We start from the raw sequence: 57671 nt of genomic DNA, 5'->3' as shown, positions 1-57671 counted from the left end.
AGGACGAATGATACGGTTGTTAGCGCGCTGTTCCATAACGTGAGCAGTCCAACCTGCCGCACGAGAACAAACGAAAATAGGCGTAAACAGCTTCGTTGGGATACCCATGAAGTTGTATGCAGAGGCATGGAAGAAGTCAGCATTACAGAACAGTTTCTTCTCACGCCACATCACTGCTTCAACACGCTCAGAAACCGCGTACAGGTGAGTATCACCAACCTGTGCAGACAGTTTCTTTGACCATTCTTTGATGATCGCATTACGTGGGTCAGACTCACGGTAGATCGCGTGACCAAAGCCCATGATCTTATCTTTACGCTCAAGCATACCCATGATCGCAGCTTCTGCTTCATCAGCAGATTTCCACTGTTCGATCATGTCCATAGCCGCTTCGTTCGCACCACCGTGCAAAGGACCACGCAGGGAACCAATCGCACCGGTTACACAGCTGTGAATATCAGACAGTGTAGAAGCACATACACGTGCAGTGAACGTCGATGCGTTGAACTCATGCTCTGCATAAAGAATCAGAGAAGCGTGCATTACTTCAACATGCAATGGCTCTGGCTTTTCGTTGTGCAGAGTCCACAGGAACTGCTCAGCAATAGAGTCTGCGTCAGTTTCAACATTAACGCGCACACCATTGTGGCTGAAGTTGTACCAGTAGTTGATCATGCCTGGGAAGATGGCCAGCATGCGATCAATGTGATCGTGCTGCTCAGAGAAATCTTTCTCTTCTTCCAGGTTACCCAGCATTGAACAACCCGTACGCATAACATCCATTGGGTGTGCTTCTGCAGGAATCTGTTCCAGAACAGTTTTCAGTGCTTCTGGCAGACCACGCAGGCTTTTCAGCTTAGCTTTGTAAGCATCTAGTTCAGCCTGGTTAGGTAGCTTTCCGTAAAGCAGCAGATATGCAACTTCTTCAAACTGTGCTTTATCAGCCAGTTCTTTAATATCGTAACCACGGTAGGTCAGACCTGCGCCTGTTTTACCTACGGTGCACAGTGCGGTTTCACCTGCGGACTGACCACGAAGACCTGCACCGCTCAGTTTTTTGTCGACCATAATGTGCTCCTGTTTCCTATCTGTGTGGGCTCTAACGGCCCACTTTTTAATCGATTAATGTTTTAACTGTTGTAACTATTACTTGTTTTTGCCTTCAGCAAAAAGCGCATCCAACTTCTGTTCGAAGTCGTGGTAGTTCAAGAAATCGTAAAGTTCCATACGTGTCTGCATCGTATCAACAACCGCTTTCTGGTCGCCGTCACGTAGCAGAGCTTCGTATACATTCAGAGCAGCTTTGTTTGCAGCACGGAACGCAGACAGTGGGTAAAGCACCATGGTTGCGCCGTTTTCAGCCAGCTCTTTAGTGTTGAATAGTGGAGTCGCACCAAACTCAGTGATGTTTGCCAGCAGGTGCGCACCATTGATCCCATCAGAAAATGCTTTGTAGTCATCCAGAGTGTGAACTGCTTCAGCGAAGATGCCATCCGCACCCGCTTCCAGACATGCCTGTGCACGTTCAACCGCAGCGTTCAGACCTTCCATCTGGAATGCATCAGTACGTGCCATTACGAAAAAGTCGTCGTCAGTTTTTGCATCTACAGCGGCTTTAACGCGATCAACCATCTCCTGCAGAGAAACGATCTCTTTATTAGGACGGTGACCACAACGCTTCTGAGCTACCTGGTCTTCAATATGAACCGCAGCAGCGCCTGCTTTGATCATCTCTTTAACTGTACGAGAGATGTTGAATGCACCGCCCCAACCTGTATCGATATCAACCATCAGCGGAGTTTCTACTGCGCTGGTGATACGGCTAACATCAGCCAGAACGTCGTTCATAGAAGTCATACCCAGATCCGGCAGACCGTAAGAGTGGTTTGCTACACCGCCGCCAGACAAGTAAATAGCCTGGTGACCAACACGCTCGGCCATCATTGCGTGATATGCGTTTGTGGTACCTACGATCTGAAGTGGGTTTGCTTCAGCAAGTGCTTTACGGAAACGAGCACCGGCAGACAGGTTATTGGACATGTTATTCACCTCTGGTTTCGGTCACTTTAGTCAGCTTCTCCTCGATGTTCTTACGAGCTGAGCCTATATGACGTCGCATGAGCATTTCGGCTAATTCCGGATCTCGCGCTTCGATGGCGTCGATGATCTGGCGATGCTCTTTTAACGCCCGCTTAGGTCGCGAACTGGAGACACTGAACTGATATCTGTACATTCGTACCAGGTGGTAAAGATCTCCTCCGAGGAACTCAAGCAACTTCGAATTCTTGCTGCCGTGAACGATTCGGTAATGGAAATCCAGATCACCTTCTTTTTGAAAATATGAGCGTCCATCAAGCTGTTCGATACTTTCTTCGTGCTCATTCAGAAGCGCTCGGAGGCTGTCTATCTCGTCTTGCGGCATATTTTCTGCTGCAAGGCGACAAGCCATCCCTTCCAGGGCTTCCCTGACACGATATATCTCGACCAGCTCTTTTGCCGACAGATTAACAACCCGGGCACCTACGTGCGGTTTACGCTCAACCAGTCTGAGAGCTTCCAAACGACGCATCGCTTCGCGCAATGGGCCACGGCTAATGCCGTAAGTTCGGGCCAGCTCTGGCTCGCTAATTTTCTGACCTGGTGGTATTTCACCGATGACGATCGCATTAACGATCTGTTCACAAACCCGGTCAGCCAATGTACGCGTTTCTGGTTCAAACGCTTTGTTATCTGTAATTTCTGTCATAACAACCAAAGATTGAAGATTGTCGACAATTTCGAACTGAGACCAAGATACTCCTGCAATTTTGGACAGTCAACTCGAAATTGGCGAAAAATTGTCAACACAATACAAAAGTAGAAGGAATCTACAAACAAGTCTGATACGACTCAGGCTTGTCGAGCAATTGAAGTGCGAGGCAATGGTTACAGGAATGCTGGTTGCCTTCTGAAAACCATTAACAAAGCAATTCTATTGCTCGAAAAGCCCCAAAGGGTAGGCTCTATAACGGCCATCTGCTTTGTCAGTCTACTTGAAAAGGTCTCGACATTTCGCAGCGCAGCCTTTCTTGCATCTGGCCGTTCTATAGCCTACTGAGAATGTATGAGACTCATTTGCAGATTCCTATAGGTTTTACCCTATCTCTTTATATTTCTTATTTGTTCAGAAAGCGTTGATGCTCATCATTCATTATGCGAGCTATCTGGCGCGGCTTCTGAAATGGCAAAGAATGATCGGTTCCAGCCATTAAAAAGTAATGCCAGTTTGGCAATCGCTCAGCCAGATCCCTCTGGTACTGATGCATTAATTCAACACTGTTGCCGCCGATGAAGCTGGTCACATCGCCCTGGGCGGCAACCAATTGTTCACGGTCAATCTCTTTTATTACCTGGGTCACACAATCCAAAGCATTGGCAAAGCCCTGCGGCCGATGCCCTAATCGGCTCACTGTGAGCTTCTCCACTTGTGGCGATACCCGACGATTAGGAGAGATCGCATCCAGGAAATTGGTAATCCCTCTGTCGACATCCGCACTCTGGCGCAGGTGAATAGCGGCTTCAGAAAACTGCTCACGTAGCTCTACAGTTGTATCCCAGCAAGGGCGATCCAGCACAGCTGATTCAAGCAGGAACTGTTTGCCGACCCGATCACCGTGCTGTTGCTTAAATAACAGTGAAACCAAGCCGCCTAGCGAATACCCCCCTAAATCAAAATCCCACCAACCCAAATGATCAACCAAAGCATTCAGATCAGCGACTAACTGCTGGGCACTAAATGCATGCTCAGAACGATCTGGGAAATGGGTCCCCCCCATCCCCCTTTGATCGGGTACTAAAACTTCAGACCACTCAGTAAGAAAAGCGATAATAGCGTCCCAGGTATCAACGCCAGCAACCCCTGCACCATGTAACAAAACCAACCTACGTTTGGTTGTCACTTCAGGGTTACGGTAAATACGGTAGACAATATGTTGATCTGGCAGGTGAAACTCGCGCTGTTCTACCGAAAAAGGATGTTTCATTAACTCTATCGACTCTTATATAGGTATAAATTTAACTTGAGTAGATTCATTCTAGCGAAAAGGAGCTTGCTGACCACCATTTTGTCGACAATCTTTGGTCGCAGCTTTTTTTAGGTCCATCATAGACAGCCCTTAAGGTGTTTCTTACAATTCGCACTCATTCAATAATTATTAGTAGTCATCTCTTTGATCACGCAACGCTCCCTTCCTTACCTGACCTCAAGCGAACCTTATTTTGAAAAGGTTCGAGAACTGGGGCAGGCCGTGTTTCTCGATAGTGGCCGCCCAAAATGTCCGTGGGGGCGATTTGATATCATTGCGGCTGCCCCAGTAGAAAGCCTCGAGTTGGACGCCAACAACCCAGACAATGCTTTCGACCAGTTAGAAGCGCTTTATCAGCGCTATGCGATTGATCTTGATGAAAACCCAGACCTGCCCTTTCAGGGCGGAATCATTGGCCACTTTGCCTATGACCTGGGCCGCTGTGCGGAAACGCTACCAACTTGCGCTGAGGATTTTGCCAAGCTACCTGATATGCGGGTGGGTATGTACCTGTGGGCCGTTGTGGTGGATCATCATAAGCAAACAGCTGTTCTTGTAGCTGATTCAAGAGTTTCTGTTGATCAGATCGATGCACTTGAAAGCCGTTTACTAAAAGAGAGCAACGCCAAAAAGCAGCCATTTAGTTTGCGGGCACCTTTTAAGGCCAATATGGACGAGGCGGGCTATCGGGTAAAACTAAATAAGGTTGATGAGTACATTCACGCGGGTGATTGCTATCAGGTGAATTTTGCCCAACGCTGGAACAGCGAATATCAGGGAGATAGCTGGCAAGCCTACAAACAACTTCGTAGTGCTGCCCCAACACCTTACTCTGCCTTTATTGATAGCGGGAAAGATCAGATTCTTTCACTCTCGCCTGAGCAGTTTCTTGAAACACTGAATGGCCAGGTCACCACAAAGCCGATCAAAGGCACCCGACCGCGCTCCCAGGACACCGATACCGATAACCAACTCAAACAGGAGCTCGCCGAGTCGCTCAAAGATCGTGCTGAGAACCTGATGATTGTTGACCTGCTCAGAAACGACTTGAGCAAAGTTTGCGAACACAACAGTGTTAAGGTTCCTAAACTGTTCAATATCGAGTCCTATGCCAACGTCCACCATAAGGTCAGCACGGTGACCGGCAAACTCTCTGATAAATACACGCCCATCGCGCTTCTAAAGCATTGCTTTCCCGGTGGCTCTATCACGGGTGCACCAAAAATCAGAGCAATGGAGATCATTGAAGAACTGGAACCCCATCGTCGTTCTATCTATTGTGGTTCAATAGGCTATATCAGCCTGTGCGGCCGTATGGACACCAGCATTACCATTAGAACCCTGCTCTGCGAGGATAATCATATCTATTGCTGGGCAGGCGGCGGGATCGTTGCAGACTCAGTGTCATCCATGGAATATAAAGAAACCTTCGATAAGGTGAATAACTTGCTCCATTGCCTGGAAGCAACTATTCCTAAATAAGTATCCGCTTAACCCGGTTGAATACACGTTATGGCAAAAAATAAAACGCTGACTAAAGCGAAAGCGAAAGCGATGGAGATTCTGGATAAGGTTTCTTTTTTTGACGACCTGAGCCAGGCAGATAAATCAGTCTTAGCAGAGTTTCATTGGTGCTTTATCGTGTATGAGCCCCATGATGTCCTGACCGATGAAGACTCCCTGGATAAGCGCTTTTTTATCCTCTTAAGCGGTGGTGTCAGCGTGTTAAAAGGCTCACCGGCACAACTACTGACTCAGTTAAAACCGGGTGAGATCATCGGTGAGATCTCTTTCCTCACCAATGAACCCCGCACCGCAAGCGTTATTGCTAACACCCAAAGTTCTGCACTGGTGATCGATCAGGAACTGCTGGATGAACTTCCGGTCGAGATCCGCGAAAGATTAAAAGATCAGATCATCCTGCGTATGGCCCAGCGACTCAACCGGATGAACAATCGATTTGCCCTTGGGCATCTATAACCTCCTGTTATCTGTAGCGAAATAAATAATACGCTACGAAGTTCTTATATCTGCCGTTGTTTGCCTATAATTGTTTAGTACTGATCATTTAGGGTTGAGTAGTTACATGGGCAAGCTTATAAGCCGGTTGCTAATCTGTCTGTCTCTATTGTCTATACCTGCGTTACATATGCAGGCACACGGTCATGACAGTCCGGAAAAACATCAGGATGTCACCTGGTCCCGCACGGATTTCGCACCTTTTTTTATTCTTGAAGGTGCTTTTATCAATCAGGGAGTCAGTGATGAGATTATCCGCCTACTGATAAGTAAGCTGCCGGATTACGAGCATCATGTATCAGACATGAGCTTAAAACGTATGCTGAAGAGCGCTGAATCAGGCATGCCGATCTGCCATGTGGCTTTGCTGATCACCCCCGAGCGGCAAAAGTTTATCGATTATAGCGATGCCATCATGCGCAACTACGGTAACGGTATTATCACCACTAAAGCAGGTCTTTCACGCTTCAAGTTATCCCCCGACACGATCCAGCCCATTGATCTGGAACAGCTGACCCACACACCTGTATCAATCAGCATTCATGACGGACGGGCTTACTCTCCTTATATCGATAAAGTTATCAAAGAGAATCTGGGAAAGCCTAATTCAATATTCCATAAGAAAACCGGCCTACAGGAACAAAACCGCCTTTTCGAGCGGCTGCTTAGTCAGCGCCTTGATGGACTGATTGCTCGACCTGAGGAAGCTGAATTTAGTAAGCGGATGCTCGGCTTTGAGGACGACCTCTATTACATTCCTATCCAGAACTCCCCTGCTACAAGCCTTGCCTATGTTGGTTGCGCTAAAGGAGACTGGAATAATCAGCTTATCGCCGACCTCAACCAGTTAATTAAAACCGACGTTGAGGTGCAGAAAACGGTTAGTCAGGCATACCGGCAATGGCTGCCGACCCACCTGCAAACCAAATTTGATTCCATTAAGGATGTTACAGTTCCGAAGCCTTAGCCTGCTCGTTAATCAGGTCAGCCATGGAATGCAATGTCAGGTCTGCCGTTGAAGGGAACACATCTTCAAGGCGAATGGATATACGCTCGAACATATCCTGAAGATCAATGAAGGCATCTACGATGTCAGGGTCAAAATGAGTACCTCTACCTGAAAGGATGACGTTCTTAACCTCTTCATGGTCCAACGCACTCTTATAGGGACGTCGTGAGATCATTGCGTCGTAGACATCTGCCACCGCCATTAAACGGGCAACCAGAGGAATATCTTCGCCCTTCAACCCCTGAGGGTAGCCTTTACCATCCCAACGTTCGTGATGACTGAGCGTTACCTGTTGGGCAAATTTAAGGAACTTCACCGCTTTAGAGCCGGACTCTTTTTCCAACATCTGATACGCAGAATTTACAGCTTGGTAACCCAACACCGTGTGGTTCTTCATGATGCTGTATTCATCTGCAGTCAGCGCACCCGGCTTACAAAGGATATGGTCAGGAATACCTACTTTTCCGATATCATGGAGCGCCGAGGTTTTATAGAAAAGCTCTATGGTCTCTTTATCGAGCTGTTTCTGATACTTAGGTAATTTGCGCAGATGTTCCGCCAGCGCTTTAACATAGTGCTGGGTTCTTAGGATATGGTTCCCGGTAGAGTGGTCACGAATTCGGGCGATAGTGGCCAGGCACAAAATAGCTGCATCCTGAACCGCTAGTAATTCCTTTGCTTCAATAAACTGGTCATGCTCAGATACAGAATCATCTTCATCATCCAGTTCTACGTGCCCAAACCCCTGTTTTAGTTTTGCCAGGCTGATATAGGTTTTACACTTTGAGTTAACGACGGAGGCATAAAGCGGCGGGCCAAGATAATCGGAACAACCCAATTCGATAGCCAGCTCCCGATAATCAGCATTCGAGTCATCCCATACCAGAATAACCGGTGTCCCCTGCTCTTCATGCGTTTTGATCATCTCACTCAACTCTGAGAGAGGGTATTTGCCCAACTGATCATGACCAAGCAGAAGCAAACGACTCTCTGCAAGGCTATTACCTATGTCATCACTATGCGATAGCAGATAGTCCTCACGTAAAATACCGGACAAGCAGTCGGTTAGTGAGGAATTATCACTGACAATAGTGGTTAACAACATAGATTAAAGCCCCGTACGTCCCTGGGAAACGAAAAGAATATAGATTAGAAAAACGTATTTTACCTTCTTCTTCAAATATATACACAATTTAAATGGTCATTTTTTCACTGTGACCTATTGTCACATGTGACACTGCGTCACAGGGCAAGGGAAATCTATTTCGCTAGAATCGCCCCAAACAGCCCTTCAGAAAGAATATCACTATGCTCAGGTTTAGCTTCTTTATACTGCTGATTCTGCAATTTCAGATCACGCATGCCGACCTTTATTGGCAACCGATAAAAAAACAGAGCGGCCATTCTCATCATGGACGAGGTGCCAAAAGCTTTTCATTGGCTGACCTGGATAAGCAAACGCCTCTGAGCACCCTGCTGATTCATTCAGACTTAGAACGATCCGAACTAGACGCAAGCTCCGGGACCTTACAACTTAAGCCTACGGGTAAGAGTAATTACCACGCTTTATTCGCTATCCAAAACAGTGATGAGATTGAAAGAAGTGCCATTCGGTATATTTATTTTAACGGTAAGCCGGTTAAAACCAGCCCGCAGGATATTCTTAACCTTAACAAAGCCAGTTTGCAGATTGTTCCTGCCCCTTTGCCTCGCGAACACTGGAAATATGAAAGCCGCAAATCCTACCGTTTCATTATCTCGATGGATGGTACCCCTGTCGCAGACCAGCCAATTTTAGCATCAACGGCCTTTGGCTCAGATCAGATACTCCATAGCGATGAATTCGGTGTTGTAGAACTGACAATACCGGAAGATTTTCCGGAAATTATCCCCGAATCGCGGGCGACTCCACCGGGGGAATTGCGTCTTTTCACCTCTATAGAGGTTGATGGAAAACGTTACGAAACCAGCTTATCGGCACCTTACCGCGTGAGCCCAAGAAACTGGAAGAATGCCTCTCTAGGCTTTCTATTCATAGGGTTTGGCGGTCTGGCTGGTTTTCTCTTAATAGGCAAAATTCCGGCCCACCAGCGGAGAAAGAAAGCATGAACTCAATCATGAACTTAACGGTATTACGTCGAGCAGTTCAGCTCTTTATGTTCATACTCCTTGTCTATGGTTCTGTCGTCGTCGGTTTTTATGCCGCGGATAAAATATCTGGGGCCCTTCCTTCATTAAGTTGCGCCTACGATCAGATGAATGCGGATTACTGCGCATTAATTCCGCTTCAGCATCAGTTTCATCATCGTTTAGGGGCTGCGGTAGATAGTGGAAACTGGTTCACCCTGTTAATGCCAGTGCTCACTACGATGGCTACCTTCTTTATTATGTTTATCATCCTGAATAAAGCGTTTTGCGGCTGGGTCTGCCCACTCGGTTTCTTTCAGGAAGTGATGCAACTGATCGGTCAAAAGCTGGGACTCAGGAAAGTTGATAGTCTATCCCATGATGCCGTGGACAAAGTAAGGCCCGTAAAATGGCTAATGCTCGGTGGGCTGGTATTTGGTTTACCCGCTTTAACAAGTTTAGGCTTTCTATCGGATGAATGGGGCGACCCGTTTTGCCAAATCTGCCCAAGCCGAATCCTTACAACGCTCCTGAGTGCCGATACCGATCAGATATTCGTCGACACCTCGACACCCAGTTATATGTTTTTATCGATACTTGGCGATTTCCTCTTTGGGCTTACCCTGGCTTTAGCCATGACATTGCGACAACCGTTTTGTCGTATCTGCCCTATGCTGGCGCTCCACGCAGTATTTCGAAAACTGGGCCTCGCCAGATTAGTTAAGAAAGGCACATCCCGTTGTGACAAATGCGGCCTGTGTGCTGAAGCCTGCCCGATGGATATTCGGGAGCTGCAAAGCGAATTTAATGATGTTGAAAAAACCAGGGACATTACCCTGCCCGATTGTACGTTGTGCGGTCGTTGCGTGGAATTTTGCCCCGACAAAGATGTTTTACAGCTTCGTTACCTTAACATCCCTGTGTTTAGCGCAGATCCAAAGTACTTCAAAAAACGCAAGAAGGCTCAGAAGCACTGGGATGAGATCAAATTAATCAACCTTGATGCGGGCAAAAAGGTTAGAACATGAGCCCTGAACTACTGCAACTAACCCTCGCAGCCGCCGCCGTATCAGCTTTCCTGATTGGACTAAGTTTTGGCACAGGCCCTTGTAACCTGAGTTGCCTTCCCTACCTAGGCCCGGTACTGCTTGGTCCCGCATCGCAACGTGCTTTCATGTCAGTAGTTTTGCCTTTCATGGGTGGCCGGCTCAGTGGCTATCTGATTCTTGGCATTTTTGCAGCTAGCATAGGCCAGGTTTTACAAACGTTCTTGCAACACCCCGGAATCCCTATTTTTGTTTCACTGATTACCTTGTGGCTCGCAGTAAAGATGTGGAGGCAAACACCTCGCACACTGTGCAGTGCCCCACAAACCTCGTCAGTAGAAAACCCCAATATCATTGCCACTGATGCTTCACCTTCACAGTCTAAAGGTGCAGCTCAGCTTTATGTCTTAGGTTTTTCTCTGGCCCTAACCCCCTGCGTCCCCCTACTTGGTTTACTCACTGTCGCGGCACAAAGCGCAGATGTTTTTTGGGGAGGCGCTGTCGCGCTTAGCTTTGGCCTTGGGGCCATCATAGTCCCTTCTTTATTGGTCAGATACGGTGTTGCGCTGCTTGGAAAAGAGCTGCGAAATCAACTAAGCCAATGGCAAACAGGATTAACAAGGGCTGGCGCATTAATGTTAGTTCTGGTTGCAGTAAACACCGCCTTAAGAGGAGTCCCGATATGATTTGGTTAGATAAAGGCGGCCCCGTCGTTTGGATCTTGTTAGCTTATTCGATTTTAGGTATCAGCATTATTGCTGGCCGCTATCTTCACCTTCTGTTTACGCATCGGGTTAATTTCAATCACCCCGTTGAACAGTGGCCCGAAGGTCCTGAAAAGCGCCTGGTGATTCAACTGCTAAACAAATCCAATACACAGGGCCTGCATACTGATCTGCACGAAGCCGCTATCCATCATATCCATAAAGAGCTCAAACCTTTCGAGTCAGGAATGAAAACGGTCTCAATCCTCGCCCAAACAGCCCCTCTGCTCGGTTTGTTAGGCACAATCACCGGCATGATTAAGGCTTTTCAGGTCATTGAGAATGCCGGTGGTGCCGTTGATGCCATGGCCTTGGCCGGGGGGATCTGGGAAGCGATGCTAACCACCGGGATAGGTTTATCTGTCGCCATCCCTTTGCTGATACTCCTTCACTTCTGGGAATCCGCCGTAACACGCTTTCACTGGCGCCTACAAAGAGCCGCAGCGCTGGTACTCCATGATACCGACCAACAGCAAGCAACGATGACGGCAGCCTAGCGATATGGATTACAAATCCCCGATTCAGCAGAATGCTATTCTGAATATGACGCCACTAATCGACATCGTCTTTCTGCTGTTGGTGTTCTTTATGCTGACCGCACATTTCGTTGAACCTAAGCAACTTGAGATCCAGCTCCCCACCTCCAGCACAGGAGATGATATATCCGAGCTGAAAACCGTTCAGATTTCCATCGATAAAAGCGGCATTTATTACATTAATGAGGAGGCGGTTCACGAGAATATAATCGAAGACCGCCTGAAAACACTTCATCTGCAATCACCTGACCTCATTGTACAATTCCAGGCCGACCAGCAGAGTCGCTACGATAAAGTAATTTATATGATCGACATTGTTCGGCGTGCAGGCATCACGCAGCTTGAGCTCATGACAGAAGAATGAAATCGCAGATTGAAAACGCGCCAACGAAATTAATCTGGGTCGCAGGTGGCGCTATATCTCTCATGCTACATGCAGGGGGAGTGTGGTATCTCAACCAGAACAACCCACCCAATCTAATTTCTGGTCATTTGCCTCAGGCCGGCAGTATCAAACTGGTCATGCATGCAGCGGAGCCCAAAGCTGTCTCCGCCCCACCCATTCTCCCTATACCAATCAAGCCTCCTGCTCCGGTTAAGCAACCTCCGGTAGAGGAAAAAGCAAAACCATCTAGTACTCCGAAGCCGAAGCCGAAGCCGAAGCCGAAGCCGAAGCCGAAGCCGAAGCCGAAGCCGAAGCCGAAGCCGAAGCCAGAACAGGCTAAACCGATCATTGATTCGCAGCCCGTTGAAAAGCACGCAGCCATAGCTGAGCACAAAGAAAGCAGGAATCCACTTGCCACGCACAGCCCAGCTACCTTACATGAGGCAAGCGCGCAACGCCCCGCTGAGAAATCTGCGGCGGTCCTGAAAGATGAACACTTTGCTGAGTTAGTTAAAAGGATTGATAAACACAAACAGTACCCACGCCGGGCGCAGAAACGCAATATTGAAGGCCAGGTTAGCTTTATTTTGCATTTAGATTCACAAGGTAACCTGCAAAGCTTTGAATGGATAAACGGTAACCGGTTATTTTATAAAAGCACGCTGGAAGCGGTGAGAAACTCCCTTCCTTTGCCCCTACCCAAAGGCCTTAACAAGATGAAGTATTCTTTAAGCCTTTCTTACCGATTACTTTAAACCAGCCACTAAAAAGCCCAGCTCCAACCGCAGTTATCTTAAATACACACTGTAGTGAGGCACGCCCCGTGCCGATAGAGAACCATTTCGGCACGAGGGCGTGCCTGGCTACGTAACTTTCTTTCGCCATGTTGAAGCTCAGACACAAAAAAATCCGATATTGGTAACAATATCGGATTCTTATTGTGGTCCGCTTAGAACTGATAACTGTAACTTAACATTGCAGAGCGAGGCGCACCTGGAGAATAGGATTTGTCCCCACCGGTATCCTTCTCTACTTCCACCGCATAGCGTTTATCAAACAGGTTCTGGATATTCAGGCTGATATCATGGGGCCCTTCGCTGTAGCTCAGGTTAAAGCTGGTGACAAAATCATAGCCACCGTATTTTTCTGTATTCGCATTATCCAGATAGTACTCACCCCAGGAATCCGATTGGATACGTGCTTTCAGCCCTGAAGGGTGTTCGTAAGTGGCATTGATGCTGAAATAGTGCTCAGGAATATAAGGTAGCTGATTACCGCTCCGGTCAAAGTTTGTCGGCGGCCCCATGCCATACACAATTTCCGAAAACTCAGAGTAGGAATAGTTGCTATAGGCGTAGCTACCACCCAGCATCAGTTTACCCGGTAGTGTGTTCTCAAGGACCTGGAAAGCACCACTCAGCTCTACGCCTTTTTTATCTGTACCGCCGGCATTCTGATAGATATTCTCACCGTTGGTACGTACCCGAATGATTTCGTCTTCAACTTCGCTTACATAAGCGTTCAGATCAAACTGCCAGTGCTGCGCACGACCTTTTAAACCAAACTCAACGCTGCGGCTGGTAGCGCTTTTCAGGTCATTATTACTTTCCAGTTCACTGGCAAACGGCACCTGTTCACCCTGAGCGATATTACCGAATAGCGACAAGTTTTTATTCAGCTTATAGGTCACGCCAATTCTCGGCGAAAACAGATCAAAGCTATGCTTCATTTCTGTATTGCCACCACTGCCCACCGATGTCACGTAGCCCCCCATACCGTAGTTATATGAGGTGTCACTGTTCCAGGTATTCTGCTCAATGGTGATATGGTCAAATCGAAAGCCGGCATCAACAATCCAGTCTTCCGATGGTCTCAGGCTCTCCTGCATAAAGAAACCATGCACCGTGTTGATCTCATCCTGTACTTCCAGCAGATCGCCTTTACGATCAGACAAGGTGGCAGTGATTGTCGGCCCTGCAGTTGTGATGTCCGCATAAGCATACTTCTTCGCACCGATATTTCGATCTTGCCGGTAGGTGATACCGGCAACCAGGCTATCTTCACCGACCAAACTATGGGCATACTCAAACTCAAGATCGGTGCCCCAGATATCAACCCCAGGCGTATCATTAATCACACCGGTCACCGGGTGGAAATGGCTCCAGTGGTTGTAGTAAACCCTCGGTTTCAAAGTCAGCTCACCCAACTCAACATTAAGTCGGCTGTTAAAGAAAAAAATCTCTGAGTTTCGCGCACTATGTTTAAAAGCGCTGTTGTTATCGGTCTGATTGCCGGTCCGTTTATATTCCTGAAACTGAGCTTCGCTCATATCACCGGGCAAGTTTAACTGCGCCTTTGTATAGCTAAACTCAGTCTCAAGTTCACTGTTCTCGCTCGGTAGAAAGCCGGTTTTGAAGCTGAACTGATTAGATTCGAAATCATTGTTTCGACGCCAGTCATTGTCTGATTGACGGTGCGAAGCTGTGAATGCGAACGCATTCCCCTCTTCGGTCATATAGGATTTACGGGCATGCAGATTACGGTTGCCATACTCGCCTAGCCCAAAGCGTAACTGGTCTCGGCGATCATCAAATACCGACTTTGATAAAATATGGATCGCACCACCGGTAGAACCGGTCGCGTAGATATTACCGGGGCCTTTACTGATTTCGATCTGCTCAATATCCTGCGTATCGATAAAGTCCATTCGGGTAAAGCTGTCTGGATCGGTAATCGGCACACCGTCGCGCAGCAACATCACTTCACGAATCCCGTACTGGGCTTTCAAACCTGCGCCACGAATGATCATACGCGAGCTATAAGCACCGCTGGTCGATTCAACCAGCACGCCTGGCGTACCTTTGAGCGCATCGTTGATGTTATACATCTTCTCCTGCTCGATCCGCTCATGATCGATAATCGCGATACTTTCAGGGACCTCTGCCGAAGTTCGCTCTGCACGGGTTGCCGTAACGGTAATAACGTCAGGGATTACTTCCTCTGCGATCGCTATACCGGGCTGCATAGCGGCAAGAATCAGCAGTGTTAGCTTCTTTTTTTGCGGGAGGGAGATAAAGAGTTTCTGAGCAGGAATCATAGCTTTCCATCCGTATAAATTTGCGATGGAAAATACGCCAGATAAAGTGCTTCAACAATGTGACACAGTGTCGCGCGACATCCTGTCGCAGGCTAGAGGATAAGAAAATGGGAATAAAAAAAGCGGCTAGGGAGCCGCTTTTTGGTAACAAGAACGAATTATAGAGAAAGGTTACGGTTGCTCGCCTTAATAAATTCTTTCTTCAAATCTTCGTATGTGTGAACAGCCGGGAACTGCGGGAATTCAGCTATCACATTGTCCGGCGCATGGAACAGAATCCCAGATTCTGCCTGCGTCAGCATAGTCGTATCGTTATAAGAATCGCCAGCAGCAATCACTCGGTAGTTTAGCAACTGGAATGCGCGCACTGACTGACGCTTTGGATCCTTCTGACGTAGGGTATAGTCGGTAATACGACCTTCTTCATTAACTTCCAGCTTGTGACACAGCAACGTTGGGAAACCCAACTGGCGCATCAGTGGCTGAGAGAACTCATAGAAAGTATCGGAAAGAATAACCACCTGGAAACGCTCGCGTAGCCAGTTAACAAACTCAACAGCACCTTCAAGCGGCTCTAGTTTGCTGATCGTTTCCTGAATCTGAGGCAGTTTCAAACCATGCTCATCAAGAATGCGTAGACGTTGCTGCATCAGCTCGTCATAACAAGGAATATCACGTGTGGTCGCTTTTAGTTCTTCAATACCAGTTTCTTCTGCAAAAGCGATCCAGATTTCAGGGATCAATACCCCTTCAAGGTCAAGACATGCGAGTTCCACGCGTAACTCCTAATATATTTGTTGGTGTGCTTTATTATTACCGTTTATACGGCTTTTAGTTGGCGCCAATGTAACGTCTATAGCGTCACCATGCAAGAAACTGAAGACAAAAAGAAACCCGCTCAGTGGCGGGTTCCCATAAAAGCAAAAGCCACCTGATAAGGTGGCTTTTTATATTCTCGGTCAGATATCTTTTGGCTGAACAGGGATAGCCTGCTTCATTCCGGTAAGTACATTGCGCTGATGAAGTTCTTCATCAGATGCACCTACACCGCCATCTGCCTTGGCGTTTTCGAAGTAGCATAGTGTTGGCTGATGCTCGTCAGCTTCTTTCTCGTCCAGTTGAACGTAAGAAGCAATGATCAGCAGATCACCTTTGCTTGCTTTGTGCGCTGCCGCACCGTTAACAGAGATAATGCCACTGTTTTCTTCGGCACGAATTGCATAAGTACTGAATCGTTCACCGTTGTTGATGTTGTAGATATGAATTAATTCATATTCACGAATGCCTGACTTATCAAGCAGTACACCATCAATTGCACATGAACCTTCATAGTGTAGCTCTGCGTGAGTTACGGTTACTCGGTGTAGCTTACACTTCAAGAATGTCTGCAGCATAGACTAAAATCCTGCGTTTGCTCATCTGTACCAGATTGCTCTGGTTTCCCCCTTTAGCCATCATTGGCCTTACGGCCCAATGCGGCATATCAACGCCACGTTTTCTACGGCTAGACCGCCCGACTGTCCGTCGGTAAAACATGCTTTCTTTCTATACTGGCATCTCAACCAGTTTGTTGCGGCGCACATATTACTAAAATTCGTCAGAAAAATTAACTGATCATTCAGAAATTTGTATATACACGATGCAAAGGGCGGCTATTCTACCACCATTCGACGAAAATTTAAGAGGGAATATACTTATTATTGATAACAATAAGCACCAAGATTTGTAGCATTTATGACCAATTTTCATAGATGAAATTGAGCTGTGTTCATAATCACTTTAACTTTACTCACTCCCTTTCTTAACTAATTGATTTACAATAGGCATCTTTCATATTTTCAGCTGTAGATCAGGTAGATTGCTGTGACCGATAAAACGCTAACCGATATTCTTTCCGAAAGCCTCAAACAACGTATCATGATCCTTGATGGCGGTATGGGCACAATGATCCAGGATTACAAACTGGAGGAAGCGGATTACCGTGGTGAGCGTTTCGCTGACTGGCATATCGAGGTTAAAGGTAACAACGACCTGTTGGTACTGACCAAACCTGAGATTATTAAGGCGATTCATAAAGAGTACCTGGAAGCAGGTGCTGATATTATCGAGACCAACACCTTCAACGCGACCCAGATCGCTATGGCTGATTACGAGATGGAATCGTTAAGCCGTGAGATCAACGTTGAAGCCGCTCGTCTGGCGCGTGAGGCCTGTGATGAAATTACGGCACAGACGCCTGACCGCCCACGTTATGTAGCCGGTGTACTGGGCCCAACCAACCGAACCTGTTCTATCTCACCTGATGTAAACGATCCGTCTTTCCGTAACGTATCGTTTAACGATCTGGTAGAAGCCTACACCGAATCGATTGATGGTCTGGTCGAAGGTGGCTCTGACATCATCCTGATCGAAACGATCTTCGACACGCTGAATGCAAAAGCCGCGATCTATGCGGTTGAAACTTATTTTGACGACAACGACATCCGTCTGCCGGTGATGATCTCCGGTACGATTACCGATGCTTCGGGTCGTACACTGTCCGGACAGACAACTGAAGCGTTCTGGAACTCAGTTCGCCATGCTAAACCGATCTCTGTGGGTCTGAACTGTGCTCTGGGCCCGAAAGAGCTGCGCCAGTATGTTGAAGAACTATCACGGATCTCTGAAACTTTTGTCTCTACCCACCCGAACGCGGGTCTGCCTAATGCCTTTGGTGGTTACGACGAAACACCAGAACAGATGGCTACCGAGATCTCTGAATGGGCACAGTCAGGCTTCCTGAATATTATCGGTGGTTGCTGTGGTACCACACCTGCGCATATTAAAGCGATGCGTGAAGCGGTTGAGAACGAAGCGCCACGCGCCTTGCCTCAGCTTCCGGTAGAAAGCCGTTTGTCCGGTCTTGAACCGATGAATATCGGCGAAGATACCCTGTTTGTTAACGTCGGTGAGCGTACCAACGTAACCGGCTCAGCGATGTTCAAGCGTCTGATCAAAGAGCAGGATTACGAAACGGCTCTGGATGTGGCCCGCCAGCAGGTTGAAAACGGTGCTCAGATCATCGATATCAACATGGATGAAGGCATGCTGGATGCCCATGCAGCCATGGTTAAGTTCCTTAACCTGATCGCTTCTGAGCCAGATATTGCCCGCGTACCGATCATGATCGACTCTTCCAAGTGGGATGTCATCGAAGCCGGCCTGCAATGCATTCAAGGTAAAGGCATCGTTAACTCGATCAGCCTTAAAGAGGGTGAAGATAACTTTATCGAGCAGGCGAAGAAACTTCGTCGCTACGGTGCAGCGGTCGTTGTAATGGCCTTTGATGAAACCGGTCAGGCGGATACCTATGAGCGTAAGATTGAGATCTGTGAACGCTCTTACCGTGTGCTGGTTGATCAGGTTGGCTACCCACCTGAAGATATTATCTTTGACCCGAATATCTTTGCGGTAGCAACCGGTATCGAAGAGCACAACAACTATGCGGTCGACTTTATTCAGGCAACCGGCTGGATCAAACAAAACCTGCCCTACGCGAAAGTATCCGGTGGTGTATCTAACGTGTCCTTCTCATTCCGTGGTAACAACCCGGTTCGTGAAGCGATCCACTGTGTATTCCTCTACCACGCCATCAAACAGGGCATGGATATGGGTATCGTTAACGCCGGTCAGTTGGCGATCTACGATGATCTACCTGAAGAACTGCGTCTGGCAGTTGAAGATGTCATCCAGAACAGCCGTGACGATGCGACTGAACGCCTGCTGGATATCGCCGAGAAGTACCGTGGCGATGGAAGCCAGGAAGATGATACCAAAACTCAGGAATGGCGTAGCTGGGACGTTAACAAGCGCCTTGAGCATGCGCTGGTTAAGGGTATTACTGAGTTTATCGAAGACGACACCGAAGAAGCGCGTCAGAACCACGAGCGTCCACTGCATGTGATCGAAGGCCCGCTAATGGATGGTATGAGCGTAGTCGGCGACCTGTTTGGCGCCGGTAAGATGTTCCTGCCACAGGTAGTTAAGTCGGCTCGTGTAATGAAAAAGGCCGTTGCTTACCTGATGCCGTTTATCGAAGAAGAGAAAGATGGTACCAGCCAGTCTAACGGTAAGATCGTACTGGCTACCGTAAAGGGTGACGTACACGATATCGGTAAGAACATCGTTGGTGTAGTGCTGCAGTGTAACAACTACGAGATCATCGATCTGGGCGTAATGGTCCCGGCGGAAACGATCTTGCGTACCGCTCGTGAAGAGAATGCTGACCTGATCGGCCTTTCTGGCCTGATCACCCCTTCTCTGGATGAGATGGTCCATATGGCCAAAGAGATGGAGCGTCAGGAATTCAACATTCCACTGCTGATCGGTGGTGCAACGACCTCTAAAGCACATACTGCGGTGAAGATTGATCCGGCATTCAACCGCGATCAGGTCGTACATGTGACTAACGCTTCCCGTGCCGTTAACGTCGCCTCTTCCCTACTCGGCGGTAAGAAGGCTGACTACGTAAAAGAGATTCAGGAAGAGTATCAGGCGGTTCGTGAACGTCATGCTGCACGTATGAACGATAAGCGCCGTGTCACTCTGGATGCAGCGCGTGAAAACAAATTCCAGATCGAGTGGGATGAGTACACGCCACCAGCACCATTGCAACCGGGCATCCATGTATTTGACGATATTTCACTGAATGATATTCAGGAATACTTCGACTGGACGCCGTTCTTCCACTCTTGGGAGCTGGCGGGTCGTTATCCACGCATCCTGACTGACGAAGTAATTGGTGAAGAAGCCACTAAGCTCTTCAATGACGCTCAGGCAATGCTGAAAGATCTGGTTGATCAGAAACTCCTGACTGCCAAAGCGGTCGTCGGTATCTTCCCTGCAAATACCATTGGTCACGATGATATTGAGCTATACACGGATGAAAACCGTTCTGACGTTCTGATGCAGTTGCATCACCTGCGTCAGCAGACGGAGAAAGTCGCAGGCAAAGCAAACATGTGTCTGGCTGACTTTGTTGCGCCGAAAGAGAGCGGCAAACAGGATTACCTGGGGGCATTCGCGGTAACTGCTGGTCACGGTTGTGACGAGCTGGTAGCGAAATATGAAGCGGATCATGACGACTACAACTCGATCATGGTTAAAGCTCTGGCTGACCGCTTTGCAGAAGCCCTTGCTGAGATGATGCACGATAAAGTGCGTAAAGAGATCTGGGGTTATGGCGCTGCAGAGCAGTTAAGCAATGATGATCTGATCGCTGAGAAGTACAAAGGGATCCGCCCTGCTCCAGGTTACCCAGCATGCCCAGAACATACTGAGAAAGGTCTGCTTTGGGAACTACTGGATGTAGAGGAGAACACGGGCATGACCCTGACCGATGCTTACGCGATGCTGCCAACAGCAGCGGTAAGCGGCTTCTACTTCAGTCATCCTGAATCACAATACTTCGGTGTAGCGAAGATCAGTGAAGACCAGGTAGAAAGCTACGCCAAGCGTAAAGGCATGGAAATGAAAGAAGCTGAACGTTGGCTGGCGCCTAATCTGGGTTACGAACCGGAGGAAGGGTAACGTCCTCGGTTGTAGCCAGGACGGCTGCACCTAGAGAGCACTTCGGTTATAGGACGCCTACGGCTAGAGAACGCCACTACGTGGCTGCTAGGAAAAACAAAAAACCGAACCTTTTGGGTTCGGTTTTTTTCTTAATGGCCTTCATATAATATCCCCTTACATTGAACAACAAAGAACACTCCGGCGTGCAGATCTCTTCAATACGATTGGAGCTGGCACCTTTTCCCACTTTATACGTGACGCAATAATGTCTGACTTAACAGTAGTAACACATAGCGGCAATTTTCATGCAGATGATGTATTCAGTATCGCTGCACTCAGAACTGTATTTCCCTCTTTGAAACTGATCCGCACCCGTGATCAAGAGCTTATTAGCAAGGCCGATATTGTCGTTGATGTGGGTGGTGAATACGATCCAGCTACAGGAAGATTTGATCATCACCAACGTGGCGGTGCTGGTGAGCGTGACAACGGCATTCCCTACTCTTCATTTGGCCTAATTTGGCAGAAGTATGGTGTTGAGATTTGCCAGGGAAATACAGACGTTGCTAAAGCAGTAGATGCCGATCTGGTATCAGCGATTGATGCGATCGACTGTGGCTATGGTGACGGTGTTGCGAAAGGCGTTAGCCTTAGCCAAACAATCTCTATGTTTAATCCCACATGGCAAGAGGAAACCCATTTCGATGAGGCTTTCAACGAAGCCATTGCGTTCGCATCTCATGTATTAAACCGTTTTATAGCTTCGGCGGACGGTGGTATTAGTGCCAGGGATATCGTCGCTCAGGCGATAAAAAAAGCAGAAGATCCTCGCGTGGTTGTTTTAGAACAATACACCCCATGGAAAAGAACCGTACATGCCCTGTCCAAAGAAGCTTTGTACATTGTTTATCCATCCGATACGGGTCAGTGGCGTATTCAGGCGGTACCTGTAAAACTAGGCTCGTTTGAAGACAAAAAGTCATTGCCCGCTGCCTGGGCAGGTTTATCAGGTAAAGCCCTTCAGGATGAAACCGGGATCAGTGATGCTATGTTTTGCCATAACGGCTTATTTATTGCCGGCTGCGACTCTTATGAAAGCACAATGAAAATGGCGAAATTAGCTCTGGCGGAATAGATGATAAAGGGGAACTGACCTATTGTAGTCAGTTCCTGCCCCCCATTGAGTTAAGACCCTCAATATCAAGCTAGTTAGACTGATTATTCAGAAGCTTTTTAAGCAACGTATTTTTTGAACTGTTTTTCCATAGGCTATCGTGTTTCTGTGACTAGCCGTTGCCATAATACACTTTATTCCTAGCATATAACCTAGGAAGCCACCGGTAACCCAATTTTCCTTCCTTTTGATGTACACTCAGCTCTCCGCCGATAGATGAGGCTTTATATATATCAAAATCTACTCTAATTTCTTGCCTCTGATTATTACCATCCCAACCTTCTGTATGAAGGTAATATTTTTGGCTATTATTAGTTCCACTTTCTCTTTTGCTCAAAATTTTAACATAGAAAACTTCAACTTTAGATTCATCATATACGCGGTTAATATGTTCAAGCTGGGTGTATGACATTAGAAATGAGCCAATCCCCCCTATTAAAATAACCTCTGACAACACTAAGTGAAATCCTGGTTTTTTTCCTAACGTCAATATCGTCAATATAGCTAATATTAGAACCCCTACACTTCCAAAAATAAATGTATGAAGATATAACCAAAATGGTTCAACTAGTATGTTTTCATGTGCCGAAGGCATTGAAAAATGCTGAACAGAACCAACAATTACCAATGCAAAACTAACACCTAATAACAAACCTGAAATATATTTTTTGAATTTCTTCCAAAAGGAGTTTAAACATATGGGCTGTTTATGAATTTCTTCGGCCAATTGTTCTAGTAAGGGAATTAGTTTTGGAGCCAACTCTTGGACATCATGCTGCTCAAACTGACCATGAGTTCCGAACTCCACCCAGAGGCAGCCTGCACCATGTCTAATTTTCTCAACGAATAACTTATTTCCGTCAGGGCAAGCAAAAATATCTAGAATTAAAGAGGTAAGCTTAGGGCAATCGGATAGTTTCTTAAGTAAGCTGATATTATCAGAGACTATAAAAACTAGATCATCAAACTTTGAATCACCAACTTTATATTTATAAGTAAGGCCTACCCACCTAAAAAGCCTATCCTCTAAGCTTTCTCTTTTAAAGGCATAGTCATAGCCTTCATTGGCTTTGATGCCAAACAAAGCACCTGTATATTTAGTTCCTTTACTAGAGCTCAATATTTTAAACTTATATAACGTATCCTCAAATTTATGAAATTTCCCCTCCCACAGCGAGGTTAGTTGACCAAAAGCGAATAAAGCTGACAAACAAAATACGGTAAAGACCCCAAAGTAAAACAACATAATTCACGTTCCATCGAATTATTAAAGAGTTATATCAACTTACTGACTATTACATATAAGGAAATTAAGCCCTTCGATCCATACTTGAGAAAACTCTAGCTAAGCTTAATCGCAGCTTTCAGCTTTATCGTATTACACTACCTTGCTCACCATCAGATAAAATATCCCAACCACCCCGATAAACGCCGGAACTCCTAAACTATACCAACAAAGCATCAAGCGCTTTATTCGAGCCAAATCGGGCTGTTCTGTTTCCAGTAACTTCGAGACTTTAATCTGAATAAACACTACAGGAAGCCAGCAAGCCCCGACCAGCAGAAAGAGGCAAATACTCCAGAATAGCCAGGTTTGCTGCCAACTGAACCCAGCTATATACATCATGGCAAATCCGGTTAAGGGTTGAATAATGACTGCAGGGGTTGTGAACACCCAATCCGCAAGCACTACATTCTTCGCTACGATTCTGAAGGTATTAAGATCACCACTTAGTTGGGCACGCCACATATAGAAAGCAGTACCTAAGCCAGTACCGAAGAGGATTGTAGATGACAATATATGGACTAGTTTCAGGGTCATGTAATCCATTAGCGAGGATTCCTCATCACCATATAGACCATGATAAGCGGTGCAACCGCAAGGTTTTTTAAAAGCCCACCTAAAGGGTCTAACCATAGTTCAGGGGCCATCATCCCCAACAAGACACTATAGCCAACGGTGCTGAATAACATCAGCCACAGAGTAACCCGTTCTTTGAATCGGAATATCAGCATTAAGCCAAGAACAAGATCTAAAATGCTGGTTAACATTACCAGTCCAGAATGAGCAGCGGCAGGGAAACCGACAGCAGAGAGGATCGGCGCAAATTGACCTTGAGTCGCGGAGAATCCAGAAACTGCAGACAGCAACCAGATTACACTTAGCAGAAACCAGATAATTGGCTGAAGCAGAAACAGTTTCGCATGCCAACGATCCTGAACAAAGCTGGGCTGATATTGCATAGCTTCAATAACATCGACAGCTTTATGTGTGAATTGCTTTTGCGGCTTGGGATCATTAACCACATTACCACTTTCCAAAAGCGTCAATACAGTTTGATTCAACGGCCCTGCTTTAAACCGCTCTCCAATAAGGCATGCTGACTTAACAAGCAGTAACGGTGCAGAAAAAATAAATCTTGTTCGAATCTGCAGCCATCCTCTTAATCCAACCATATAGTCCTTAATTGAGATTGCTTCAGGACCACCCAATTCGATAATACCTTGTAGTGATCGTTCGATGCCTTCTAGTACTAGTATGGCGAGATCTTCTAACAGAATAGGCTGAATCTGTTGTTGACCAGATCCAGGAATAAACAAAGCCTCTGGAAACGCAGCCAACCCGCGTAGCATAGAACTACCGCCATAAGAGCCTCGCAGAGAAACAACAACAGAAGGCCTTAAAACAAGAGCAGTGGGAAGAAGCTTAAGCAACTTTTCATCAAAACGATGTTTACTTGCAATAAAGTCAGCATCATCTGAATCACCCAGCGCCGATATTTGAACAAAGCAACGAATGTCTTTGTCCTTACATGCTTGCGCTATAGCTAAGGGTGCTTTTTCATGAATAGTGTCAAACTCGCCTGATCGGCTTTCACGTAGAATACCGGCACAGTTGATAACGCCATCCACCCCATCCAATATCCCTGACCAATCTGAAGAACATAAGCTCTGTTGAAAATCCTGATGAACGTATTCTATATTCAACCTTGAGGCTGTGGCGTGTACTGACCGACCAACGGCCACAACATGATGCCCTTGCGTCAGCAGATTTTCAGTTATCACGCTGCCAATAAAGCCATTCGCGCCGGTAACCAAGAACTTCATATAAATCCATTTACTTTTGCTTGATATCAGTTAAAAGCTTAAACAAATGTGAACTTAAGAGGAAGATACGTAAGGATAAACAGGCACTAGAAAATCTGTTTTCTATTCGCTGTATTCTGATCCAAATAGATTCACCCCGCGTAAATAGATGCTTAACCAGTCAATAGAAGCCGGTGATGCATGAAAACCACTCCTGATTCATCAACTACCCATAAACCGACCAACTCCAATAACAGGCTTCCATGCAGAGGTTGTCGAAAAACCTGTAAACACTACCTCACTTGTGAGGGAAAACCATGGAGACTCACAAAGGTTTACTCATGAATGCTTATGTTAAGCCTTGATCGATAAATCTGAAGTTAGTTTAGTTGCTCAGGTAAACCCACACTGACAGGAAATAGTATGAAGTCGCTCGTCATTGTAGCCCACGGTAGTAGACGTGAGCGTTCGAACAAAGAGGTACTTGAGTTAATCGATTCGCTTCAGCCTAAAATTAAAGATGAATACCCAATTATCGAGAGCTCATTTCTAGAGTTAGCTAGCCCATCGATAGAGGAAGCAATAGAAAAGTGCATTCAACAAGGGTCTACCGACATTAAAGTACTTCCCTATTTTTTATCCGCTGGTAAACATGTTCATGAAGATATCCCTCAAGAGGTAGAGAGGGCAGTTATGAGCAATAAACAGATCAGCGTAGAAGTGCTGCCTCATCTGGGAAGCTCACTGATGATGCTTGGATTACTAGAAACGGTAGTTATGTCACACGACAAAGCAGAATGCGCTATCGCTAGCTAGAACGTGCTCAACTAATAACCGATTGATCAAATTTACTGGATCAAAGCCGTTAAAACTTAGCTAAGTTTTTTTAACTGGCTTTGCTGCCAATTTCACCTGATTACGCCCTTGTTTCTTGGCCTCATATAACGCTTGATCTGCTAACTCAATCAACGAATCAGGCCCCTGTGTATCAGGACATGTAGTCGCTACGCCCACACTGATAGTCACGTGATCCGCAACGACTGAATTACAGTGAGGTATTTTTAATGACGCAACGGCAACACAGATTTGGCCTGCGACGGCCATAGCCCCCTCTTCGTCCGTATCAGGCAGGACAACGATAAACTCCTCTCCACCATATCGGGCAACCAGGTCAGCGGGACGCTGAATCTGCTCACGTACTGTCTTGGCCAGCATGACTAGGCAATCATCACCGGATTGATGCCCGTAGGTGTCATTGAACGTTTTAAAATAATCTACATCAAACATGACGATAGATAACGGGTTCTGCTCACGACGTAAACGTAACCATGTTCGCGCAAGATAAGTATCGAAACAGCGCCGGTTTGCCAATCCTGTCAAACCATCAGAATCCACGAGTTTCTTAAGTTCTTCATTTAGCTCTTCCAACTGAGCGGTTCTTTCAGCAACCTTCTCTTCTAACGAGTGGGTATACTCCTGAACCTGCTCATAAAGCCCAGCATTTTCAATGGCAACCGTTGCCTGATCTGTGAGTAAGGACACGACTTCAAGGCGGGATTCGGTAAATACATCGGTACTCAGGTTGTTTTCCATATAAACAACCCCCTGAATATTCCCCCTCTGTAACGGTACACAAAAGATAGAACCCGGCTTTTGGTGAACCATATATGGATCATCCATAAAGGGGCTGTCATTGCTCGCATCGTTCAGAATCAGCGAACTGCTGGTTCGAAGAACATGACTGATAACGGTTATTGGTAGATTCGTCACTAAGCCCCGTTCCGGGCTTTCAGTTTGTGACTTCGGTTGATCTGCATTTTTTAGCTGCAGAACTTTTAATGTGGCAGCCTTGTCGACGAAGACAGGTAGTGAACCGCTTTGAGCCTCAACAGAGAATTGCTCGCCGTCATTAACAACGAAACACCCCCATTGAGCACCTGCATTTTCGAGCAAGATATCCAAAATAGTCTGAATTAAGCGCGAGAAAATCATCTCCCTTGAGATCGCTCTGGAGGCCTTCATAACCGAAGCCAAATCCAGGTTTTTGCTATCAATTCCACCATACCCCAACTGCTCATTCTGATCTAAGCGACCTCTTGATAGCTCTTGCAGAACCGGGAATTCTTTTTCCAAGGCTTCCGTTTTACGCAAAGCCCCCCATCGTTTGTAGGCATGATGCGCAGAACGCAAGTAACCTTCTGCACCACGAGACATTCCAACATCTAACAAATGGCGAGCAGCCCTTTCACAAGCGACCGCCTCATCCCGAATAAATCCATTCGCCACAGCGGCATTAATCGCAGCTTCATATTGATTTAGGTGGGCCTCTTTCGGTTTGACCAGACAAGCCAGCTCCGCTTCCATGAGGTATTGTAAATGAAGGAAATTATCCGGGCAGTTATTAGCCCAGTGCCGCATTCTCTGTAGATCTTTTTTGAGCCGACTCAGGGTCCTGTCCTGTTCTTCAGGGGACTCTATTTCAGAATATGTTGTTGCCCGAGTTAAAAAAGCGACAATATAAAACCGCGCCAGTTGCGGCAAAGACATTGAGGACTTAATCAGCTTGTCCTGTTCTATTACATGCAGCAAAGCTTTATCGTAACTCCCATTTAAGAAGCAAGCTTCGGCCTTATAGATATGATAGTTAGCAATGCCCGTAATGAATTTGCGCTGGCGCATTCCCTCAAGGCATTCCTGCTCGTTAAATGACTGATTACTCAGAGATTCGGAATTATCGGTCTGCCCCATAAAGTTATTGAGCAATTGCAGATACAACGTGGCCGAATCGATTGAGTCCTGATAGCCCGTTTCTCGGACGATCTGAAGATTATCCGCATGCTGAGTTAACATGCTGGGTATATCCAGAGTCGGATCCCAGATGACACAATCCTGAGCACTGTAGGCAAGATATAAGAGATCACCCGACTGATAACCGTATTTAATCCCTTTCCTAAACCAGGGAGTCAAAGTGCTCCAGTGTTCGCTCCAATGATGAACAAACATTGCATAAACGTAAGTAACACGGGTCTTTAATTCAATGTCATCATGACGCTCATTAATCTCTACACCCAGCTTACCAAACTGGTAACCCAACGCCTGTTCATCCAATTCACCACAGAGCAGCATACCGAACGCGGCATAAGCAAATGCCGATTCAGGTGAATTGCCATGGCGCATCGACAAGTTAACGGCTTTAAGCACGATGTAAGGCAAGATATTTCCATTGCCCGAGAGAAAGGCCGCCGGAAATATTTCCATCAACAACCTAATAGCAATCAGTACGCTTTCATCTTTAAGGTCGTGAAGATCGGCCAATGAGGCAACAGAGCGACCTTCCAGGCATTCATCAACAGCACGCCTTTCGGTAGCGATATCCTCCAGCGTCGGCTCAGCGCTTGCATCAAAACCAAGTAGCTGTAAGCCCCAAATCGCTGAGGTGATTGAATCTTCCATCTTGCCGAGCGTCGCATACTGGCGGGTACGAATCGCCAGAAATTTAGCCCGAATGAAGTCACTCTCAGACTGCTCAAGCATAAGATCCATTAGCCTTTCCGATTCATCCAACCGCGCGGTCAGGTATGCGCATTGCTGGAGCTCAATGGTCAGATCCAACGCTAATGAGTAATGCTCACTCCAGGCATTGTTCGGCAATAATGATTCGCCAATCGTTAACAAACTCATGGCTGTTTCATAGGCTGCGGTTCGACGAGCATGCTTGCCCGCCTCTAGATTGAGGCGGATTAGATTTAAACGCTCTTGCTGATCGGTAATGATTGACCTAGCGATATTAAGGTGTCCGGCAATATCGACTAGACGCTCCTTTAACTGCGCCTCCGGGGTGTGCCGTAACATCAACTGTCCGATAGTTTTATGAACGTTTTTTGTTTCAGCGCTATCAATCAGGGAATAAGCCGCCTGCTGGACCCGGTCATGGAGAAATTGATAGGAAGGATTAAAAGATGCAGTGCTACTCAGACCCGTTTCATCAGTGATAGCACTACTTAACAGCTTATAGTCTGAATCCAGCGGAATAATCAGATGGTGTTTAAGCGCAGGAAACAACTCACGTGCGGTGGCACTTGCGGAGCGTTTATAAATGACAGCAAGGGTGTTCAGATCAAAACTCCCCCCGATACAAGCAGCTAACTGCAGCACTTTTTGGGTTGAGCCGGGTAACTTTCGTAAATTATCCGCCATAAATTCGACAATATCGTCGGACAGATCTGACCACATAACCGAATCAAGTTTCCATTGCCACTCTTTGGCTGTCAGGTCTTTATAAATAGCCCCTTCTTCATGCAATTTTTTGATCAGTTCAAGGGTAAAAAAAGGATTGCCTTGGGCCTTATTAAAGAGACGGTCACTCAACGTCTTAACATGTGACTCACTTGAACACAGGGCATCAGCAACCAAAGCATTTACCGCCCCATAGTTCAGCGGTTTAATAGGCAGATCAGCAATTTCCTTGAACTGAGCTATTTCATTCAGGGTAAGTGACAAAGGGTGGCCTGGACCCACTTCATTGCTTCGATACGCGCCAATTAACATGAAATGGCGGATCTCCCTAGATGTCACAAGTCGCTTTAAGAACTCTAGCGTTGCCGTATCACTCCACTGCAAATCATCCAGAAACATAACCAGAGGGTGCTCTGGTCGGGAGAAAACACTCAGAAAGCTAATCAGAACTAATTGAAAACGATTACGTGCCTCAACCGGTGGCAGATGGATAACATCTGGCTGCTTGCCAAGAATAAGTTCAAGTTCTGGCACCAGATCAATAATCAACTGAGCATTGGGACTTAATACCTCTTGTAACTTTTCTTGCCAGGATTGCAGTTGATCTTTTGGCGCTATAAGGGTTTGCTGTATTAAACCACGTAGCGCATTGGCAATACCTGAATATGCATTGCCTTGATTAAATTGATCAAACTTACCCTGAATCAGAAACCCATGCTCTCCAACCAATCTTTGCCCGATATCTTTGACTAAGGCTGACTTACCTATTCCTGAGTAACCATGCACCATGCAAAGCTCGATTTCTCCATCCAGAATAGCCTCAAAGCGAGACATCAATTCTGTCCGTTCTGTGTCTCTTCCATAGAGGTTTTGCGGCAGAAGGAAAACCTGTGAAACATCATGCTGCCCGGGCTCAAACGGCTCATAAGTGGAGACACTGTCACACAATTTATCGGCACAATATTCTAAATCAGCTATAAGCCCCTGGGCACTTTGATAGCGCTCTTCTGGAGATTTCTCCAGGAGTTTAAGAATAACCGCCGATAAAGGTTCAGGAATTTCGGGATTTATATCTCTTGGATTCGGGGGTAGACGGCTAATATGCTGGTGAACCCAACCTAAAACATTATCAGCTTCAAATGGACGCTGACCGGTTACTAGCTCGAATAAGATTATACCCAGCGAGTAGTAATCCGAACGATAATCCAACTCCCGTTTCATCCTCCCGGTTTGTTCAGGGGAAATATAGGGAAGCGGCCCTTCCAACCGTTCAGATGATGAAGCCTGATGCTCTTGAGACAGTTCCGAGGCAATACCAAAACGACTGAGACGAATCGAAGCAGTGCTATCATCAAACAGAATATGTTCAGGCGTTAAGGCCTTATGCACGATACCCCGATCGTGAACAGCTTTAAGAACTTTCACTAATGAAATGGCTACAACTAATACCTTCTGTAGCCTGAGCGCTGTACCCTCTTTTCCGGCCTCTTCCTTAGCAAACATATCAATAAGGTTGCTCTGAAAGGCCTCAGTAATCAGGGCAAGATTCCCATTACCGTAACGCTCAAGACCATAAACCTTAAGGACACCCTCTATATCCTCCAGACGATTCGCAATCTCTGCCTCTCGTCTGATTTCAGCTACCTGCCGGGGCTCTGGGTACTGTGAATATAAGGTTTCAATCACTACAGGCTTATCATCAGCAGAACGGGTCGCATGGAACGCAACCCGCCCATCAGAGCCTATCTGTCCATGACTAATGATATAACCAGGGAGGTCGAGCTTTTTGAGCAAGTTATCCCCTATCTGCATTAACTCGCAATTCCAAATAACCGCTGAAAGGTGTTTTTGAAATCAGCTTGGGCCGTTTCTAAAAGGGGCTCGCCATGTCCACAAAGGACATGCTTGAAACTCATTTTGCTTAGTCGCTCAAAATCCCCAGGCTGAGGTTCATTACCCTGAATCCAGGCAGGACCAACACCTGCGGGGGTGAAAAAACCTATTTCGCGCATTTTCTCAATCGTAGCGGCATCAAAAAATTCATCAGGCTCGACCCAGTTTTGCAGAGCATCGCAAGCGATCATAATACCGCCATCACGATCTAACCTAAGAATAGCTTCCGGCCTTTTTGTCGTTTCAAAAACAAACAGGCTGCAGTTGCTCAGAGGCATTTCACCATCAATCGATAAAAGCTTATTGACCGGAGGAGCAGAGGTAGAATTTTCATCCACTCCCATATCAGGTAGTGCCCAGAAATTTACAGAATCCGTAGAGCCATTTCGTGAAGCATAACGATCGAGATAGAAACGATCGTCTAAACCATGCATATCACCAATACGAACAATATTGGCAACAGTCCCTAACTCATCAAGCTTAGCCAGACCCGCATCGTTTAACCGGACAGAATTAATCAGGGTTAAACGCCCTTCTTCCCTGACGATGACCATATTTCGACTAAATTGCCAGATAGACCCGAAAAACTCGTTTCGCATCGTACCTGTTACCATGAAGACATCTTTAAATACTTCTTTGATGTCACCGTGAGCAAGCGCTTCTGGAAAATTCATACCATCCCTTTCTTGTTATTTTTTTAGCAAAGGTTATCGGGTCTGTAGACCCCTACATATCGAAATTCGTTATTGTACTCATGCAAATACGCATTTAAGTAGGCTTTAGCCGACTCACTAATATTCCCGTCATAGATATCCTTAAGTGTTTCACTACCATCACTGCTGTCATGGCGCTTACAGTGAAACAAAGTAGTGTCTTTACCACCAAAAAGAGAGTGTAGGCAATATAGATCTTTACGTACGTACTGCATGTCAAAAACCGCATCCATCAGCGCAGTGTACAAAGGATTTGAAGCCAGTTGTGGCTCGTTAAAGATGGCAGTGGTTGACGTTATATCTGGTGAGAGGAAAGGAGGATAATCGATTGGCGGTTGAATTTTCAGTGATCTCAATCGACTTATATAAGCTTCGTCGATTCCCACACTCGCTGCGCCATGGGTAATAATATTCAGGTATCGCTGAGTTGGTAAACAACCATTGTCTAAGTACCCGGGTAAGCCAATATAGGTGATCGCTTTCACCATCCCTTTGGATGTCCGAACCTCTACTTCGATACGGTCATAGCCTTCACCGTAAGACTCAACCGCATCCAACATAGCCAGGTGCTGTTCATCAATTAAATGAATGCGCCCAAGAACTGCATCATCTGGCGTTGCCGGCTCAATATTAGCCATCCCTCCTTCATGCCGGAACCAGTGCCTAACGTTAAATTTAAGCGTCCAGCCAATGAGCTCTGCATTCTCAGACGAAACCGGCACAACACCTTTAGCTCTTAGAGAGGTCATGTTCATATTTGAAGCATAACCAAAGTAATAAAACATCAAATACCCGTTAGTCCATTCTTATCCATTGCTGTTTAGGAGCCTGATAGGCCCCTTTAACGACTACTCCCCGTGATCAAGAAAACCACCTATAAGTGAACCATACGGGAATATGAGAATTTTCAATAAGATAGTACTAACTTAATACTCAGGCTGGATATTAGTCAATGACAATTAACCTTATTAAAGGGCGGGTTAAACTGACAACAAAGGATCCGGCTATTAACTACATCTACTTTCTCACATCATTGCTAAAGGATTGCTCGAAAAGACTCTCAAGCAGTTCATATCGCTTAGGAAGGGGGCGGTATTTCTTTTGTATTTTATAGACCGGTTCTTTCACTTCTTCTTGCAGAGGCACAACCTGGATTTTATCTGGGCAGGCGAAAGCGGTAACCGAGGATTCCGGTAATACCGTGAACCCCAGACCTTCAGATACAGGTAGTAATATTTGATTCAGTTGGTTGATGTAACCAGACTGTTTTATGGTGCCGATACCGCGAAACTCATCAGGAAAGTTTGCTTCAAGGATCTGTATGCCATAGTGATGGCCATCCGGATGGTTGATAAACCCCAGTTCAACCAATCCTGCCCAACTTATATCACGACCTGCTGGTGCCACCAAACACAAACGGTCATAGCCAAGCAGTACCTGCTCTAATTCCGGGTCGTCAATCCTTTGAGTAATCAGCCCTAGTTCAATTTGGTTTGATTTCAGTTGCCGTACAATTGCCTGGTTAGGCGCAGCTTCCATACTCACTGTAATCTCAGGATAGCGTTTTTGTATCCTCAACAATGATGGGTAAAGCTTCATTGCCATAGCCCCAGAACAAGACAACTTTATATCCCCTTTTTCAGCCTGCTCATCATTCAATGCATCAAGAAAGTCAGCTTCCTCATGGAACTGCTTTATAGCAAAACGATAGAGCTTCTCCCCTGCTTCAGTGACTTCAAACTTTTTGCCAAAACGGTGGATAAGCGGACAGTTAAGATGAGCTTCAAGTTTCTTAATATGCTGACTAACCCCAGGCTGGGTCATATGCAAAACATCAGCGGTATTAGTGAAGTGCTGAGTTTCTATCAGAGTTATAAAGGTGCGTAGATGGAGCGGATTTATCATAACAATTAATTATTAATTTCATTTCGAATGATAATTTTTAATAAGCATAGCGGCTTTATACACTTGTTCCAATTAATCTTGTTGGAGCAAAGATATGAATCAGCCTTACCCACGCACCTTCTCTCATATTGGCATCTCAGTCCCTGACCTTGAAGCGGCAGTAAAATTTTATACAGAAGTCCTTGGTTGGTATCTGATTATGCAGCCGACCGAGATAACAGAAGATGACAGCGCCATCGGCGAGATGTGTACTGATGTATTCGGCGCTGGCTGGAGTTCTTTTCGAATTGCTCACCTCTCTACAGGAGACCGGATCGGTGTTGAACTATTTCAGTTTAAGAATCAGGAAAACCCGGAGAACAATTTCGAATACTGGAAAACAGGCATCTTCCACTTCTGTGTGCAGGATCCTGATGTAGAAGGTCTGGCAGAAAAAATCGTCGCCGCAGGCGGCAAAAAACGTATGGCTAAACCCCGTTATTACTATCCGGGCGAGAAACCCTACCGCATGATCTATATGGAAGATCCGTTCGGTAACATTCTGGAGATCTACAGCCACAGCTACGAACTTCACTATGCTGCCGGCGCTTATTAGTGGCAAGAAAAAACCGGCGTTTAGAATACGCCGGTTTTCCTGATCTTATCTAAGGTCAGCTGATTCTAGCCTGGATTATTATCCATCCGCCGTAATCTTTTCAATCAATTCACTCAGGCTCGTCTCGGCTGCATCATTCTCAACCTGACAAGTGCCTGCCGCATGGTGACCACCGCCGCCATATTTCAGCATTAGCTCACCGACATTGGTTTTAGAGCCACGATCAAAAATGGACTTACCGGTAGCAAATACTGTGTTTTGCTGTTTAAGGCCCCAAAGCACATGAATCGAAATATTACACTGCGGATAGAGTGCATAAATCACGAAACGGTTACCGGCATAAATCGTTTCTTCATTACGTAGATCCAGTACCACCAGATTACCGTGCACTGTTGAGCAACGTTGGATCTGTTCTTTGAATTTAGCCTCATGCTCGAAATAAAGCTCAACACGTTCTTTAACATCGGGCAGTTCAAGAATCTGTTCGATCGTATGGTTTTTGCAATAATCGATCAGATCCATCATCAGGTTGTAGTTAGAAATACGGAATTCACGGAACCGCCCTAAGCCGGTACGCGCATCCATCAGGAAGTTAAGCAGCTCCCAGTTTTTCGGGTTGAGCACTTCTTCCTGGTTGTACTGTGCGGAATCCCCTTTATCCACGGCTTCCATCATCTCATCCCATGATTCAGGGAATGCGTCATAACCGCCATAGTGACGCCATACGACACGTGCAGCCGAAGGTGCATCAGGATCAATGATGTGATTGTCACGTTGACCGGTATTCCGAATAGTTTCCGACAAGTGGTGATCAAAAGAGATATGCGCGGCCTCAACATAAGGCAGGTTTGTCGTAATGTCGCGGGCACTGATATCCACTGAACCATCCTGCATATCTTTAGGATGTACAAACTTAATATCATCAATCATATCAAGGTGTTTCAGGAGAACTGCACAAACCAAACCGTCAAAATCACTACGGGTAACGAGCCGGAACTTTTCTTGTGACATACAACCATTTCCTTCTTCAGATACAAAAAACAAAGGGCTAAATCAGTATAGACAGGTACAACCTGTACGCCACCTATAGACACCAGGAACCTAACGTCTGATGGCATAAAACTTAAATAATCTTTAACCCTTCTGCCTTACCACTCTGATAAAGTACAACAACTTTTCGACACATTTAAGGAAAAATTTTGGCAACAATTGAATGGCTTGATCTTCTCTGGTGCCTGGTCCCCATTGTTCTGGTTTGTACGGTCTATATGCGCTGGCTGGGCAAGCCTAGCGAAATCATACTTGCAGCCTCTCGAATGGCGGTACAACTCATTGCCGTTGGTTATGTGTTGGTCAGTATTTTTGAGAACCCTTCGCCTGTCATCAGCATCGGTATTGTCAGTACAATGTTGATTGTTGCTGCTTGGATATCTATACGCCCCGTGCGGAAGCACAGTGGCGTTATGTTGCCTGCGAGCATTGCGCTTGGGAGCGCTGTCGGTTTTCACCTTTTCCTGTCGATTATCTTTGTCCTTCAGGCAGAAAGCTGGTTCGCCCCACAGCTTCTGATCCCCCTTGCAGGGATGTACCTGGCAAACACGATGAACGCTATCAGCCTTGCTGCTGAACGGTTTCACTCAGAATTAGGCAATTTAAAAACGCCTGAAGAGGCACGGCTAATCGCTTTTAGGGCCGCCATGATTCCACAGATTAATAGCCTGCTGGCGGTGGGTCTGGTCTCTCTACCAGGAATGATGACCGGGCAGATACTGTCAGGGGTGTCCCCTCTGATCGCTGTTCGCTATCAGATCATGATTATGACCATGTGCCTGGGAACTTCAGGGTTGGGGGCTGCTATGATGCTTTGGCTAATGTGCAGATCAAAAGAAAAGAGCGCCGCAGCTAACAACAAGGGGTAACCTGCTGGTAGCAGGCTTTATTCCTTCCTGTTTCTTTAGCTCGGTACAGATGTTTATCCGCTTCGACCAGAAGCTGCTTAAAACTGACGATAGGCGGCTTCAGCTCGGCGATACCAATACTCACCGTGTAATGTTCCTGAACCCCATCACCTTCAACTTCACGGTTAGAGATATTTCTGATTAAACGCTCCGCCAGTGTTACCGCTTCCATATGATTAGTTTCGGGCAACAATAGAAGAAATTCCTCCCCTCCCCATCGGGCAATCAGATCACCGGCTCTGAGCTCGTGCTGTAAAACTTTAGCCAGATCAGTCAGTACCAGATCACCATAGCCATGTCCATGCCGGTCATTGATCGCTTTGAAATGATCAATATCCAACACTAGCAAGCAAAGCTCACGGTGATGTCTGTAGGCATTACCAAATACGGGTTCCATAACCTTGTCAAAACCGCGACGGTTATATAATCCAGTTAATTGATCTCGGTCCGCCAACTGCTGTGCAGCGACTTTTTCCTCCTGATTAATACGGAATTGATAAGCTAGTGCTAAGGCAAAAAGTACCGCTTCAATCAGCATTCCATATTCAACTGCATGAAACCCGATCGCTTTATACTCGACGATTCCGGACACTGTAAACGCAGTGATTACCGCGCTGATCATGGCAAAAACAGCCGCCCCGAGAAAATAGCGTGCCTCTTTCACCCCATTCAAACATGCGCATGCGCCTGCGATAATCATCAATAGCGCAAACGGAACAATACCAATAAAGGCGGTATATAGCAGGCTGAGAACATCATCTAATAAGAGAAACAGAATCCCGCAGAAAAGAAGTACGCCGCCCAATAAGTTAAAGCTCAGATTTAATCTAGGGAAACGGCTTGGCAGCTCAAGAAAGACCCGGGCGAACAACATTCCTCCTAAAGCATAGGCGATCATCAGTAAGGGAATAATCGTATTCTGAAACTTGGGTTGATCAGGCCATAGCCACTGGTATCCATGCCCTGTGTAACCAAGATTCAAGGCGATAAATGTTGCCAGATACAGAGAGTAAAAAAGGTAACGACGACTTTTTAAACTTAAGAAAAGTAGTGCGTTATAGATCAACAGCGCAATTAGAAATCCATAGATAATACCGTACAGGTAACCAGATTCTTGTATACGTTCAATGTAATCATCCGGTGTATAGACAAAGATGGGGAGAAGTTGCGGATCCAGAGTTTCTATACGAATCAGTATGGTCGATTCACCCGGCTGGTAGGTGTGTAGAAAGGAAAAGAAACGATTATTTCTTTCGCCGTAGTTATAAGAATCGCCCGAAGAGTTTGCGTACTGAAGTGCGCCCTGATTCAGAACATAAACATCAATTTTATCGAGCCAGGAGTTCTCGATCTGCAGGTAACGAGTGACGGCCTGCTCTCTATTGAAGACGTTGAAACTTAACCAGACTGGCTCGGCACCCAAACCAAAATTCAGGATATTATGCGATGAAGTTTGTCCGCTGCGCCGAATATGCGCCAACGCTTCAGGATATTCGAGTTCAGTACCGCTTTCTTTAAAGAAAAATAATCCCTTTGGGTCAACAGAAAATGAGTTTTTGAGATTCAGGGACGCTTGGCTAGGATTTGAAAAAACAGAAAAAAACAGGACCAGTAGAAGACCGAGCAACCTCCCTGTTGTACTACGTTTAGCCACTTTCATCAGAAACAACTCAGGCACTTAAATAATCCCTTACTGACAGCCCAAAAACTAAGAATAGCAGCTATTCGATTATTTACGTCGGATACCAATCGTTCTGCCAATATTTACTGGTTTTTCCAGTACTTTCTGCTCCTCAGCCATCTGCTCAATATTAGTCGCTACCAAAGCTGGAAACTCGCAGGCTTTTCGCAAGTTCAGGTCCACACACATCGCCATTTGTTCCAAAGTCGACGCCAGGTATTCACCACCCTCTTCATCGGCTCCGTACATCTCAAAGTACAGGTGAAGACGTTTTGAATCGTAATCAAGTAGTTGGCATCGCACTTCTACGGGCTGATCCAAAACCACTTCGTTGTTATATGTGATGTGATTTTCTAGCACCATCCAGGAGATATTTGTCTCCTTAGTGACCTCTTCGCTAAGCCCAAGGTCTGCCACCAACTGAACGCCTGCTTCATCAAAAATCAGTACGTAGTAGGCAACATTCATATGATTGTTATAATCCAGCCATTCCGGTTTGATTTTTGTCGTGTAGATGACGGGTGCTCGCTGACTCATTTAACAGCTCCTGTAAAATCGATATAAAACAACATGGTTAATATATTAATAAAGAGACGGGAAGCATAGTCTCAATTAGTGCTATAGCTCTGAACATGGCCCCAATAAAAAAACGGGCATCTAAGCCCGTTCACTCTATAAAGTTAATGGCTTAATACGCCACCCCTATTCGCTGCTGGGGATATTGTGCTTTTTCAAGCTCATCCACCATCGCTAGAGCATAATCACTTACCGATATACGACTGTTACCATCTGCGTCAGTCAGCAAACTATCGCCCGTAACACGATATGCTCCCTGCTTCTCACCTGGATAGATTTCAGCCGCGGGGCTAATGAAGGTCCAGTTTACCGATGTATCTTTATTTCTAAATACCTGCAGCGCTTCACCCATCGCCAACGCTTCATCTTTATACTCTTCCGGGAAATCAGGTACAGTCATCAGCTTTACACCTGGCGCTACTTCCAGTGAACCTGCACCTCCCACCCAAAGAAGGCGATTAACGGAAGTCTCTGGTAGTTCACTGAGCAGCTTTTCAGCCGTTTCAACCACCAGTTGATGATTACCGGCAGCCCGGCCGCCTACAGCAGAGACCAACAGATCCGCTCCATCTAATGCTGCTTTAAGATCAGCATCTGCATCCAGTAGATCGAAAGCTCGCAGTTCATCTGCATGATTAACCTCTACCGTTGTATTTCGAACCAGACCAATAACCTCATGCCCTCTACCTTTCGCTTCAACTGCGATATGGCTACCGATCCATCCCGTTACACCTAAAATTGCAATCTTCATTCTGTAAACCTCAAATATTGTTAAGTAATTGAGGTCAGTCTAATTACTACAAAATATGAGATAAACATCGTAATATGAAGCAAATTAGTTATGGTTTTGATACAAATGGATCGCTTACTTGCATTAAAAAGTTTTGTAGAAGTTGCCTGTACATCCAGTTTTACCCAGGCGGCAGAGAATCTGAAGGTTAGCCGTCTACAGGTTTCACGGCATGTGAAAGAGGTAGAATCCTGGCTTGGCCAACGCTTGTTACATAGGACCACACGCAAGGTGACTTTAACTGAAGCAGGTAGCGAAGCACTGGTTTATTGCGAGCGAATTCTTGATGAAGCGGCAGCCATGGAGAGTTTGGCTCAAATTCGCCAGAACACGCTTGCAGGTTCAATTCGCATAGCCACACCTATCGGGCTTTCGCAGAACCTCTTAATTGAAGCGGTACAAGGTTTTATTACCGAACACCCGAACATCAAAATCGAAATCCTTGCATCTGACAGTTTTGCTCAACTGGTTGATGAGCGAATTGATATTGCGCTTCGCTATACCGCTCAACCTGCTGATAACCTAATCGCGAGAGAGCTGATGACAATTGATTCTGTCATTTGTGCTTCACCTGCTTATCTGGAAAAGAATTCGGCCCCAAAAGCACCTGAAGATCTGTCTCAGCATCAGTGCCTCGTCCATTTAAATTATGACGATTGGGAATTTGATGATGGAGAGGAAAACAGATCGATCAAGGTCAATGGGCAAATCTCTGCTAATGAACTGGGAACCCTGGTTAACGCGGCCTGTGCAGGTCAGGGCCTGATTCGAATCCCCTGTGATCTGGCAAACCCACTAATAAGTGATGGAAAACTGGTCAGAGTATTGAGCAATTACAATCTGCCTGAAAATTCTCTCTGGGCGGTATACATGTCACGTAGTTACCAACTGCCCGCCGTAAGGCAATTTATTGATTACCTGCTAACTCAGTGGCAAGACATTCGAGCGATCTAATGCCTCGAAGTTAGCGGAGAAAGAGCGGGTAGCTCTAAGATGGAATGACGCTTATATAGCGCTTTCGCCGCGTCGCTTTGTATTACCTCACTAGAGATCTCATTCAGGCGCATAACTACGGCCTCACTCTCAGCAATATTTCGCGAAATCACCAGATGTACATCGGTTCTCTGATAGGAAAGAGGGGCTACCGAAAACTGCTCAGATTTCAGTGTGGCTGTATCCTGAATCACCGACATACCATTTCGGTATTCCGCAAGGATAAGATCGACCCTTTTCATTGCCAGCATCTTAAACAGACTCTCGAAAGAGTTAACGACTGCCAGCTTGGGGTGCTGTTGGATAAAATCATCCTTTTGGTACCCCGCACCATCCAGAATCCCCAATGTATAATTATTCAGATCTTCTAAATTCCTGATATCGGGTTGGAAATCACTGCGATGAAATATAACCGTTTTTTCTACCAGCAAAGGCGGCTCAATGTAATGCATTTTCCCTAAGCGTTCTCGTGTTTTGAACATGCATACTGAGCCATCCAGACTGCCTTTCTCCACCCCCTTTAAAACTCTCTTCCAAGGCATAATGACCATATCCAATTCCTGCCCTGAACGCTCAACAAGTAATTGGCTCATCTCCACTAAAAAGCCCTTACCCGGTAAAGACTCCGCTATATACGGGGGCCACTCGACGCATCCCAGACGCAAAATTCGCGCATTCTCTTCAGCTATGGAGGTAAAGGGGTACACCAACAATATGAAAAATAAGTAGATTTTCTGCATAAAATAACTATAGAAGAAATTAATAACCTTCGCAGAACTGGTTAAGGCTCTATTCGTAGTTCTCTGTTATGCTTTAACCCATTGCGATACAGGGAATTTACCAAATGAATAAGTCATACATCGTTGCTTCATTACTTACCGCTTCTATCATCTCCGCTCCTGCTTCTGCTGGCTGGGCTGATGCGCTTAAAGAGGCAGTAAAAGATGAAGACCTGCAGAAGTCTGTTCTGGATGCCACAGTCGGTAATGGCAGCTCAGGCACAACAACAAACCTGGATACAGAAACACTGATTAATGGCTTGAAAGAAGCCTTGGAAGTGGGCAGTAAGCGCGCGATTGAAGAGATCAGTCAGCCAGGTGGGTATTTGAATAACACTAATATCCGTATTCCGCTACCGAACGGAGTTGATAAAGTCGCCTCTATACTACGTAAATATGGCTTAAGCGATCAGGTTGACCAGTTTGAAGAAAGCATGAACCGAGCAGCTGAGAAAGCCGCTCCACAAGCAACAGATCTTATTGTTAATGCCGTAAAAGAGATGAGCTTTGATGATGCGAAAAAGATTTATCAGGGCTCCGACGATGCAGCAACCCAATACTTCAAAGAGAAAACCTCAGATAAGCTTCGTCAACTTTTCCAGCCAAGCGTACAGGAATCTCTGGGCCAGGTAGGTGCTACCCGTTACTACAATGATCTGGCAAGCGAAGCAAAGGATATCCCTTTTGTGGGCCAGCAACTGGATGTGGATCTGGATAACTATGTAACCGAAGAAGCCCTAAACGGCCTGTTCACTATGCTCGCCGCGGAAGAGAAGAAGATCCGCGAGAACCCAGCTGCACGCACGACTGATTTGCTAAAACAGGTTTTTCAGTAAAACATCATGCAAAAAAAACCGGACGCAAGTCCGGTTTTTTTACTAATGGTTCTTTATCAACCTTTATTCTTCTTCAAAACCCAGGTCGTTTGATTCAGCGCGCTGTTCGCGTTTTTCTGCTTTGCGTTTGTTACGTTCAGACTGCTGCTCAAGAAAAGATTCTAAGGTTTCTTGCGCCCACTTAGTCGCTGCCTCTTCGGTTTCAAAGCCATCTCTGCTTTTAGACACCTGAGTCCTTCTACTTGTTACCTGCCGAATAATTTGCGCTGACCAGGAATTTTCCTGCTGAAGCAGCTGATAACTGTACTTTTTACCTTTAGACATGACTGTTCCTGAATACTTGGTTGGGGCCTTCCCCGAATTAGAGCGCGGAATTCTACCTCTTTATAGACATAAAGTAAGCCTTAACCTGCTAGCCTGATCCTTTGACAAGGTTTAAAATTGCGCTCTGCGTAACAATTAATCTACCGAGTAGCTATGAAATCAGTCGACGTTGATACCCCAAAAACGAAAGAAACGGAAACAAACCAGACGAAGAATGGCTTTTTAGCCCTGGTTTCTAAACTCTGCTTTGACGAGAAGCTGCCCATCCGTTTCATGTATAAAACAGTACCAGAGCACCTAAATGACACGGGGTGGCGCATGTTCACCGGTTATGAGACCGAAGAGTTTCTAGAAGATGAACTGTCCAATCTGGTGCCTGTACCTGTTGAGAAAATGTGTCGTCTGGACTCATCTCTGACTGACCTTGTAACTTTTAACGCGGGTACAGTATGGGAACGCGCACCTGGCAGTGAAGGCTGGGAACGTGTTCATGATTACCGTATCCCAAGTGCTAGCGTTGATGTTGATATCACCAATGATGTTGATCGCTTCAACGTAGATCCTGAAGATTAATTTCGTCATCAGGTGTTGAAAACCCATTAAGCGTCCCTATCTATTTATTAACCGGTGCTCAAGAGAGGCCGGTTAATACAGCCCGCTCAAGAGAGGGGCTAACCCATTTATTAAATAGATATATTGCTTGATGAGGATATACACCATGCGTGAGTTTGACCTTTCCCCGCTATACCGTTCTGCTATTGGCTTTGACCGTCTGGCAAACATGCTGGATAACGCCAGCCGCAACGATAACCAGCCCTCTTTCCCACCCTATAACATAGAACTGATGGGCGAGAATGAATACCGAATTACGATGGCCGTTGCAGGTTTCGAGAACGATGAACTGAACATCCAGAGCGAAAGCGGATCGCTGACAGTTACAGGTCAGAAAAAAGAGGTTCCGCAAGATCGCCAATACCTTTACCAGGGCATTGCCGCACGAAACTTTGAGCGCCGCTTCCAGTTAGCTGACCATGTTAAAGTTGTCACGGCGTCTATGGAAAACGGATTACTACACATTGACCTGATCCGCGAAATCCCTGAGGCGATGAAGCCGCGCCAGATTCAGATTCAGTAATACTTCCGGTATAAAAAAGGAGGCTTCAGCCTCCTTTTTTAATTCTCAGAGAGACCTTTAAATACCCGCTGATAAACGCTCAGCATCTCTTCACTGAACAGACAAAAGATAATCGACAGATCGTTCGATTTCTCCTCCATTACAGTCCTGATAGCGATTTCAGCTGCTTGTTCAGCAGGATAGCCATAGACACCACAACTGATCGCTGGAAAGGCTACCGACTTGAGTTGGTACTGTTCAGCCAATCTCAGGGAATCACGATAGCAGCTAGCCAAATGTCCGGCTTCTCCTTCCTCCCCGCCATACCAGATTGGACCTACCGTATGGATTACGTGCTTTGCTGGCAGCTGATATCCGCTCGTCAGTTTCGCCTGCCCTGTATCGCACCCCTTCAGGCCTCGGCACTCTTCTAATAATTCAGGCCCTGCGACTCGGTGTATCGCCCCATCGACTCCGCCACCTCCGAGCAAGCTGTTATTTGCTGCGTTGACGATAGCATCAACGGAAAGCTGGGTTATATCACCCATAATAATATCGATGGTTTGTGATCTCATTTAGCCTGACTCTGATTTACTAAAATGGGATTTATTAAAATGAACGGCAAGCCAGATAGTTGGCTCTTCAGTCGAGGTCCACTCAACCCGATGACGTCGGTTCGCAGGAAAGAACAAACTATCGCCTGCGTTGAGGGTATGCATATCGGGAGAATCGGCAAAGCGAATACCTGCCTGACCTGACACAACAAGTACCCATTCATCCCAGTTCTGGTCATACCATTCACCTTCAGGTGTTGCATGGGCATGGGAAACGATTCTCTCGATTTCAATCCCCTCCATAGAGAGCAACTGGTCGAACTGTTCCGATTCTTGTCCTGAGCCTGACAAATCATAGATGTTCATTTTGTTGCTACTCTTGCCCTGTTGGTAACCACAACATTCGACAAGTATTGCCACAGCGAGGCAAAAGCTATTGGCTCAGTTTTATAGAGATTTTCTGTTAAGGCCATATGACAATTACACGAATCAGAGTAAAGCTTAACAATACCGCAATATGGGATTATTCACTCCACTTTTCCACTTGATAGACTGCGCATCTGATCCCTTCAGGCCAACCACTCTGAGCAAGGCCTGCCTTTACCTTGAGATGGGCAAGAAACGTGGTTGGATCGGGTAATTGCTGCCAGACCGAGGGTAAAAAAGTAGCTCGATGTACACCATCGTCAATCAGCAATCCGTCAATATCGGGGCGTATGCGCGTAAGCAACTCTTCTTCACTACTGACATCTATCGGCTGAAGTTCACCTAGAACCGAAATCTCTATCTTAATTTGATCAAGTTCAGATTCTAAAACCAGGGGAAAACGCGGATCATTCTGAGCTGCACGCTGAGCGTTATGCCAAACATCCATAAACAACGGCTGCTGCGCTTCCAGGCTTCCGATACACCCCCTTAACCGACCAGAAACGGTTAAAGTAACAAAGCTCGCTCCGGGCAAACTCAAAACGTCATGTTCAGGTAAAAAGTCACAATTACTCAGCCCAGACACTGATCTCTGTATGGCCTTGCGGGCAACAGTAAGCAGGTACTGCTTCTGCTCTGGATTAAGCACTGAATGCTGCATAACCCACAACTCTGCTCTTATCCCCGATTACCGGAACATCGCCAGAATTCTTATATTCTATGAGCTGTATTTTCCTCTGCTTCTCTGCCCACCAGCTCAGTGCACCATTGAGGGCAAAACAGCCGCAAGCTTGTTCAGGGATAATCGTTGAATCCAGTTGGAGAATTTCGTCAATGGTCTTCCGATCAATATCGCAGGCTTCTTCAAAACTATGGAAATGGCTGAGATCGGTACTAACAATGACCAATATTCTATAACTTTGTTCTACTATGCGTATCAGGCTGGCGACTTCATCCCTTGGCGCAACACCTACCACCACAGGAATGATGGGCAAGTCGCAGTTAAGAAACTGTAAGAAAGGTAGCTGTACCTCTAAGGAGTGCTCAAGTTCATGAGCTGCAGAGTTATACGCAGCTAAGTCCTGGCTATTGAGCTCCGCAATAAGCTCTGTATCCAGGTTTAACTCCCCAAGTGGGCTACTAAACTTATCCGCGTCAGATAGCGCCATCCCCCTTAATGGCACCCGATGGGACGGGCCAAGCAGCAATACCCTCTCATAGTACGACCAATCTGTTATCTGTTTATAAGCCTGGGCCGCCACTGTGCCTGAATACTGATAGCCAGCATGTGGTACCACCAGCAATGAGGGTGGAGTGCCCTCTCGCTCAGATTGACTACTTATTAATCCCGAAAGTTCGGTCAGTAAGCATTCCTTATCATCCGGATAAAACATCCCGGCAACCGCTGCAGTTCTAGTCACCATTTTCAGCACCTCTTAGTGAAGTATAGGTAAGCACCGATCCAGATAACAAAAAACCCGCACATATTGGCGGGTTTTTAAGCATTAGACTTAATAAGCTCTATCGAACCGTGAACTTAGATAACGTCTGTTCAAGGTGAGAAGCTGAGGACGCCATCTCGTCAGCAAGGCCTGACGTATTACGCGCTGCACTTTCTGAGCTGTCAGCGACATCAGAAATGGCGGCCAGGCTTTCATGCAGATGGTTAACCAAACCGCTCTGCTCCTCTGCTGCCGCTGCAATGCCTGAGTTCATCATATTAACCTCAGTCAACGACGAATCAATCTGTTGCAATACTTCGCTGGCGCGAGCCATCTCAGAGACATTTTCCGTAACTGAGCTACTGGTACGTTCCATCATTTCAACGGCACGTTTTGCGCAATCCTGAAGTTTCTGTAGCGTTTCACGGATTTCGCCCGTTGAATCCTGGGTACGCTGGGCTAAGGTTCTTACCTCATCCGCAACTACGGCAAAACCACGTCCTTGCTCACCTGCACGGGCCGCCTCAATCGCGGCGTTTAGTGCCAGCAGGTTGGTCTGATCCGCAATATCGCTGATCACACTCGATACTGCGTGGATATTCTGCACATCCTGATCCAACTCACTAATAACCGCACTCGTAGTAGACACATCTGCTGCGAGCGCGTTAAAGGAAGCCGTAGTTTTCTGCACAACCGCTAATCCCTCAGTGGCCATCTGATCAACATCTTGCGCAGTACTCGACGCCTGATTGGTATTCTGAGCAATCTCAGCCGCACTGTTAGCTAGATCTCCTACACCCTCGGCAATGTGAGAGGTCTCCTCTTTCTGGCGGGCAACACCGTCTCGGGTCTGAGCAGATTCGATGGAGAGTCTTCCCGACCCTTCTGTTACCAAAGAGGTGGCGGTTTTGGCTTCACGAACCAGTTGCTCAAAACCATCCGCAACCTGATTCATACCTTTAGAGATAGAGGACATCTCGTCTTTGCCAGTAAATTCAAGACGGGCAGAGAGATCACCAGACGCTAATTTAGCCGCAACATCCTGAAAACCTTCCATCGTCTGGATAGTTGAACGATAGAAGCCGACAAACAGATAGATAGCCAGAAGTACAGTAATGCTGATAACAATCAAAATAAGATTTCTGCTGAAGACCTGCTTATCAAGATAAGCCTGCTCTTTTTCGTGCAGCGCTGGCAGCATCGCTTTGTAAAGTGTCAGCACCTGTTTGATCGCAGCAGTGCCTTCAGAGAACACCTGATTCGAATCGACACCAATTGAATCTGGCTCTGTGACATTCTGGCGAACGTAGGCAAGGTAATCTCCTACACCTTTTTCAGCTGCCGCAATCTCGGCACGCATCTCAGACAGCTCTTCCATCTTCAGACCTGAAGCCAAAGATGGATAGATCTTTTCAAGACGGCCGATCAGATTATTAATGTAGATAAAACTATCCGGAGTGAATGATCCACGAGCAGCAACCCCTGATGCCTTACCGCGCAGCTGCCCGGTTTCATCGATGATCTGTGGTAAGAAAACCGCCACATTATCGATCATAAAGGTGGTATCGCTGTTGGGATCAAGCTCCAAAGAAAATTCACGCAGAATGACTTCGTTAAAGCCACGCACCGTTGCCGCAAATTCATTATGCATCTCAAAGATCTGGGCAGGATCTTCAGAGCCTATACTGGATTTAATCGATGACCATTGCGAACCAAGTCGACTGATCACACCCTTTGCTTCAGCACTGACATCACCCGTTCCCGCTTTTAGCTCACCTAATGCGGCATCAACTTTGCCCCGACGATCCAATACCTTGGATTCAACCGCACTGTTACCGTTAAGCAACGCATTGGTTAGGCCACGGTGTTGGCCAATATTTAAAACTAAAGGTTCAGTCAGCTCTATTATTTCAATCCCGCGTAGTTCTGCTTTTGTGAGATTGATACTTCGGCTCAGTTCCTGCCAATAGAGCGTTACCGTGAGCACAAGAGGAATCAGAAAGAGAATACTGACAAGACTGAACTTTGCGGGGTACTTCATACTCCCCATCAGTTTTGCCGCAGGGCTGATCCATGATGCCATCGTCTAGCCTCCAATTATTGAGTGCGCGCTAAATATTAATCATATAGGGCAACTCTAAGCGCAGAAGGTTCCTTCAGTTTCTTAACTTTCTGGAATAAGCGCTCTGCTTCTACATATTCACGCTGTAAATGATGCAGCCACTGCTTGATACGCCCATGAACATATTTTGCAGCAATATCCTGCTCTATGCGATTAAGATAAAGTTCTACTAACTTAAGCACATGATCCCAATTAAAGGAAGTAAAAGATTCGTTAACCTGATGATGTTTAATAACTTTTGCCAGATCAGGCTTAGCGATAAGACCGCGCCCAATCATCACATCATCGCAACCGCTGACCTCTCGGCAACGCTGATAATCATCCCAGCTCCATACCTCACCGTTGGCGACAACCGGAATATCAATGGCTTCCCTTATGCGGGAGATCCACTCCCAGTGCGCCGGAGGCTTGTAACCTTCCAGTTTGGTACGTGCATGCACTGCCAGTGAATCGGCCCCGGCATCCTTAATAGCATGAGCGTTTTCCATCGCCAGGCTTTTATCTTTATTTCCCAGACGCATCTTAGCTGAGACAGGCACCCCTTCAGGCACAGCTTCGCGCACGGCTTTTACAATTTCGTAAATCAACTCCGGCGTATCGAGCAGGACCGCCCCGCCTTTACTTCGATTAACCGTTTTGGCAGGACAGCCAAAATTCAGGTCAATTCCTGGGGCTCCCAATTTGGCCCCTTTTCTCGCATTCCCTGCAAGCACAGACGGATCACTTCCCAGCAACTGTAAAATAACCGGAGTACCGGATGGGGTTCTACCACCATTGTGAAGTTCTGGGCATAATCGGCGAAAAACCTTAGCAGGCAGCACGCTATCACTCACACGTAAAAATTCAGTCACGCAGTGGTCAATACCGCCTACCTGGGTCAGCAGGTCGCGCATTGTGTAGTCAACTACGCCCTCCATCGGGGCAAGAATTATTTTCAAAGCAGGGAATCATTATCAGGTTTAAACAGGGGCTATATTATAAGCGGGGATACAGCCAAAGGCAGCAAGAGACAGGCGAAAACCGCCAAGTTCAGCATGAAAGAAATTGTAAGATGACAACATGGCCGGTTTAATCGGTCTTATCACCCTAAGAGATAAAAAATCTCTCCACCTTTTCAGCACCGATCTGATCCCATAAGATCATATAGGTGTGCCACGATTACAATTTCGAGTGCTATGCGTTTATTCCTTGCGATTGATATTCCCGATGCCATTCAAGATCAGGTATCTGAATTAGTCTGTCCAGAACTGGAACAGGTTCGTTGGATCAGCTGCCAGCAGCTACATATCACCCTGGTGTTTATCGGTGAACAACCGCAACACCGCCTGGATGAAATCATAGAAGCCACTGCCGAAACCAACTTCGAACCCTTTCCACTTAAACTAAGTAAGATCGGCCACTTCAAATCCGGCATTATCTGGCTGGGGGTTGAAGAATCAGAACCGCTTAAACGCCTGCAAAAGTCTCTTAGCCATAAAATTCGTAGCCTGGGGATAGAACTGGAACAGCGAAAGTTCATCCCGCATCTGACACTGGGCCGTTGTAAGCAGCTTACGCCTGAAATACTGAGTAAGGTCAGTACTCAAGGCTTAGGCTTTGAAACCGGTTTTAATGTTGAAGCCTTCCAGTTGAAAAGTAGTATTCTGAAAGCGAATGGCGCGGAATATGTAACCGAGGGAGAATTTCTTCCAGATTAGCGCAATGACGTATAACACACCAACTCAAAAGGTTAGCTTTAAAATACCATGACAAAACCAACATACCGCTCAGCACAGCATCAAGACATGGCCGCCCTGATCCCTTTAATGTCTCAGCTAGGTTACCAACATACAGCGAATACCATCGCAGCCAATATTAGCGCTGTCCGTAAAGCTGGCGGGGAGGTCTTCATTGCAGAACACTCAGGTGAAGTCATCGGCTGTATTTGTGCAATTATCGATGTTCGCCTGGCTGAAGGCATTCAGGGTGAGATTGTTAGCCTGGTGGTCAATGAAAATAGCCGCGGCTCAGGCATTGGCAAAGGGCTAGTTAAAGCGGCAGAACAGTGGTTATTCGAGCATACCCCAACCATTCGTGTCCGCGCTAATCAGGTTCGCAAAGAAGCGCATCTGTTTTATCAAAGCTTGGGATATGAAGAGAGTAAGCGGCAAGCGATATTAACTAAAGCCATTTAGAGCTTTAAATTAAAGAGCAACCAGGGCGCTTGCCGGATAATTTAAGAACAATTTGCTAGGTAAATTTCTGAGTCAGCGTGATATCTCCAATATCGCTATCTCGGCTCGATTGAATGACAAAGTCTACTGCTCGGACAACATCCTCGATGGGTATAGGAATCAACCCTTCGAACTCACCAGATTTGATATCTTCCAGTACTTCATCAGTGCCTACAAATCCTGGGTTGATAATAGTGAACCCTATCCCCTCTTTGTTATACCCCATTCGAAGTGAGTGGACGGTCCCACGCAGCCCAAACTTAGAAGCCGAATATGCAATCTCAGAGGTTGTAGAGATTTCGAGCCCAGAAGTCGCACCCATGAAAATCGCGCGTGGATTTTCTGATTTTCTCAAATTCGGTAAAAGGCCCTTAACAAGCTCTATCGGCGCAATCTGATTCACATTAATAATGGTTTCAGTTTCAGAATAGGGACTTACCTCAAAGTTATAATCTTCGGTGAAAGCCCCCTGCTCCCAGACTCCGCCCATGTACAGCAAAGCATCGATGGTAAGGCCCGAAGTCTCTTCCAGTACGGCCTTTATGCCTTCAGGACGTGATATGTCAGCTTCAATCCATTGCCCAACACTGGACGGGGTGCGTGAGACAGAAAATACAGTATCCCCTTGAGCTTCATAGAACTTAGCCACCGCTAACCCTATACCCCGGCTGGCACCCACGACGATTAGATTTCTCTTCATGCTTTTCTCTCTGTATGGTCCTAAAACTGGAATACGGAATGCGAGGAATTCCTTTGAATTTTAGCTGTTTTCATATTGCTCATTTGTCATTAGTTGGTATGCCATCGGTAAAGTCGCAATTTCAAAGACGAGCACTATATCCATAATGGAGTTGCTAGCATACATGATTTAAGGAACCTCAAGCATAAGAGAAAGCGCTACAATTATTGCTATAAATGGTATTGAGCTAAGAATAACTCCACTCGGATTTACATCGTCCGGCGACAGAGTTATGTTCTTCTTATTAGAGGCACAACCAAAGAAATTAAATGAAACAACTACTTATCAAAATTTTCTGGCCAATCCTTAAATTCTTCGAAACTGGAGAAGAACCTGAAAATTATAAACAATCCCACCGTATAGCCCTGAATGTTCTGGGCAGCTTGTTTATCTTCTTAGCCATGTTATCAGGCATAGGGGCTTCAGGAAGTGAAGATCTGGGGGCATTGATCCCTGTAGTAGTATTCTTCTGCGTAGGTTTTGTCGCTGTCGTTGTCGGTCTTCTGGGCTCTAACCGAGCAGTGTCAAAGATATGGGGGACGAAATAAATCCTTGCCAGAACCAGAACGGCTGTCAGACAGAAGGACAGCCCCAAAAAAAAGCAGCCATAAGGCTGCCTTTCAATGCTTAATATAATCTCAGACCGCAGCCAGTCCGCGCTGCATATCTTTCTTAATATCTTCTAGTTCTTCGATACCTACCGACAAACGGATCAGATTGTCTTTAATGCCCGCTTCAGCGCGAGCTTCCGGGGTCATACGACCATGAGTCGTAGTCGCTGGATGAGTGATTGTGGTTTTCACGTCGCCCAGGTTACCGGTGATAGAGACCATCTGCGTCGCATCAATAAAGCGCCATGCAGCTTCCTGTCCTCCCTTCACTTCAAAGGAGAGTACACCACCAAAGCCATTCTGCTGCTGTTTAGCCAGTTCATGCTGGGAATGACTTTCCAGACCAGAGTAGTAGACACGATCGATACCTTCCTGCTTTTCCAGCCAGGTAGCCATCTCCATCGCATTTTTACAGTGAGCATCCATACGCAGCTTAAGTGTTTCCAAACCTTTCAGGAATACCCAGGCATTAAACGGGCTCATGCAGGCCCCGCCGGTACGGATGAAGCCGAATACTTCTTCCAGCTCTTTATCACGGCCTACGACAACACCACCGACACAACGGCCCTGTCCATCAAGGTACTTTGTCGCTGAATGGATGATAATATCTGCGCCCTGCTTCAGCGGCTGCTGGAGCACCGGTGTACAGAAACAGTTATCAACCACCAACAGTGCATCGTGCTTATGTGCAATCTCTGCCACAGCCGCAACATCGGTCAGTTCCGCTAATGGATTAGAAGGCGTCTCCAGGAACAGCATTTTGGTTTCTGGAACAATGGCTTCTTCCCAACTAGACAGATCCGTTGGGTCAACATAGGTCACACTGATACCTGTACGGGTCAGGTACTTATCAAACAGAGAAACGGTAGAGCCAAATACACTGCGTGAACATACCACATGGTCGCCGTTCTGCATCAGTGACAGGCAAGTACTCAGAATCGCTGCCATTCCAGAGGCGGTAGCAACCGCACGTTCACCACCTTCCATTGCCGCAATACGCTCTTCGAAGAACTGTACGGTAGGGTTGGTAAAACGGGAATAGATATTCCCCTCTTCCTCTCCACCGAAACGTGCCGCTGCTTCTCGCGCACTGGAGAATACAAAACTGGACGTTGGGTAGATCGGGTCACTGTGCTCGCCTTCAAGCGAACGGTGTTGACCAGAACGCAAAGCCAGCGTGGACAGCCCGTAACCCTCTTCTGGGTCGAACTGGATACGCGCTTCGCGTTCGTAATCGGATATGGACATCAGCCAATGGCTCCTTAATCTATCTCGCTACACAGGTTAGACGACTTATTACTCTTAACCTTTTTATCATCGCTGCCTTTAGCATCATCGTTACGCGCCTGAGACAATCGCTCCAGGTAGGACGCGTCGATATCACCCGCTACATACTGACCATCGAATACACAGGTATCAAAGGCAGTGATGTTTTCATTACCTTCGGTTACAGATGCTTTCAGATCGTCCAGATCCTGGTAAATCATCCAGTCACAACCGATCTCTTCACCAACTTCGTCATCGGTACGGCCATGTGCGATCAGCTCTTCAGCAGCTGGCATATCGATACCATAAACGTTCGGGAATTTAACCGCAGGCGCAGCAGATGCGAAGTAAACCTTCTTCGCGCCAGCATCACGAGCCATCTCAACAATCTGGCTAGACGTCGTACCACGCACGATGGAGTCATCCACCAGCATTACGACTTTGTCTTTAAACTCCATGCCAATGGGGTTCAGCTTACGGCGCACTGATTTCTTACGCTGTGTCTGCCCTGGCATAATGAAGGTACGGCCAATATAACGGTTCTTAATAAAACCTTCACGGAACATAACACCCAGATCTTTTGCCATCTCCATCGCAGAAGTACGGCTGGTATCCGGGATAGGGATGATCACATCGATGTCATGATCAGGGCGTTCGCGCAGAACTTTCTCTGCCAGTTTTTTGCCCATGCGCATACGTGAGTTATGAACGTGTACGTCATCGATGATGGAATCCGGACGCGCCAGATAAACATACTCAAACAAGCAAGGTGCCAGTTGCGTACCTTCTGCACACTGTTGAGTAGAAACGTTACCATCCATGTCGATGTAGATTGCTTCACCCGGCTCGATATCACGAACACGTTCAAAGCCTGAAATATCTAGCGCAACGCTTTCAGACGCAACCATATATTCAGTACCCTGTTCCGTTTCACGCTTACCGTAAGTCAGCGGACGGATACCGTTAGGGTCACGGAATGCCAGCATGCCGTAGCCGGTAATCATTGCAACAGCGGCATAACCACCTTTACAACGTTCATGTACACGGCGAACCGCTTCAAACATATCTTCAGCCTGAGGCTTGAGTTTACCCTGACGCTGTAGTTCGTGGGCTACTACGTTCAACAGAACTTCTGAGTCAGACGTTGTATTGATGTGACGCAGGTCGGCACGGAACATCTTATCCGCCAACTCTTCAGCGTTAGTCAGGTTACCGTTGTGTGCCAGAGCGATACCGTAAGGGGAGTTTACGTAAAATGGCTGAGCTTCAGCTGAGCTGGAGCTACCCGCCGTAGGATAACGGACGTGACCGATGCCCACGTTCCCAACCAGTCGTTTCATGTGACGGGTACGGAAAACTTCGTTCACCAAACCATTATCTTTACGCAGGAAGAATTTATTACCTTCACAGGTCACCATACCAGCTGCGTCCTGACCACGGTGCTGCAGAACAGTCAACGCGTCAAAAATTGTCTGGTTCACATAAGATTTGGCTACAATGCCAACAATGCCGCACATTTAAACTCACCTCAAAGTGCAAACTATAAATAAAATTTAGCGACCCGCATTCCAGATAAGGCGTCCAACCTCACCCGCTGCATCCTTGGTCCACGCTTCCATCATAGCGAAATGCGGAATCAACTGAGATTCCTGATACCAACGATCATTGATCGCCGGACTCATGCCGATCAGCGCCACGATAGCGACGATAATTAAACCGCCTCTCGCTGCGCCAAAGCCAATTCCTAAAATTCGATCCGTCGCGGACAGGCCAGTAGCCTCAATCAACGCGCCGATTAACTTATTGATAAGTACGCCAACGATAAGGGTGGCAATAAACAGAATAGCAAATGCTGCGACAACGCGTACGGAGGGTGTCTCTATATAAGGTTCTAGTAGGAAGGAGAGAGACTGAGAAAACAGGCGCGCAACGATAAAAGCTGATACCCAGGTAACCAGAGACAAGGCTTCGCGTACAAAGCCGCGCTTCAAACTAAACAAGCTTGAAATCGCGATGATGGTTAATATTGTCCAGTCAGCCCAGTTCATTTTCACTGCTCATAGAAATTGCCGGCATTTTAACAGAGTTTTCACTACCACTAAACGCCATTATTACTGCGTCGTAAAACGTACAATCATGCCACTAAGGCCGAAATCTTTCTTAAGCTGAGCCTTTAAACCTTCCAAACGCGATTTCTGGAATTCAGGCCCAACATAAACTTTAACCAACTCACCCTGTTTACGGGTAAAAACTTTATAACCTTCGGAGATGAGTTGCTTGCGCAGGCTCTTAGCATTGGCTTCGTCTTTAAAGCTAGCTAATTGCAGAGTCCAGGCCACAGGAACCCCTTGCTGATCTAAAACAGGCTGATCCTTACGCACATCCAACGCGATCTTTTCTTTTTCGACACGTTTTTCAATACGCTCTTTAACCACCGCATCTTGTTCAGGAATGACAACGGGCTCTTTAGGTTCAGCCGGAACAGAAGTATCCGGAAGAGGTTTATTTTTAGGTGTAATGCGAACAATTTCTGGACGTTCAGGTGCTTCTGGAATTTCAGATTTGAGATGACGCTCTTTATAACCGGAACCGTCAAAGAGCAGAGGAAAAATAATAGCTGCAGAAACCAGAATAACAGCCAGCCCAACCAGGCGATATTTTACCTTTTGTTGCATCTACTTTTCCTTGCCCAATTCTGACAACGCATCGCTAACAGTGAAGAATGATCCAGCGATAATAACATTCTCTTCGGCGTTGGTGTGCTTTTTGATCTGTTCTATCGCAGATTTAACGGTATCCGCTTGCAACGCATGCACCCCAGAAGGGAGCAGTGCTGCCAAAGCGCTGGCTTTTTGTCCGCGAGGCACATTCAGATCAGTTAAATAGATGCTATCAACGACCGGTGTTATCAAGTCTATAACCTGCTGGCAGTCCTTATCTGCCAGCATACCCAGCAATAAAGTAACAGGCTTCGGCATATCCTTAATGCGTTTTGCCAATAGCTCTGCGGCTTCTGGGTTATGTGCTACATCAAGCCAGTAGTTAACACCATCGACCTCAAGCTTCTGCATACGGCCAGTTAACGTAGCCGTCTGTAGCCCCGTTTTGATCTGGTCGGCACTGACATTTAATGGGATATGCTGACAAACCTGAATCGCGGTAGAGGCATTTTGCAGTGGTAACGATGGTAAGGGCAGGTCATTGATTATCTGCTCAGAACCATCCGCATTTAATCCTTTCCAATGCCAGCCTTTTTTAGTTTTCTCAAAACTGAACTGCTGGTCTGCCTGATAAAGCTCCGCTCCGATATCAGCTGCATATTTGGCAACTGAAACAGGCGGGTTTAGATCGCCACAGATAGCCGGCTTATCCGCACGGAAAATGCCCGACTTTTCATGGCCTATAAACTCACGGTCATCGCCCAGCCAATCAACATGGTCTATCGAAACTGTTGTTACTACCGAAACATCCGCATCAATGATATTGACCGCATCCAAGCGCCCCCCAAGACCCACCTCAAGTAGTACAAGATCTGGCTTGGTATCTGCAAAGATAATTAGCGCCGCCAGGGTTCCAAATTCAAAGTAAGTTAGTGGAATCTGCCCTCGCGCCTGATCGATACGTTCAAACGCGTCGCAAAGCTGTTCGTCAGTGGCTTCAAGGCCATTAAGCCTGACTCGCTCGTTATAGCGCAGGAAATGTGGCGAAGTATAGGCACCCACTGAATAACCCGCTTGTAGATAGATACTACTAAGATAGCTAACGGTGGAGCCTTTCCCATTGGTCCCAGCCACGGTAACCACAGTAGACGAAGACAAGTCCAACTGAAGTTCATCAGCAACGCGGCTGACTCGATCCAGTCCAAGATCAATCTCTGCGGTGTGGCATTGCTCCATCCAGGAGAGCCACTGCGTTAAGTTCATCTCTTTTGCCATATCTACTATCGACCAGCGGGTAATTCTTTTAAGTTTACTTAGATCAAAAAAGAAAAAGGCCGGCGTTTACACGTCGGCCAATTTGTCTATCTCGGCTATTGGTTATTGAGCTTCAGGTGCCGGCGGCACTTCGCTTTCAGAAACCACTTCACCTTCAACCGTTTCAACCGGAGCAATCGGCGCCGCATGAGTGAATTTGCGTAAAATTCGCCCTACTTTCTCGCGCATTTCGCCACGGTTAACGATCATATCCACCTGACCATGTTCCAATAGGAATTCAGAACGCTGGAAACCTTCAGGCAGCTTCTCACGAACAGTCTGCTCGATTACACGTGGGCCTGCAAAACCCATCAGCGCTTTAGGTTCAGCGATATTTAAATCACCCAACATTGCCAATGAAGCGGATACACCACCGTAAACAGGGTCTGTTAGAACAGAGATGTATGGCGTCCCTTGAAGGCGCAGCTTCTCCAGAATTGCACTGGTCTTAGCCATCTGGAACAAAGAGAACAATGCTTCCTGCATTCGTGCACCACCCGATGCAGAGAAACAGATAAACGGAATATTCTCTTCCAGCGCAATATTTGCAGCACGAACAAAGCGTTCGCCTACAACGGCACCCATAGAACCACCCATGAAGCTAAATTCAAAAGCAACCGCAACCACAGGCATGCCTTCCAGCTCACCACGCATAGCGATCAGGGCGTCTTTCTCATCTGTGCTCTTCTGAGCAGCCGACAGACGTTCCTTATACTTTTTAGAATCCTTAAACTTCAGGCGATCGATTGGTTCAACATCTGTACCCAATTCCTGACGATTACCTTCGTCCAGGAACAACTCAAGGCGACGACGCGCATTGAGACGCATGTGATGATCACATTTCGGACAAACATTCAGATTCTTTTCCAGCTCTGGGCGGTACAGAACCGATTCACATTTTGGGCATTTTTTCCAAAGGCCTTCCGGGATATTGGAGCGTTTCTTATCTGTACGCGCCAGGGAAGGAACAATTTTTTCCAGCCAGTTACTCATCTTTTTTAAAAAACCTTATTAGCTGTCCATTGCGGTACGCATATCGTTGATAATTGCAGCGACTTCAGGGGCAATATTGT

Annotated in this window: 56 protein-coding genes (2 of these 56 cut by a window edge); 21 read left to right on the top strand and 35 right to left on the bottom strand. The window is 46.5% G+C overall.

Annotation, left to right across the window (positions count from 1 at the left end):
- From prpC to MED92_RS17380, 4 genes are all read right to left on the bottom strand, one after another.
- On the bottom strand, window positions 1-1068 hold the 5' portion of the coding sequence (prpC, locus tag MED92_RS17395; protein WP_007022905.1) for a bifunctional 2-methylcitrate synthase/citrate synthase. The gene continues 60 nt to the left of window position 1, outside the view; the window shows 1068 of its 1128 coding nt (coding positions 1-1068); its start codon is at window positions 1066-1068; the stop codon falls past the left edge of the window.
- Between the two features lie 78 nt (window positions 1069-1146).
- The gene (prpB, locus tag MED92_RS17390; RefSeq protein ID WP_007022904.1) at window positions 1147-2040 is read right to left on the bottom strand and encodes a methylisocitrate lyase; all 894 of its coding nucleotides are present in this window, start codon (window positions 2038-2040) and stop codon (window positions 1147-1149) included.
- Between the two features lies 1 nt (window position 2041).
- A complete protein-coding gene (locus MED92_RS17385) occupies window positions 2042-2746 on the bottom strand; it encodes a GntR family transcriptional regulator (RefSeq protein WP_040663204.1) in 705 nt (234 codons plus the stop codon).
- 409 nt (window positions 2747-3155) lie between these two features.
- Entirely contained in the window at window positions 3156-4022 is an 867-nt protein-coding gene (locus MED92_RS17380; protein ID WP_007022902.1) for an alpha/beta fold hydrolase, read from the bottom strand.
- A gap of 186 nt (window positions 4023-4208) precedes the next feature.
- Between MED92_RS17380 and pabB the strand changes: the two genes are divergently transcribed.
- The 3 genes from pabB (at window position 4209) to MED92_RS17365 (ending at window position 7050) form a co-directional block, all read left to right on the top strand.
- Entirely contained in the window at window positions 4209-5546 is a 1338-nt protein-coding gene (gene pabB, locus MED92_RS17375) for an aminodeoxychorismate synthase component I (protein WP_007022901.1), read from the top strand.
- A 30-nt stretch (window positions 5547-5576) separates the two neighbouring features.
- Window positions 5577-6044, top strand: a complete 468-nt coding sequence (locus MED92_RS17370; protein WP_007022900.1) for a cyclic nucleotide-binding domain-containing protein — start codon at window positions 5577-5579, stop codon at window positions 6042-6044.
- A 106-nt stretch (window positions 6045-6150) separates the two neighbouring features.
- The gene (locus tag MED92_RS17365) at window positions 6151-7050 is read left to right on the top strand and encodes a TIGR02285 family protein (protein ID WP_040663201.1); all 900 of its coding nucleotides are present in this window, start codon (window positions 6151-6153) and stop codon (window positions 7048-7050) included.
- Here the strand turns inward: MED92_RS17365 and MED92_RS17360 are convergent.
- Window positions 7031-8197: an HD-GYP domain-containing protein gene (locus tag MED92_RS17360; protein ID WP_007022898.1), complete on the bottom strand. Its 1167-nt coding sequence runs from the start codon at window positions 8195-8197 to the stop codon at window positions 7031-7033. The two genes, MED92_RS17365 and MED92_RS17360, sit on opposite strands and share 20 nt — an antisense overlap.
- A 203-nt stretch (window positions 8198-8400) precedes the next feature.
- On the opposite strand from MED92_RS17360, the gene MED92_RS17355 reads away from it, so the two are divergent.
- The 6 genes from MED92_RS17355 to MED92_RS17330 are packed head-to-tail and all read left to right on the top strand — an operon-like array spanning window position 8401 to window position 12705.
- Entirely contained in the window at window positions 8401-9201 is an 801-nt protein-coding gene (locus MED92_RS17355) for a hypothetical protein (RefSeq protein ID WP_007022896.1), read from the top strand.
- Window positions 9198-10247, top strand: a complete 1050-nt coding sequence (locus MED92_RS17350; RefSeq protein ID WP_007022895.1) for a 4Fe-4S binding protein — start codon at window positions 9198-9200, stop codon at window positions 10245-10247. Before MED92_RS17355 ends, MED92_RS17350 begins: the two co-directional genes overlap by 4 nt.
- Window positions 10244-10951 carry a sulfite exporter TauE/SafE family protein gene (locus MED92_RS17345; protein WP_007022894.1) on the top strand — a complete coding sequence of 236 codons (708 nt, stop codon included), beginning with the start codon at window positions 10244-10246 and terminating at the stop codon, window positions 10949-10951. The genes MED92_RS17350 and MED92_RS17345 overlap by 4 nt, the downstream gene beginning before the upstream one ends.
- Complete coding sequence (locus MED92_RS17340) at window positions 10948-11526, top strand: MotA/TolQ/ExbB proton channel family protein (RefSeq protein WP_007022893.1); 579 nt, start codon at window positions 10948-10950, stop codon at window positions 11524-11526. The genes MED92_RS17345 and MED92_RS17340 overlap by 4 nt, the downstream gene beginning before the upstream one ends.
- A gap of 4 nt (window positions 11527-11530) precedes the next feature.
- Window positions 11531-11929, top strand: coding sequence for an ExbD/TolR family protein (locus MED92_RS17335; RefSeq protein ID WP_007022892.1), 399 nt, complete (start codon window positions 11531-11533; stop codon window positions 11927-11929).
- Entirely contained in the window at window positions 11926-12705 is a 780-nt protein-coding gene (locus MED92_RS17330) for an energy transducer TonB (RefSeq protein ID WP_007022891.1), read from the top strand. Before MED92_RS17335 ends, MED92_RS17330 begins: the two co-directional genes overlap by 4 nt.
- 194 nt (window positions 12706-12899) lie before the next feature.
- On the opposite strand, the gene MED92_RS17325 is transcribed toward MED92_RS17330, so the two are convergent.
- The 3 genes from MED92_RS17325 to panD all read right to left on the bottom strand — a co-directional run bounded on the left by MED92_RS17325 (window position 12900) and on the right by panD (window position 16441).
- On the bottom strand, window positions 12900-15047 hold the full coding sequence (locus MED92_RS17325) for a TonB-dependent receptor (protein ID WP_007022890.1): 2148 nt from the start codon (window positions 15045-15047) through the stop codon (window positions 12900-12902).
- Window positions 15048-15205: 158 nt separating this feature from the next.
- Window positions 15206-15823 carry a bifunctional phosphoserine phosphatase/homoserine phosphotransferase ThrH gene (gene thrH, locus MED92_RS17320; protein ID WP_007022889.1) on the bottom strand — a complete coding sequence of 206 codons (618 nt, stop codon included), beginning with the start codon at window positions 15821-15823 and terminating at the stop codon, window positions 15206-15208.
- A gap of 183 nt (window positions 15824-16006) precedes the next feature.
- Window positions 16007-16441, bottom strand: coding sequence for an aspartate 1-decarboxylase (panD, locus tag MED92_RS17315; RefSeq protein ID WP_007022888.1), 435 nt, complete (start codon window positions 16439-16441; stop codon window positions 16007-16009).
- 523 nt (window positions 16442-16964) lie between these two features.
- Between panD and metH the strand changes: the two genes are divergently transcribed.
- Window positions 16965-20615, top strand: a complete 3651-nt coding sequence (gene metH, locus MED92_RS17310; protein WP_050764255.1) for a methionine synthase — start codon at window positions 16965-16967, stop codon at window positions 20613-20615.
- A 247-nt stretch (window positions 20616-20862) separates the two neighbouring features.
- Window positions 20863-21732, top strand: coding sequence for an MYG1 family protein (locus tag MED92_RS17305; RefSeq protein ID WP_007022885.1), 870 nt, complete (start codon window positions 20863-20865; stop codon window positions 21730-21732).
- Window positions 21733-21883: 151 nt separating this feature from the next.
- On the opposite strand, the gene MED92_RS17300 is transcribed toward MED92_RS17305, so the two are convergent.
- The 3 genes from MED92_RS17300 to MED92_RS17290 form a co-directional block, all read right to left on the bottom strand.
- Window positions 21884-23017 (bottom strand): hypothetical protein, encoded by a 1134-nt coding sequence (locus tag MED92_RS17300; RefSeq protein ID WP_007022884.1) that lies wholly within the window; start codon window positions 23015-23017, stop codon window positions 21884-21886.
- A 132-nt stretch (window positions 23018-23149) separates the two neighbouring features.
- Window positions 23150-23602, bottom strand: coding sequence for a DUF2269 family protein (locus MED92_RS17295; protein ID WP_007022883.1), 453 nt, complete (start codon window positions 23600-23602; stop codon window positions 23150-23152).
- The gene (locus tag MED92_RS17290; RefSeq protein WP_007022882.1) at window positions 23602-24879 is read right to left on the bottom strand and encodes an SDR family oxidoreductase; all 1278 of its coding nucleotides are present in this window, start codon (window positions 24877-24879) and stop codon (window positions 23602-23604) included. The genes MED92_RS17295 and MED92_RS17290 overlap by 1 nt, the downstream gene beginning before the upstream one ends.
- Window positions 24880-25281: 402 nt before the next feature.
- On the opposite strand from MED92_RS17290, the gene MED92_RS17285 reads away from it, so the two are divergent.
- Window positions 25282-25674: a sirohydrochlorin chelatase gene (locus tag MED92_RS17285; RefSeq protein WP_007022881.1), complete on the top strand. Its 393-nt coding sequence runs from the start codon at window positions 25282-25284 to the stop codon at window positions 25672-25674.
- A 60-nt stretch (window positions 25675-25734) separates the two neighbouring features.
- On the opposite strand, the gene MED92_RS17280 is transcribed toward MED92_RS17285, so the two are convergent.
- The 4 genes from MED92_RS17280 to MED92_RS17265 form a co-directional block, all read right to left on the bottom strand.
- Window positions 25735-30906, bottom strand: coding sequence for a diguanylate cyclase domain-containing protein (locus MED92_RS17280; RefSeq protein WP_007022880.1), 5172 nt, complete (start codon window positions 30904-30906; stop codon window positions 25735-25737).
- The gene (locus tag MED92_RS17275) at window positions 30906-31661 is read right to left on the bottom strand and encodes a hypothetical protein (RefSeq protein WP_007022879.1); all 756 of its coding nucleotides are present in this window, start codon (window positions 31659-31661) and stop codon (window positions 30906-30908) included. The genes MED92_RS17280 and MED92_RS17275 overlap by 1 nt, the downstream gene beginning before the upstream one ends.
- Window positions 31662-31684: 23 nt before the next feature.
- Complete coding sequence (locus MED92_RS17270; protein WP_007022878.1) at window positions 31685-32485, bottom strand: gamma-glutamylcyclotransferase family protein; 801 nt, start codon at window positions 32483-32485, stop codon at window positions 31685-31687.
- A 232-nt stretch (window positions 32486-32717) separates the two neighbouring features.
- Window positions 32718-33605: a LysR family transcriptional regulator gene (locus tag MED92_RS17265; protein WP_007022877.1), complete on the bottom strand. Its 888-nt coding sequence runs from the start codon at window positions 33603-33605 to the stop codon at window positions 32718-32720.
- 94 nt (window positions 33606-33699) lie between these two features.
- On the opposite strand from MED92_RS17265, the gene MED92_RS17260 reads away from it, so the two are divergent.
- Window positions 33700-34200, top strand: a complete 501-nt coding sequence (locus MED92_RS17260) for a lactoylglutathione lyase family protein (RefSeq protein WP_007022876.1) — start codon at window positions 33700-33702, stop codon at window positions 34198-34200.
- 78 nt (window positions 34201-34278) lie between these two features.
- On the opposite strand, the gene MED92_RS17255 is transcribed toward MED92_RS17260, so the two are convergent.
- Window positions 34279-35211 (bottom strand): hypothetical protein, encoded by a 933-nt coding sequence (locus MED92_RS17255; RefSeq protein ID WP_007022875.1) that lies wholly within the window; start codon window positions 35209-35211, stop codon window positions 34279-34281.
- Between the two features lie 188 nt (window positions 35212-35399).
- On the opposite strand from MED92_RS17255, the gene MED92_RS17250 reads away from it, so the two are divergent.
- Window positions 35400-36119, top strand: coding sequence for an ABC transporter permease (locus MED92_RS17250; RefSeq protein ID WP_007022874.1), 720 nt, complete (start codon window positions 35400-35402; stop codon window positions 36117-36119).
- Here MED92_RS17250 and MED92_RS17245 read toward each other — a convergent pair.
- The 3 genes from MED92_RS17245 to MED92_RS17235 form a co-directional block, all read right to left on the bottom strand.
- Complete coding sequence (locus tag MED92_RS17245) at window positions 36103-37836, bottom strand: sensor domain-containing diguanylate cyclase (protein WP_007022873.1); 1734 nt, start codon at window positions 37834-37836, stop codon at window positions 36103-36105. The genes MED92_RS17250 and MED92_RS17245 overlap by 17 nt on opposite strands.
- 51 nt (window positions 37837-37887) lie before the next feature.
- Window positions 37888-38376 (bottom strand): thioesterase family protein, encoded by a 489-nt coding sequence (locus tag MED92_RS17240; protein WP_007022872.1) that lies wholly within the window; start codon window positions 38374-38376, stop codon window positions 37888-37890.
- Between the two features lie 151 nt (window positions 38377-38527).
- Window positions 38528-39166: an NAD(P)-dependent oxidoreductase gene (locus tag MED92_RS17235; protein ID WP_007022871.1), complete on the bottom strand. Its 639-nt coding sequence runs from the start codon at window positions 39164-39166 to the stop codon at window positions 38528-38530.
- A gap of 105 nt (window positions 39167-39271) precedes the next feature.
- Here MED92_RS17235 and MED92_RS17230 point away from each other — a divergent pair, with 105 nt between their 5' ends.
- A complete protein-coding gene (locus MED92_RS17230) occupies window positions 39272-40159 on the top strand; it encodes a LysR family transcriptional regulator (protein ID WP_040663198.1) in 888 nt (295 codons plus the stop codon).
- On the opposite strand, the gene MED92_RS17225 is transcribed toward MED92_RS17230, so the two are convergent.
- Window positions 40156-40938: a substrate-binding periplasmic protein gene (locus tag MED92_RS17225; RefSeq protein ID WP_007022869.1), complete on the bottom strand. Its 783-nt coding sequence runs from the start codon at window positions 40936-40938 to the stop codon at window positions 40156-40158. The genes MED92_RS17230 and MED92_RS17225 overlap by 4 nt on opposite strands.
- 104 nt (window positions 40939-41042) lie before the next feature.
- Between MED92_RS17225 and MED92_RS17220 the strand changes: the two genes are divergently transcribed.
- Window positions 41043-41813 carry a DUF4197 domain-containing protein gene (locus MED92_RS17220; RefSeq protein WP_007022868.1) on the top strand — a complete coding sequence of 257 codons (771 nt, stop codon included), beginning with the start codon at window positions 41043-41045 and terminating at the stop codon, window positions 41811-41813.
- Window positions 41814-41876: 63 nt separating this feature from the next.
- Here MED92_RS17220 and MED92_RS17215 read toward each other — a convergent pair whose 3' ends face one another.
- Window positions 41877-42137 (bottom strand): DUF3622 domain-containing protein, encoded by a 261-nt coding sequence (locus MED92_RS17215; RefSeq protein WP_007022867.1) that lies wholly within the window; start codon window positions 42135-42137, stop codon window positions 41877-41879.
- Window positions 42138-42290: 153 nt separating this feature from the next.
- Here MED92_RS17215 and MED92_RS17210 point away from each other — a divergent pair, with 153 nt between their 5' ends.
- Complete coding sequence (locus tag MED92_RS17210) at window positions 42291-42710, top strand: immunity protein Imm33 domain-containing protein (protein WP_007022866.1); 420 nt, start codon at window positions 42291-42293, stop codon at window positions 42708-42710.
- Window positions 42711-42855: 145 nt separating this feature from the next.
- A complete protein-coding gene (locus MED92_RS17205; protein WP_007022865.1) occupies window positions 42856-43272 on the top strand; it encodes an Hsp20 family protein in 417 nt (138 codons plus the stop codon).
- Between the two features lie 38 nt (window positions 43273-43310).
- Here MED92_RS17205 and MED92_RS17200 read toward each other — a convergent pair whose 3' ends face one another.
- The 6 genes from MED92_RS17200 to MED92_RS17175 all read right to left on the bottom strand — a co-directional run bounded on the left by MED92_RS17200 (window position 43311) and on the right by MED92_RS17175 (window position 48733).
- A complete protein-coding gene (locus MED92_RS17200) occupies window positions 43311-43826 on the bottom strand; it encodes an O-acetyl-ADP-ribose deacetylase (protein ID WP_007022864.1) in 516 nt (171 codons plus the stop codon).
- The gene (locus MED92_RS17195; RefSeq protein ID WP_007022863.1) at window positions 43827-44171 is read right to left on the bottom strand and encodes a cupin domain-containing protein; all 345 of its coding nucleotides are present in this window, start codon (window positions 44169-44171) and stop codon (window positions 43827-43829) included.
- A gap of 157 nt (window positions 44172-44328) precedes the next feature.
- The gene (amrA, locus tag MED92_RS17190) at window positions 44329-44892 is read right to left on the bottom strand and encodes an AmmeMemoRadiSam system protein A (protein WP_007022862.1); all 564 of its coding nucleotides are present in this window, start codon (window positions 44890-44892) and stop codon (window positions 44329-44331) included.
- Entirely contained in the window at window positions 44873-45655 is a 783-nt protein-coding gene (gene amrB, locus MED92_RS17185) for an AmmeMemoRadiSam system protein B (RefSeq protein ID WP_007022861.1), read from the bottom strand. Before amrB ends, amrA begins: the two co-directional genes overlap by 20 nt.
- A 97-nt stretch (window positions 45656-45752) precedes the next feature.
- Window positions 45753-47756 (bottom strand): methyl-accepting chemotaxis protein, encoded by a 2004-nt coding sequence (locus tag MED92_RS17180; RefSeq protein WP_007022860.1) that lies wholly within the window; start codon window positions 47754-47756, stop codon window positions 45753-45755.
- Window positions 47757-47791: 35 nt separating this feature from the next.
- Window positions 47792-48733 carry a tRNA-dihydrouridine synthase gene (locus MED92_RS17175; RefSeq protein WP_040663195.1) on the bottom strand — a complete coding sequence of 314 codons (942 nt, stop codon included), beginning with the start codon at window positions 48731-48733 and terminating at the stop codon, window positions 47792-47794.
- A 237-nt stretch (window positions 48734-48970) separates the two neighbouring features.
- Between MED92_RS17175 and thpR the strand changes: the two genes are divergently transcribed.
- Both thpR and MED92_RS18740 read left to right on the top strand, forming a co-directional pair.
- Complete coding sequence (gene thpR / locus MED92_RS17170) at window positions 48971-49492, top strand: RNA 2',3'-cyclic phosphodiesterase (RefSeq protein WP_007022858.1); 522 nt, start codon at window positions 48971-48973, stop codon at window positions 49490-49492.
- A gap of 48 nt (window positions 49493-49540) precedes the next feature.
- Window positions 49541-49969, top strand: coding sequence for a GNAT family N-acetyltransferase (locus MED92_RS18740; RefSeq protein ID WP_007022857.1), 429 nt, complete (start codon window positions 49541-49543; stop codon window positions 49967-49969).
- Window positions 49970-50024: 55 nt separating this feature from the next.
- Here MED92_RS18740 and MED92_RS17160 read toward each other — a convergent pair whose 3' ends face one another.
- On the bottom strand, window positions 50025-50708 hold the full coding sequence (locus tag MED92_RS17160) for an SDR family oxidoreductase (RefSeq protein ID WP_007022856.1): 684 nt from the start codon (window positions 50706-50708) through the stop codon (window positions 50025-50027).
- A gap of 308 nt (window positions 50709-51016) precedes the next feature.
- Here MED92_RS17160 and MED92_RS17155 point away from each other — a divergent pair, with 308 nt between their 5' ends.
- Window positions 51017-51295, top strand: a complete 279-nt coding sequence (locus MED92_RS17155; protein ID WP_007022855.1) for a hypothetical protein — start codon at window positions 51017-51019, stop codon at window positions 51293-51295.
- Between the two features lie 90 nt (window positions 51296-51385).
- Here the strand turns inward: MED92_RS17155 and MED92_RS17150 are convergent, their stop codons facing one another.
- The 7 genes from MED92_RS17150 to trpA form a co-directional block, all read right to left on the bottom strand.
- Window positions 51386-52606 (bottom strand): O-succinylhomoserine sulfhydrylase, encoded by a 1221-nt coding sequence (locus MED92_RS17150; protein ID WP_007022854.1) that lies wholly within the window; start codon window positions 52604-52606, stop codon window positions 51386-51388.
- 14 nt (window positions 52607-52620) lie between these two features.
- Window positions 52621-54141, bottom strand: coding sequence for an amidophosphoribosyltransferase (purF, locus tag MED92_RS17145; protein WP_007022853.1), 1521 nt, complete (start codon window positions 54139-54141; stop codon window positions 52621-52623).
- A 36-nt stretch (window positions 54142-54177) separates the two neighbouring features.
- A complete protein-coding gene (locus MED92_RS17140; protein ID WP_007022852.1) occupies window positions 54178-54672 on the bottom strand; it encodes a CvpA family protein in 495 nt (164 codons plus the stop codon).
- A 63-nt stretch (window positions 54673-54735) separates the two neighbouring features.
- Window positions 54736-55299, bottom strand: a complete 564-nt coding sequence (locus MED92_RS17135) for an SPOR domain-containing protein (protein WP_007022851.1) — start codon at window positions 55297-55299, stop codon at window positions 54736-54738.
- The gene (gene folC / locus MED92_RS17130) at window positions 55300-56547 is read right to left on the bottom strand and encodes a bifunctional tetrahydrofolate synthase/dihydrofolate synthase (protein WP_238321528.1); all 1248 of its coding nucleotides are present in this window, start codon (window positions 56545-56547) and stop codon (window positions 55300-55302) included.
- Between the two features lie 114 nt (window positions 56548-56661).
- Window positions 56662-57591 (bottom strand): acetyl-CoA carboxylase, carboxyltransferase subunit beta, encoded by a 930-nt coding sequence (gene accD, locus MED92_RS17125; protein ID WP_007022849.1) that lies wholly within the window; start codon window positions 57589-57591, stop codon window positions 56662-56664.
- 18 nt (window positions 57592-57609) lie between these two features.
- On the bottom strand, window positions 57610-57671 hold the 3' end of the coding sequence (gene trpA, locus MED92_RS17120; protein WP_007022848.1) for a tryptophan synthase subunit alpha. Its footprint extends 742 nt past the window's final position; 62 of the gene's 804 nt are visible here — the last part of the coding sequence; its start codon lies beyond the right edge, outside the window — the gene reads right to left on this strand; it ends in the stop codon at window positions 57610-57612.

The sequence above is a fragment of the Neptuniibacter caesariensis genome (assembly GCF_000153345.1).
GTDB lineage: Bacteria > Pseudomonadota > Gammaproteobacteria > Pseudomonadales > Balneatricaceae > Neptuniibacter > Neptuniibacter caesariensis.
Note: the sequence above shows the minus strand (reverse complement) of the source record. Positions and strands in the feature narration are given on the sequence as shown.

Excerpts from the sequence above, each read along its gene's own strand:
- MED92_RS17210 (WP_007022866.1), top strand. The coding sequence starts at position 42,291 with ATGAAATCAGTCGACGTTGATACCCCAAAAACGAAAGAAACGGAAACA.
- purF (WP_007022853.1), bottom strand. The coding sequence starts at position 54,141 with ATGTGCGGCATTGTTGGCATTGTAGCCAAATCTTATGTGAACCAGACA.
- MED92_RS17200 (WP_007022864.1), bottom strand. The coding sequence starts at position 43,826 with ATGAGATCACAAACCATCGATATTATTATGGGTGATATAACCCAGCTT.
- prpB (WP_007022904.1), bottom strand. The coding sequence starts at position 2,040 with ATGTCCAATAACCTGTCTGCCGGTGCTCGTTTCCGTAAAGCACTTGCT.
- MED92_RS17135 (WP_007022851.1), bottom strand. The coding sequence starts at position 55,299 with ATGCAACAAAAGGTAAAATATCGCCTGGTTGGGCTGGCTGTTATTCTG.
- thpR (WP_007022858.1), top strand. The coding sequence starts at position 48,971 with ATGCGTTTATTCCTTGCGATTGATATTCCCGATGCCATTCAAGATCAG.
- MED92_RS17325 (WP_007022890.1), bottom strand. The coding sequence starts at position 15,047 with ATGATTCCTGCTCAGAAACTCTTTATCTCCCTCCCGCAAAAAAAGAAG.
- MED92_RS18740 (WP_007022857.1), top strand. The coding sequence starts at position 49,541 with ATGACAAAACCAACATACCGCTCAGCACAGCATCAAGACATGGCCGCC.
- MED92_RS17265 (WP_007022877.1), bottom strand. The coding sequence starts at position 33,605 with ATGATAAATCCGCTCCATCTACGCACCTTTATAACTCTGATAGAAACT.
- MED92_RS17230 (WP_040663198.1), top strand. The coding sequence starts at position 39,272 with ATGGATCGCTTACTTGCATTAAAAAGTTTTGTAGAAGTTGCCTGTACA.
- MED92_RS17195 (WP_007022863.1), bottom strand. The coding sequence starts at position 44,171 with ATGAACATCTATGATTTGTCAGGCTCAGGACAAGAATCGGAACAGTTC.
- MED92_RS17380 (WP_007022902.1), bottom strand. The coding sequence starts at position 4,022 with ATGAAACATCCTTTTTCGGTAGAACAGCGCGAGTTTCACCTGCCAGAT.
- MED92_RS17255 (WP_007022875.1), bottom strand. The coding sequence starts at position 35,211 with ATGTCACAAGAAAAGTTCCGGCTCGTTACCCGTAGTGATTTTGACGGT.
- MED92_RS17330 (WP_007022891.1), top strand. The coding sequence starts at position 11,926 with ATGAAATCGCAGATTGAAAACGCGCCAACGAAATTAATCTGGGTCGCA.
- MED92_RS17365 (WP_040663201.1), top strand. The coding sequence starts at position 6,151 with ATGGGCAAGCTTATAAGCCGGTTGCTAATCTGTCTGTCTCTATTGTCT.
- MED92_RS17140 (WP_007022852.1), bottom strand. The coding sequence starts at position 54,672 with ATGAACTGGGCTGACTGGACAATATTAACCATCATCGCGATTTCAAGC.
- MED92_RS17180 (WP_007022860.1), bottom strand. The coding sequence starts at position 47,756 with ATGGCATCATGGATCAGCCCTGCGGCAAAACTGATGGGGAGTATGAAG.
- MED92_RS17240 (WP_007022872.1), bottom strand. The coding sequence starts at position 38,376 with ATGAGTCAGCGAGCACCCGTCATCTACACGACAAAAATCAAACCGGAA.
- MED92_RS17345 (WP_007022894.1), top strand. The coding sequence starts at position 10,244 with ATGAGCCCTGAACTACTGCAACTAACCCTCGCAGCCGCCGCCGTATCA.
- MED92_RS17305 (WP_007022885.1), top strand. The coding sequence starts at position 20,863 with ATGTCTGACTTAACAGTAGTAACACATAGCGGCAATTTTCATGCAGAT.
- MED92_RS17155 (WP_007022855.1), top strand. The coding sequence starts at position 51,017 with ATGAAACAACTACTTATCAAAATTTTCTGGCCAATCCTTAAATTCTTC.
- metH (WP_050764255.1), top strand. The coding sequence starts at position 16,965 with ATGATCCTTGATGGCGGTATGGGCACAATGATCCAGGATTACAAACTG.
- MED92_RS17285 (WP_007022881.1), top strand. The coding sequence starts at position 25,282 with ATGAAGTCGCTCGTCATTGTAGCCCACGGTAGTAGACGTGAGCGTTCG.
- MED92_RS17220 (WP_007022868.1), top strand. The coding sequence starts at position 41,043 with ATGAATAAGTCATACATCGTTGCTTCATTACTTACCGCTTCTATCATC.
- MED92_RS17370 (WP_007022900.1), top strand. The coding sequence starts at position 5,577 with ATGGCAAAAAATAAAACGCTGACTAAAGCGAAAGCGAAAGCGATGGAG.
- MED92_RS17290 (WP_007022882.1), bottom strand. The coding sequence starts at position 24,879 with ATGAAGTTCTTGGTTACCGGCGCGAATGGCTTTATTGGCAGCGTGATA.
- MED92_RS17160 (WP_007022856.1), bottom strand. The coding sequence starts at position 50,708 with ATGAAGAGAAATCTAATCGTCGTGGGTGCCAGCCGGGGTATAGGGTTA.
- panD (WP_007022888.1), bottom strand. The coding sequence starts at position 16,441 with ATGCTGCAGACATTCTTGAAGTGTAAGCTACACCGAGTAACCGTAACT.
- accD (WP_007022849.1), bottom strand. The coding sequence starts at position 57,591 with ATGAGTAACTGGCTGGAAAAAATTGTTCCTTCCCTGGCGCGTACAGAT.
- MED92_RS17355 (WP_007022896.1), top strand. The coding sequence starts at position 8,401 with ATGCTCAGGTTTAGCTTCTTTATACTGCTGATTCTGCAATTTCAGATC.
- MED92_RS17340 (WP_007022893.1), top strand. The coding sequence starts at position 10,948 with ATGATTTGGTTAGATAAAGGCGGCCCCGTCGTTTGGATCTTGTTAGCT.
- MED92_RS17360 (WP_007022898.1), bottom strand. The coding sequence starts at position 8,197 with ATGTTGTTAACCACTATTGTCAGTGATAATTCCTCACTAACCGACTGC.
- folC (WP_238321528.1), bottom strand. The coding sequence starts at position 56,547 with ATGAACTTAACGCAGTGGCTCTCCTGGATGGAGCAATGCCACACCGCA.
- MED92_RS17260 (WP_007022876.1), top strand. The coding sequence starts at position 33,700 with ATGAATCAGCCTTACCCACGCACCTTCTCTCATATTGGCATCTCAGTC.
- MED92_RS17215 (WP_007022867.1), bottom strand. The coding sequence starts at position 42,137 with ATGTCTAAAGGTAAAAAGTACAGTTATCAGCTGCTTCAGCAGGAAAAT.
- MED92_RS17225 (WP_007022869.1), bottom strand. The coding sequence starts at position 40,938 with ATGCAGAAAATCTACTTATTTTTCATATTGTTGGTGTACCCCTTTACC.
- MED92_RS17150 (WP_007022854.1), bottom strand. The coding sequence starts at position 52,606 with ATGTCCATATCCGATTACGAACGCGAAGCGCGTATCCAGTTCGACCCA.
- amrA (WP_007022862.1), bottom strand. The coding sequence starts at position 44,892 with ATGCAGCATTCAGTGCTTAATCCAGAGCAGAAGCAGTACCTGCTTACT.
- amrB (WP_007022861.1), bottom strand. The coding sequence starts at position 45,655 with ATGGTGACTAGAACTGCAGCGGTTGCCGGGATGTTTTATCCGGATGAT.
- MED92_RS17280 (WP_007022880.1), bottom strand. The coding sequence starts at position 30,906 with ATGCAGATAGGGGATAACTTGCTCAAAAAGCTCGACCTCCCTGGTTAT.
- MED92_RS17350 (WP_007022895.1), top strand. The coding sequence starts at position 9,198 with ATGAACTCAATCATGAACTTAACGGTATTACGTCGAGCAGTTCAGCTC.
- MED92_RS17275 (WP_007022879.1), bottom strand. The coding sequence starts at position 31,661 with ATGAATTTTCCAGAAGCGCTTGCTCACGGTGACATCAAAGAAGTATTT.
- MED92_RS17335 (WP_007022892.1), top strand. The coding sequence starts at position 11,531 with ATGGATTACAAATCCCCGATTCAGCAGAATGCTATTCTGAATATGACG.
- MED92_RS17295 (WP_007022883.1), bottom strand. The coding sequence starts at position 23,602 with ATGGATTACATGACCCTGAAACTAGTCCATATATTGTCATCTACAATC.
- MED92_RS17385 (WP_040663204.1), bottom strand. The coding sequence starts at position 2,746 with ATGACAGAAATTACAGATAACAAAGCGTTTGAACCAGAAACGCGTACA.
- MED92_RS17235 (WP_007022871.1), bottom strand. The coding sequence starts at position 39,166 with ATGAAGATTGCAATTTTAGGTGTAACGGGATGGATCGGTAGCCATATC.
- MED92_RS17205 (WP_007022865.1), top strand. The coding sequence starts at position 42,856 with ATGCGTGAGTTTGACCTTTCCCCGCTATACCGTTCTGCTATTGGCTTT.
- MED92_RS17270 (WP_007022878.1), bottom strand. The coding sequence starts at position 32,485 with ATGTTTTATTACTTTGGTTATGCTTCAAATATGAACATGACCTCTCTA.
- MED92_RS17300 (WP_007022884.1), bottom strand. The coding sequence starts at position 23,017 with ATGTTGTTTTACTTTGGGGTCTTTACCGTATTTTGTTTGTCAGCTTTA.